Source organism: Nocardioides sp. NBC_00163 (assembly GCF_045206295.1).
Lineage (GTDB): Bacteria > Actinomycetota > Actinomycetes > Propionibacteriales > Nocardioidaceae > Nocardioides.
This window is the reverse complement of record NZ_CP108155.1, coordinates 5,604,856-5,660,664: the sequence shown is the minus strand read 5'-3', so window position 1 is coordinate 5,660,664 and position 55,809 is coordinate 5,604,856. Positions and strand designations below refer to the sequence as shown.

Annotated in this window: 54 protein-coding genes (1 of these 54 only partly in view); 18 read left to right on the top strand and 36 right to left on the bottom strand. The window is 70.3% G+C overall.

What is annotated here, in order from left to right; all coding sequences use genetic code 11:
- The 6 genes from OG801_RS27070 to OG801_RS27045 all read right to left on the bottom strand — a co-directional run.
- Positions 1-2,598 carry the 5' portion of a GNAT family N-acetyltransferase gene (locus OG801_RS27070; RefSeq protein ID WP_406032120.1) on the bottom strand. 147 nt of this gene lie to the left of the window's left edge, so only the first 2,598 of its 2,745 coding nucleotides appear in the window; its start codon is at positions 2,596-2,598; the stop codon falls past the left edge of the window.
- Positions 2,599-2,770: 172 nt separating this feature from the next.
- Complete coding sequence (locus tag OG801_RS27065) at positions 2,771-3,934, bottom strand: ABC transporter permease (protein WP_406032118.1); 1,164 nt, start codon at positions 3,932-3,934, stop codon at positions 2,771-2,773.
- The gene (locus tag OG801_RS27060; protein ID WP_406032117.1) at positions 3,931-5,106 is read right to left on the bottom strand and encodes an ABC transporter permease; all 1,176 of its coding nucleotides are present in this window, start codon (positions 5,104-5,106) and stop codon (positions 3,931-3,933) included. The genes OG801_RS27065 and OG801_RS27060 overlap by 4 nt, the downstream gene beginning before the upstream one ends.
- A gap of 2 nt (positions 5,107-5,108) precedes the next feature.
- Entirely contained in the window at positions 5,109-6,095 is a 987-nt protein-coding gene (locus OG801_RS27055) for an ABC transporter ATP-binding protein (protein WP_355017028.1), read from the bottom strand.
- Positions 6,092-6,976, bottom strand: a complete 885-nt coding sequence (locus tag OG801_RS27050; protein ID WP_406032116.1) for a universal stress protein — start codon at positions 6,974-6,976, stop codon at positions 6,092-6,094. The genes OG801_RS27055 and OG801_RS27050 overlap by 4 nt, the downstream gene beginning before the upstream one ends.
- Before the next feature lie 135 nt (positions 6,977-7,111).
- Positions 7,112-8,011 carry a carbamate kinase gene (locus tag OG801_RS27045; protein WP_406032115.1) on the bottom strand — a complete coding sequence of 300 codons (900 nt, stop codon included), beginning with the start codon at positions 8,009-8,011 and terminating at the stop codon, positions 7,112-7,114.
- A gap of 186 nt (positions 8,012-8,197) precedes the next feature.
- Between OG801_RS27045 and OG801_RS27040 the strand changes: the two genes are divergently transcribed.
- Together OG801_RS27040 and OG801_RS27035 are read left to right on the top strand one after the other, a co-directional pair.
- Positions 8,198-8,791 carry an HPP family protein gene (locus OG801_RS27040; protein WP_406032114.1) on the top strand — a complete coding sequence of 198 codons (594 nt, stop codon included), beginning with the start codon at positions 8,198-8,200 and terminating at the stop codon, positions 8,789-8,791.
- 92 nt (positions 8,792-8,883) lie between these two features.
- The gene (locus OG801_RS27035; RefSeq protein ID WP_406032113.1) at positions 8,884-9,798 is read left to right on the top strand and encodes a universal stress protein; all 915 of its coding nucleotides are present in this window, start codon (positions 8,884-8,886) and stop codon (positions 9,796-9,798) included.
- A gap of 16 nt (positions 9,799-9,814) precedes the next feature.
- On the opposite strand, the gene OG801_RS27030 is transcribed toward OG801_RS27035, so the two are convergent.
- The 5 genes from OG801_RS27030 to OG801_RS27010 form a co-directional block, all read right to left on the bottom strand.
- Positions 9,815-10,684 (bottom strand): carbohydrate ABC transporter permease, encoded by an 870-nt coding sequence (locus OG801_RS27030; RefSeq protein ID WP_406032112.1) that lies wholly within the window; start codon positions 10,682-10,684, stop codon positions 9,815-9,817.
- On the bottom strand, positions 10,684-11,649 hold the full coding sequence (locus OG801_RS27025) for a carbohydrate ABC transporter permease (RefSeq protein WP_406032111.1): 966 nt from the start codon (positions 11,647-11,649) through the stop codon (positions 10,684-10,686). The genes OG801_RS27030 and OG801_RS27025 overlap by 1 nt, the downstream gene beginning before the upstream one ends.
- A gap of 2 nt (positions 11,650-11,651) precedes the next feature.
- Positions 11,652-13,019, bottom strand: a complete 1,368-nt coding sequence (locus OG801_RS27020) for an ABC transporter substrate-binding protein (protein WP_406032110.1) — start codon at positions 13,017-13,019, stop codon at positions 11,652-11,654.
- Positions 13,020-13,049: 30 nt separating this feature from the next.
- Positions 13,050-14,729: a glycoside hydrolase family 13 protein gene (locus tag OG801_RS27015; RefSeq protein ID WP_406032109.1), complete on the bottom strand. Its 1,680-nt coding sequence runs from the start codon at positions 14,727-14,729 to the stop codon at positions 13,050-13,052.
- 110 nt (positions 14,730-14,839) lie between these two features.
- A complete protein-coding gene (locus OG801_RS27010) occupies positions 14,840-15,859 on the bottom strand; it encodes a LacI family DNA-binding transcriptional regulator (protein ID WP_355017018.1) in 1,020 nt (339 codons plus the stop codon).
- Positions 15,860-15,948: 89 nt separating this feature from the next.
- On the opposite strand from OG801_RS27010, the gene OG801_RS27005 reads away from it, so the two are divergent.
- The 4 genes from OG801_RS27005 to OG801_RS26990 all read left to right on the top strand — a co-directional run bounded on the left by OG801_RS27005 (position 15,949) and on the right by OG801_RS26990 (position 20,027).
- Entirely contained in the window at positions 15,949-16,638 is a 690-nt protein-coding gene (locus tag OG801_RS27005) for a FadR/GntR family transcriptional regulator (RefSeq protein ID WP_406032108.1), read from the top strand.
- Entirely contained in the window at positions 16,635-17,396 is a 762-nt protein-coding gene (locus OG801_RS27000) for a creatininase family protein (protein WP_406032107.1), read from the top strand. Before OG801_RS27005 ends, OG801_RS27000 begins: the two co-directional genes overlap by 4 nt.
- A gap of 103 nt (positions 17,397-17,499) precedes the next feature.
- Positions 17,500-18,480, top strand: a complete 981-nt coding sequence (locus tag OG801_RS26995; protein WP_406032106.1) for an alpha/beta hydrolase family esterase — start codon at positions 17,500-17,502, stop codon at positions 18,478-18,480.
- Between the two features lie 5 nt (positions 18,481-18,485).
- Positions 18,486-20,027 carry an AbgT family transporter gene (locus OG801_RS26990; RefSeq protein WP_406032105.1) on the top strand — a complete coding sequence of 514 codons (1,542 nt, stop codon included), beginning with the start codon at positions 18,486-18,488 and terminating at the stop codon, positions 20,025-20,027.
- 20 nt (positions 20,028-20,047) lie between these two features.
- Here the strand turns inward: OG801_RS26990 and OG801_RS26985 are convergent, their stop codons facing one another.
- The 12 genes from OG801_RS26985 to OG801_RS26930 all read right to left on the bottom strand — a co-directional run bounded on the left by OG801_RS26985 (position 20,048) and on the right by OG801_RS26930 (position 31,722).
- On the bottom strand, positions 20,048-21,079 hold the full coding sequence (locus OG801_RS26985) for a Rieske 2Fe-2S domain-containing protein (RefSeq protein ID WP_406032104.1): 1,032 nt from the start codon (positions 21,077-21,079) through the stop codon (positions 20,048-20,050).
- A gap of 15 nt (positions 21,080-21,094) precedes the next feature.
- Positions 21,095-21,325, bottom strand: a complete 231-nt coding sequence (locus OG801_RS26980; protein WP_355017012.1) for a recombinase-like helix-turn-helix domain-containing protein — start codon at positions 21,323-21,325, stop codon at positions 21,095-21,097.
- A 45-nt stretch (positions 21,326-21,370) separates the two neighbouring features.
- Entirely contained in the window at positions 21,371-22,333 is a 963-nt protein-coding gene (locus OG801_RS26975; protein WP_406032103.1) for a PDR/VanB family oxidoreductase, read from the bottom strand.
- Positions 22,330-24,027, bottom strand: coding sequence for a thiamine pyrophosphate-binding protein (locus tag OG801_RS26970; protein ID WP_406032102.1), 1,698 nt, complete (start codon positions 24,025-24,027; stop codon positions 22,330-22,332). Before OG801_RS26970 ends, OG801_RS26975 begins: the two co-directional genes overlap by 4 nt.
- A 10-nt stretch (positions 24,028-24,037) precedes the next feature.
- Complete coding sequence (locus tag OG801_RS26965; protein ID WP_406032101.1) at positions 24,038-24,823, bottom strand: SDR family oxidoreductase; 786 nt, start codon at positions 24,821-24,823, stop codon at positions 24,038-24,040.
- 37 nt (positions 24,824-24,860) lie between these two features.
- Positions 24,861-25,601 (bottom strand): 3-oxoacyl-ACP reductase family protein, encoded by a 741-nt coding sequence (locus OG801_RS26960; protein WP_406032100.1) that lies wholly within the window; start codon positions 25,599-25,601, stop codon positions 24,861-24,863.
- A gap of 3 nt (positions 25,602-25,604) precedes the next feature.
- The gene (locus OG801_RS26955) at positions 25,605-26,129 is read right to left on the bottom strand and encodes a cupin domain-containing protein (protein ID WP_091047114.1); all 525 of its coding nucleotides are present in this window, start codon (positions 26,127-26,129) and stop codon (positions 25,605-25,607) included.
- A 69-nt stretch (positions 26,130-26,198) separates the two neighbouring features.
- Positions 26,199-27,002 (bottom strand): alpha/beta fold hydrolase, encoded by an 804-nt coding sequence (locus OG801_RS26950; RefSeq protein WP_406032099.1) that lies wholly within the window; start codon positions 27,000-27,002, stop codon positions 26,199-26,201.
- A gap of 7 nt (positions 27,003-27,009) precedes the next feature.
- Entirely contained in the window at positions 27,010-27,804 is a 795-nt protein-coding gene (locus OG801_RS26945; RefSeq protein WP_406032098.1) for an aspartate dehydrogenase domain-containing protein, read from the bottom strand.
- Positions 27,801-28,766: a VOC family protein gene (locus OG801_RS26940; protein ID WP_406032097.1), complete on the bottom strand. Its 966-nt coding sequence runs from the start codon at positions 28,764-28,766 to the stop codon at positions 27,801-27,803. Before OG801_RS26940 ends, OG801_RS26945 begins: the two co-directional genes overlap by 4 nt.
- Before the next feature lie 92 nt (positions 28,767-28,858).
- Positions 28,859-30,349, bottom strand: a complete 1,491-nt coding sequence (locus tag OG801_RS26935; protein WP_406032096.1) for an aldehyde dehydrogenase — start codon at positions 30,347-30,349, stop codon at positions 28,859-28,861.
- Positions 30,346-31,722 carry an MFS transporter gene (locus tag OG801_RS26930; protein WP_406032095.1) on the bottom strand — a complete coding sequence of 459 codons (1,377 nt, stop codon included), beginning with the start codon at positions 31,720-31,722 and terminating at the stop codon, positions 30,346-30,348. The genes OG801_RS26935 and OG801_RS26930 overlap by 4 nt, the downstream gene beginning before the upstream one ends.
- 158 nt (positions 31,723-31,880) lie before the next feature.
- Between OG801_RS26930 and OG801_RS26925 the strand changes: the two genes are divergently transcribed.
- Positions 31,881-32,441, top strand: coding sequence for a MarR family transcriptional regulator (locus tag OG801_RS26925; protein ID WP_355017002.1), 561 nt, complete (start codon positions 31,881-31,883; stop codon positions 32,439-32,441).
- 15 nt (positions 32,442-32,456) lie between these two features.
- Here OG801_RS26925 and OG801_RS26920 read toward each other — a convergent pair whose 3' ends face one another.
- Positions 32,457-33,152: a type 1 glutamine amidotransferase domain-containing protein gene (locus OG801_RS26920; protein ID WP_406032094.1), complete on the bottom strand. Its 696-nt coding sequence runs from the start codon at positions 33,150-33,152 to the stop codon at positions 32,457-32,459.
- Between the two features lie 94 nt (positions 33,153-33,246).
- Here OG801_RS26920 and OG801_RS26915 point away from each other — a divergent pair, with 94 nt between their 5' ends.
- Both OG801_RS26915 and OG801_RS26910 read left to right on the top strand, forming a co-directional pair.
- Positions 33,247-34,140: a LysR family transcriptional regulator gene (locus tag OG801_RS26915; protein ID WP_406032093.1), complete on the top strand. Its 894-nt coding sequence runs from the start codon at positions 33,247-33,249 to the stop codon at positions 34,138-34,140.
- A gap of 24 nt (positions 34,141-34,164) precedes the next feature.
- Positions 34,165-34,983, top strand: coding sequence for a sulfurtransferase (locus OG801_RS26910; RefSeq protein WP_406032092.1), 819 nt, complete (start codon positions 34,165-34,167; stop codon positions 34,981-34,983).
- Between the two features lie 35 nt (positions 34,984-35,018).
- On the opposite strand, the gene OG801_RS26905 is transcribed toward OG801_RS26910, so the two are convergent.
- Positions 35,019-36,218, bottom strand: coding sequence for a PrsW family intramembrane metalloprotease (locus tag OG801_RS26905; RefSeq protein WP_355016998.1), 1,200 nt, complete (start codon positions 36,216-36,218; stop codon positions 35,019-35,021).
- A complete protein-coding gene (locus tag OG801_RS26900) occupies positions 36,215-36,862 on the bottom strand; it encodes a hypothetical protein (RefSeq protein ID WP_406032091.1) in 648 nt (215 codons plus the stop codon). Before OG801_RS26900 ends, OG801_RS26905 begins: the two co-directional genes overlap by 4 nt.
- A gap of 187 nt (positions 36,863-37,049) precedes the next feature.
- Here OG801_RS26900 and OG801_RS26895 point away from each other — a divergent pair, with 187 nt between their 5' ends.
- Positions 37,050-37,925, top strand: a complete 876-nt coding sequence (locus tag OG801_RS26895) for an NAD(P)-dependent oxidoreductase (protein ID WP_406032090.1) — start codon at positions 37,050-37,052, stop codon at positions 37,923-37,925.
- On the opposite strand, the gene OG801_RS26890 is transcribed toward OG801_RS26895, so the two are convergent.
- Entirely contained in the window at positions 37,914-38,330 is a 417-nt protein-coding gene (locus OG801_RS26890) for a VOC family protein (protein WP_406032089.1), read from the bottom strand. The two genes, OG801_RS26895 and OG801_RS26890, sit on opposite strands and share 12 nt — an antisense overlap.
- A gap of 49 nt (positions 38,331-38,379) precedes the next feature.
- Positions 38,380-39,093, bottom strand: coding sequence for a TetR/AcrR family transcriptional regulator (locus OG801_RS26885; protein ID WP_355016994.1), 714 nt, complete (start codon positions 39,091-39,093; stop codon positions 38,380-38,382).
- Positions 39,094-39,448: 355 nt separating this feature from the next.
- Here OG801_RS26885 and OG801_RS26880 point away from each other — a divergent pair, with 355 nt between their 5' ends.
- Both OG801_RS26880 and nhaA read left to right on the top strand, forming a co-directional pair.
- Entirely contained in the window at positions 39,449-40,843 is a 1,395-nt protein-coding gene (locus OG801_RS26880) for a hypothetical protein (protein WP_406032088.1), read from the top strand.
- Positions 40,844-40,901: 58 nt separating this feature from the next.
- A complete protein-coding gene (gene nhaA / locus OG801_RS26875) occupies positions 40,902-42,785 on the top strand; it encodes a Na+/H+ antiporter NhaA (protein WP_355016992.1) in 1,884 nt (627 codons plus the stop codon).
- Here the strand turns inward: nhaA and OG801_RS26870 are convergent.
- Both OG801_RS26870 and OG801_RS26865 read right to left on the bottom strand, forming a co-directional pair.
- Complete coding sequence (locus tag OG801_RS26870; protein ID WP_406032087.1) at positions 42,718-44,127, bottom strand: hypothetical protein; 1,410 nt, start codon at positions 44,125-44,127, stop codon at positions 42,718-42,720. The genes nhaA and OG801_RS26870 overlap by 68 nt on opposite strands.
- Before the next feature lie 78 nt (positions 44,128-44,205).
- Entirely contained in the window at positions 44,206-44,742 is a 537-nt protein-coding gene (locus OG801_RS26865; protein WP_406032086.1) for a DoxX family protein, read from the bottom strand.
- Positions 44,743-44,833: 91 nt separating this feature from the next.
- Here OG801_RS26865 and OG801_RS26860 point away from each other — a divergent pair, with 91 nt between their 5' ends.
- Positions 44,834-45,700 (top strand): hypothetical protein, encoded by an 867-nt coding sequence (locus OG801_RS26860; RefSeq protein WP_406032085.1) that lies wholly within the window; start codon positions 44,834-44,836, stop codon positions 45,698-45,700.
- A gap of 3 nt (positions 45,701-45,703) precedes the next feature.
- Here the strand turns inward: OG801_RS26860 and OG801_RS26855 are convergent, their stop codons facing one another.
- A complete protein-coding gene (locus OG801_RS26855; protein ID WP_406032084.1) occupies positions 45,704-45,955 on the bottom strand; it encodes a hypothetical protein in 252 nt (83 codons plus the stop codon).
- Positions 45,952-46,620, bottom strand: coding sequence for a TetR/AcrR family transcriptional regulator (locus tag OG801_RS26850; RefSeq protein ID WP_406032083.1), 669 nt, complete (start codon positions 46,618-46,620; stop codon positions 45,952-45,954). Before OG801_RS26850 ends, OG801_RS26855 begins: the two co-directional genes overlap by 4 nt.
- Before the next feature lie 139 nt (positions 46,621-46,759).
- Here OG801_RS26850 and OG801_RS26845 point away from each other — a divergent pair, with 139 nt between their 5' ends.
- The 3 genes from OG801_RS26845 to OG801_RS26835 are packed head-to-tail and all read left to right on the top strand — an operon-like array spanning position 46,760 to position 50,236.
- Positions 46,760-47,542, top strand: coding sequence for an SDR family NAD(P)-dependent oxidoreductase (locus OG801_RS26845; protein ID WP_406032082.1), 783 nt, complete (start codon positions 46,760-46,762; stop codon positions 47,540-47,542).
- A 2-nt stretch (positions 47,543-47,544) separates the two neighbouring features.
- The gene (locus OG801_RS26840) at positions 47,545-48,678 is read left to right on the top strand and encodes a DUF5938 domain-containing protein (protein ID WP_406032081.1); all 1,134 of its coding nucleotides are present in this window, start codon (positions 47,545-47,547) and stop codon (positions 48,676-48,678) included.
- A 10-nt stretch (positions 48,679-48,688) separates the two neighbouring features.
- A complete protein-coding gene (locus OG801_RS26835; protein ID WP_406032080.1) occupies positions 48,689-50,236 on the top strand; it encodes an acyl-CoA synthetase in 1,548 nt (515 codons plus the stop codon).
- Between the two features lie 5 nt (positions 50,237-50,241).
- On the opposite strand, the gene OG801_RS26830 is transcribed toward OG801_RS26835, so the two are convergent.
- Genes OG801_RS26830 through OG801_RS26815 form a run of 4 tightly spaced genes read right to left on the bottom strand, consistent with a single transcriptional unit; the run spans position 50,242 to position 53,600 of the window.
- Entirely contained in the window at positions 50,242-50,748 is a 507-nt protein-coding gene (locus tag OG801_RS26830) for a pyridoxamine 5'-phosphate oxidase family protein (RefSeq protein ID WP_406032079.1), read from the bottom strand.
- A gap of 52 nt (positions 50,749-50,800) precedes the next feature.
- Positions 50,801-51,190 carry an acyl-CoA thioesterase gene (locus OG801_RS26825; protein ID WP_406032078.1) on the bottom strand — a complete coding sequence of 130 codons (390 nt, stop codon included), beginning with the start codon at positions 51,188-51,190 and terminating at the stop codon, positions 50,801-50,803.
- Positions 51,187-52,389, bottom strand: coding sequence for a fumarylacetoacetase (fahA, locus tag OG801_RS26820; RefSeq protein WP_406032077.1), 1,203 nt, complete (start codon positions 52,387-52,389; stop codon positions 51,187-51,189). The genes OG801_RS26825 and fahA overlap by 4 nt, the downstream gene beginning before the upstream one ends.
- A complete protein-coding gene (locus tag OG801_RS26815; protein ID WP_406032076.1) occupies positions 52,386-53,600 on the bottom strand; it encodes a homogentisate 1,2-dioxygenase in 1,215 nt (404 codons plus the stop codon). The genes fahA and OG801_RS26815 overlap by 4 nt, the downstream gene beginning before the upstream one ends.
- A 106-nt stretch (positions 53,601-53,706) precedes the next feature.
- Here OG801_RS26815 and OG801_RS26810 point away from each other — a divergent pair, with 106 nt between their 5' ends.
- Positions 53,707-54,102, top strand: a complete 396-nt coding sequence (locus tag OG801_RS26810) for a hypothetical protein (protein WP_406032075.1) — start codon at positions 53,707-53,709, stop codon at positions 54,100-54,102.
- A gap of 404 nt (positions 54,103-54,506) precedes the next feature.
- A complete protein-coding gene (locus OG801_RS26805; RefSeq protein WP_406032074.1) occupies positions 54,507-55,781 on the top strand; it encodes a DUF222 domain-containing protein in 1,275 nt (424 codons plus the stop codon).
- Positions 55,782-55,809: the final 28 nt, after the last annotated feature.

The following is a 55,809-nucleotide window of genomic DNA, read 5'->3' as shown; positions in this document are numbered from 1 at the left end:
CGGAACATCGTCGGCGAGACGACCGAGGCAGACCAGGAGACGCTCGACGGCGGCCGTGTCCAACCGAGGCGCGCCGCGATAGCCGGAGAGCAGGGGCGCGGTGCGGAGCTCGCCGAGCGCCGCGGCGGCATCGGCGCGGCTGAGCGGCGTGAGCCGGAAGCTGCGGTCGTCGATCAGCTCGGTGTAGGTGCCGCCGTAGCCGACCATGACCAGCGGTCCGAAGACCTCGTCCTGCATCACGCCGGCGATGAGCTCGACCCCCTCGGCGACCTGGCGCTGGACGAGCAGACCGGGGTGCTCGGTCGGGGTGCGGAGCAGCTCCTGCGCGGCGGAGCGCACCTCGTCGGGACCGTTCAGACCGACGCGTACGCCGCCCACATCGGTGCGGTGCACGATGTCGGGATCCGCGATCTTGACGGCTACCGGACACCCCAAGCTTTCGGCGGCTTCGACGGACGCCTCCGCATCGGCGGCGAGCACGCTCGGCACGACCTCGATCCCGTACGCACCGAGCAGCTGTCGCACGTCGGGCTCGGCCAGCTGGCCTCCCTCCGGCGCCGCCGTAGACGTCCTGGTGATCACGTCACGAGCCGCCGCCCGGCTGCCGGACCCCGCATCGGCGACGGCTTGGCGTGGCTCGGCCCGCCACTTCGCGTAGGTGGCGATCGGGCCGAGCGCACGCGCAGCGTCCTCGGGGAACGCGAAGACGGGCACATGGCGGCTCCCGGCATGGATCGGGCGACTCGGACCGCGCTGGTCGAGCACGACGGCCACAGTGGTGACCGGGGCGATCGCATCCCCCGGTGTACGGCGCAACGCGGTGCGCAGCGCACGAGCGAAGGATGCGTACGAGAGCGCGGGCAACGCCGTGCGCAGCACGATCAGCATGTCGACCTCCCCGCTGCGCGCGATCGTCGAGACCACCTCGGAGTAGGCCTCTCCAGCGACCCCTGACCCGAGGTCGACCGGCATCTGGACCGACGACGCGTCGGGCACCCTCTCGCGGATCCTGGCCATCGTCTCGGCACTCAGCGTCGTCAGCTGCAGACCGGCGCGCTCGCAGGCGTCAGCGGCCAGGATGGCCGGACCGCCGGCGTTGCTGACGATTCCCACCCGACGGCCGCCGGGCAGCGGCTGGTTGGCCAGCACGCTGGTCGTCTGCAGCAGCTGCTCGAGGCCTTCCACACCGATCACACCGCACTGCCGGAAGAGTGCTTCCACCCCGGACGTGGACGTCACCGCCGCCGCGGTGTGACCGACGGCCGCCTGCCGACCGGTCCGGCTGCTGCCGCCCACCAGGGCGACGACCGGCTTGCGTACCGCAAGCCGCCTCGCCACCCGAGAGAACTTGCGTGGGTTGCCGAACGACTCCAGGTAGAGCGCGACCACGTCGCTGGCATCGTCCTCGGCGGCGTACATGAGCAGGTCGTTGGCGCTGACGTCGGCCTTGTTCCCCGAGGAGATGAACGCCGACAGTCCGACACCGAGCTCGTCGGCCCGTTGTAGCGCGGCGATGCCCACCGCACCGGACTGCGCCATCATCGCCACTCGTCCACGGACGACGCTCGTCGGCGAGAAGGTGGCGTTCAGGCGCACGTCGGGGTCGGTGTTGGCGATGCCGAGACAGTTGGGGCCCACCAGCCGCATGCCCGCCCTCCGGGCCACCACAAGGGCCTCGTCCTGGACCCGTCGTCCCTCCGGGCCCTCCTCGGCGAAGCCGCTGGCAAGGATCACCAGGTTCCGTACGCCGCTGTCGGCACAGTCCCGCACGACCCCCAGCACCTCGGCGGCCGGCACCGCGAGGATCGCCAGATCCACCGGTGCCACCTCGCGTATCGAGGAGCGACAGCTGAGCCCGAGCAGGTAGTCACTGTGCGGGTTGACCGGATGGATGGTGCCGGTGAACCCGGCACGCAGCAGGTTGCGCACGACCTGGTGTCCGGCATGGTCCACACGCCGGCTCGCCCCGATCACGGCCACGGAGCGCGGACGCAGCAGCGCGCGCAGAGAATCGGCGTCGGCCCGCTGCTCGCGGGAGATCATCGCCTCGAGCACCCGATCGGTGAGCCGCACCGGGAAGCGCAGCTCGACGGTCTCCTCATGCGGGATCGAGGTGATCTCGAACCCGGATTGCTGGATGACGTCGAATGCGGCGGCGTTGTCAGCCATCACGTACGCGACGAAGTCGGTCACGCCGGAGCCGGCCGCCGCGACGGCGAGGTGCTCGAGCAGCAGGGTGGCCACGCCGCGTTGGGCATGTCCCTCGGCGACGACCAGGTCCAGCTCGGCCTCCTCGTCGCGTCCCGTCTTCATGGCGGTTGCCAGCCCGACGACGTGACCGTCGACGGTCGCCAGCTTCGCGAACGCCTCCTCGCTGGTGAGCCGTGGCAGCAGGGAGTCCACGAAGTGCGCACCGTCGTGGTGGCCGACGTGGAAGAACGGCTCGCGGCGATCGCCCTCGGAGCACGCATCGTGCAGCCGGACCAACCGGTCCCGGTCCGCTGCCACCGCATCGCGCACGCGGGCGATCGTGCCGTCGCGCAGCAGCACGTCCTCCCAGCCCGGTCCCTGCACACCTTGCTCGATCCGAGCGGTCATCGTGCTACCTCCTGCTGTCGATCTCCGCACCGCGCCATGCGACGCGTCGGGCCACCGACACCAGCGAACCGCCCGCGGCCCGCGCGCCGTGAGAGAAGGGAGTCCGAAGGCTGAGGGCCGTACGTCCTTCGGCTACGGGGACGTTCGGCGGGCCGTGACCAGCGCGATGTCCTCACCCGGCGAGGATCCGGCGGCGAAGCGCCCACGAGCCGAGGACGAAGAGGCCTGCCGCGAATGCGGCCAGCACCCCGAGCTGGGGCAGGACGTCGAGCACCGTCCCGTCACGACGCACCAGGGTGGCGAAGCCGTCGGCGGCCCAGGCGTGCGGCGTCAGGTGGGCGACGGTGAGCATCGTGGGCGAGAAGAACTCCAGCGGCATCATCGAGCCACCCAGAGCAGAGATGCCGAGCCCGGCCAGGAGGCCGACCGCGGTCGACTGCTGGACGTTCGTGGCGAGGGATCCGAGCACCATGCCCGCTCCGCCTGCGACCGTCGCGAAAGCCAGCATCAGCAGGGCCGCGGCGGCCGGGTCGCCCCAGGAGACGCCGAACAGCAACGCGGCGCCCAGCATGATGACCAGGCCCTGTACGACCGCGATCGCCACGCGCCCGAGAGCCTCCCCGGCCACGATGGTGGCGGCCCTGGTGGGGGTGGCGAACATCCGGCGGGCCAAGCCGAGCCGCCGGGTCTCGATCAGCGACGCCGCCGACGTCATGGACGTGACGAAGATGAACAGCAGCAGCTGGCTGCTCGCGCCGAGGTCGAAGCGACCCAGGTCCTCGGGGAACGGTGCGGACCCGACCGTGGTGGTCGAGACGGCGACGTCGGCGACGCGGTCCGCGAACTCGTCGCCGCGGACGAGGTTCGGTTCGAACCCGCCTCCTAGCTCGCCGTGCAGGGTTCTTGCCACCCGGAGTCGGCCCGCTTGGTCGTCGACGACGGCGCGGACGATCATGCCGGTCTGCTGGGCGCTCCGGTCGGACCTGGAGAGGTACTGCAGCGTGGTGTCGCCTCCGCTCGCGAGCCGGGTGTCGTACGTCCCCGGGATCACGACCGCCGCCTCGAGAGCACCCTCTTCGACCGCCGCGACGGCCTCGGCGCGCGTGTCGAAGTGACGTACGTCGATGCCGTCGGCGTCCTCGAGGGCGGCCACCAGATCGCCCGAGAGCGCGCCGGTCGCCGGTTGCACCACCCCGAGCCGAGGCTCGGACCCGCCGCCGAACGCCAGACCGAGCACCGCGATCATCAGCAAGGGGAAGAGCACGAAGAAGAAGGCGTTGGTGCGGTCCCGCACGAAGCGGCGCAGGTTGGTCCATGCGATGGTGATCGCGCTCATGGCGCCACCACCCGCCCGGTCCGCAGCAGCGCGATCCCGATGGTGACCGCGGCCATGCCCAGCAGCACCGCAACCGAGGGGAGCGCCTGGACGGCTCCGCCACCGCCCGCGAGGTCGCCGAGTCCACCCAGGAACCACGCGTGCGGCGTGACCAGGCTGAGGTCCGCCATCATGCCGCCGGCCTGCCGCACCGGGAAGAACGCGCCCCCGAGCAGGCCAAGGGTCACCGCGACGACAGCCTGCCAGGCGCCCGCCTGCTCGGAGGTTCGCGCCAGCGAGGCGATCACCGAGGTGATGCCAGTCCCGGCCAGCACGCCGGCGACGATCAGGAGCGCCACGCCGAGCGGATCGCCCCAGTCGGCGCCGAGCATCACCGAGCTGGCCACCATCAGGACCGTGAGGCTGACGATGCCGAGCACCAGGCTGGTGATCAGCTTCCCGACCAGGATCGCCCACCGCCGTACCGGCGCCGCGAGCAGCCGCGCCAGGGTGCCCTCGTCGCGCTCGTCGACCAGCGAGGAGACGCCGAACTGGACGGTGAACAGCAGGAAGAAAACCGCCATCGCGGCCGCGAAGTAGGTTTTCGTGTCCAGCACCCGCGTGGTGGCCGAGACGTCCTCGAGCGCCACCGGCGTGACGCCGTGCACGGTCTCCTGCGCGACCCGCTCGATCTCGGCGGGTGTGAGGCCGGGCCGGGACGCCTGGACCGCGGCGACACTCACCCGAGCCGCGTCGAGGCCCCGGACGTAGGACCGGGCCACCGAGCGCGCCACCACGGTCGCCGTCGGAGAGTCGGCGCTGCCCACGACGCCCAGCTCGGCGGGACGCGGACTGGCGACGTCCGCGGCGAACCCCGACTTCAGGACGAACGCCGCGTCCAGGTCGCCGTCCCGGACGCCGGCTCGTGCCTGTTCCTCATCGAGCGCGCGCACCTCGGCGACCCCCTGCTCCTGCAACGCGCCGAGGACCTCGTCGGTGAAGGTCCGCGACACGGCGGTGTGGTCCTGGTCGACGACGGCGTACTCGAAGGCGCGCGGCGTGGAAGCGGGCCCGAACAGCAGGCTGAAGATGGCGGCCAGCGCGAAGGGCACCACGATCGCGAGCAGGAAGGCGGACCGGTCCCGGACACGCTGTCGCAGGTCCTTGGCCGCGATCAGCAGACTGGCGTGCATCGTCAGTCCCGCAGCTTCTTGCCGGTGAGACGGAGGAAGACCGTCTCCAGATCCGGTTCCTCCACGGTGACCGAGCGCACCGTGCCATGGACGGCGGCCACCTCGATGACCTGCGGGAGCGCCGACTCGGCGTCCTGCACGAGCACGTCGAGGGCGTCGCCGGTCCCCGTCACCCGACTGGCGAGGGGCAGTTCGCGCAGGGCCTCGACGGCACGGGTCAGGTCGCCATCGATCGTGAGGCGGATGTGCTCGGAGTCGCCGAGCTGCGCGGTCAGCTGCCTGGGCGTACCTTCGGCGACCAGCCGGCCGAGGTCCATGATCGCGACCCGGTCGCAGAGTCGCTCGGCCTCCTCCATGTAGTGGGTCGTGTAGAGCACGCCCATTCCCTCGGTGCTGAGCCGCTCGACGCTGGCGAGGATCGCGTTGCGGCTCTGCGGGTCGACGCCCGCGGTGGGCTCGTCCAGCACCAGGAGGCGGGGCCGGTGGATCAGCCCGACCGCGATGTTGAGCCGGCGCTTCATGCCACCGGAGTACTTCTGGACCCGGTCGCCCGCGCGGTCGGTCAGCCCGACGATGTCGAGGACCTCGGCGACGCGGCTGCGGGCGTCGCGACGCCCGATCCGGTACAACGAGGCGAAGAAGAGCAGGTTCTCCCGACCGGTCAGATCGGGGTAGAGCGCTACGTCCTGCGGAACATAGCCGATGGCCGCCTTGGCCGCGAGCGCACCCGGATGCATCGCGACACCATCGACCAGCATCGAGCCGGAGTCGGCCTCCAGCACCCCCGCGACCATCGAGATGATGGTCGTCTTGCCGGCCCCGTTGGGGCCGAGAAGGCCGTACGTCTCACCGCTGCCGATCCGGAACGAGAAGCCGTCCACCGCCTTGACCGGCCCGAACGACCGGTGCAGGTCGGTGCACCGCAGCACATCAGGTGTCGTCGGCGGTGCGTGCGCGGCCGCATGCAGTGGCGAGATCTCTACGTTCATGGTGCCTCGGGCGCAGGCGGCACCACCTCGACGGGGCAGCTGGACTCCCGGAGCAGTGCGTGCCCGGTGCCGCCCAGACGCCGCAGCGGGAACGCATGCCCACGTCGGCCGATGACGAGCAGGTCGGCCCCCTTCGACTCGTCGGCGACGACCTGGGCGGGCTGTCCCTGGCGGATCTGGATCCAGGCCTCGGTGCCGACCGCGTGCGGCGCCAGGTGCCGCGCCCGGTCGAGGGTCTGCATCAGGCGGTGACGAGCATCCGCCTCCCAGGCCGCCTGGTCGTGCTCCAGGGTCGTGTCGTAGAAGACCGCCGGCAGCTCCCACGCATGCACGAGAACCAGCTCGCCACCACGGTCGGCGGCCTCGCCCAACGCGTGGGCGACGAGCTCGACGGAGGCATCCAGATCCGCGATGCCGACGACGACCCGGTGGGCGTCCTGGCCAGGAGACCACACCGTCGGAACGACCACGACGGGCACCGGCGCGCGGGAGGCGACCCGGCCGGTCACCGAGCCGGTCACGAGGCGGGACAGACCGTGGCGACGCTCGTCGCCGAGGACCACCATCCGGGCGTCGGCGGCCGCGTGAACGAGCTCGGCGACCACGCCACCGTCCCGGAGCGTCGTGGTCACGTGGTCGGCACCGACGAGCTCGGCGGCCAGCTTCTCCGACCGGTCCAGAACGGTCTCGCCGGCCTCACGCACCTCGTCCGCCAGCCCTGCATAGCCGTACGGATAGAAGACGCCGGTCGCGACCGCGAGGTCGACCACATGGACGAGCCACAGGTCGGAGCCATCTCGCCGGGCCGCGGCGTAGCGGATCGCCGCTCGGCCACCCTCTCCCCCATCGATGGCGACCAGGATCCGGTGGTGCTCGGACATGTGCCCTCCTCGCGAGCTCGGCACGCGCGTCCGGCTCCCGAGTCTCCAATCTGGTCGGGACGGCCGGAGTACGTCAGGGCCTTCGGGGCCACGCACGGAGGACCTAGGTCCACTGATTCTCACCGGCACCCGGCGTCATCGCCGCAGCTGAGTGCCCGACGTACCGGCCAGCACGCCGTCGATCTGGTCGAGAGAGCCGATCGCCGAGCGTCGGCCGGTCCGTCGGGTGAAGGCGCAGACGGCCTCGACCTTGGGTCCCATCGACCCCGCGGGGAACCACATCGAGGACAGCTCGGCGACGCTCACTTCGTGCAGCACCTTCTCGGCGGGACCGCCGAAGTCCCGGATGACGCCCTCCACGTCGGTGATGACGAGCAGTAGGTCGGCGCCGAGCCTCTCCGCGGCGAGGGCAGCCGCCCGGTCCTTGTCGACCACCGCGTCGACGCTCTCGTATCGTCCGTCCCGGTGCACGACCGGCACTCCCCCGCCGCCGGCGAGCACGACGGTCACGCCCGCGTCGAGGAGCCGTGCGGCCACGGGGAGCTCGACGATGTCAATGGGAAGCGGGGAGGCGACGACGCGTCTCCAGCCATCGCGGTCCGGCTGGATCGTCCAGCCGTGCCAGGCGGCGAAGCGACGCGCCGACAGCTCGTCGTAGACCTGACCGATGGGCTTGGTCGGCACCTGGAACGCCCCGTCCTCCGGATCCACGACTGTCTGGCTGACGAGCGTCACCACCTCGCCGGCCATCTCGGCGAGGAGCGCCTGCTGGAGCCAGAGCCCGATGAGCCCTTGGGACTCCGCGACCAGGTCGGCCAGTGGATAGGGCTCCGAGAGACTGGGGTCCGAGCCGCTCTCGAGTGCCAGCAGGCCGACCTGGGGCCCGTTGCCATGGACCACCACGACCTGGTGCTCGCGGGCGATGTCCGCCAGCGCGGCTGCCGCCGCGGCCACGTGCCGGCGTTGGGGTGCCGCGTCCGGCCGCTCGCCACGCCGCAGCAGGGCGTTGCCGCCGATGGCGACGACGATCCTCACCTGGGCCCCTCCCCTCGGATGGTCGTGGACGGGTCCAGCACACCCCGATCGCGATCTCCGCAGGAGTGCCGAAGGTCTCCCCGGCTCGGGACCTTGCGCTCATGACCGACCTTCTCGGCCGAACGAGGCTGGTCCTATGAAAGACCAGCACTCGCAACGGGGATGACCATGCTTGTTCGAGAGATCATGACCCAGTCACCGGTCACCGCACGGAGAGGCACTCCCGTCAAGGAGGCGCTCGCCCTGCTGCGTGACCACCACATCACGGCCCTCCCGGTGGTGACCTCCGCCGGCCGCGTCTGCGGTGTCGTCGCCGAGATCGACCTGATCCGCGACCGTGTCCTGCAGGACCCTCGCGCGCACGTGCTCCCACCGGCGCCGGTGACCGATCGGCCCGCGGCGTACGTCCAGGACGTGATGAATCCGGTGACGATCGCCGTGCGAGCGAGCGCAGAGGTCGCCGTGGCTGTCGACATCATGGCCGACCGGTTGCTGAAGAGCCTCCCGGTCCTCGATGACGACGACGTTCTCGTCGGGGTCATCAGCCGCAGCGACGTGGCCAGTGCCCTGGCCCGCGACGACGACACGATGGTCCGGGACCTGACGGCGCTCGTCACCGAGCTCGGTCACCCGGACTGGGTCGTCGACGTCGCCGACGGAGGCGCCGTGATCTTCGGACCGGCGACACCCAAGGAGCGCGCCCTGGCCGAGTCCGCCGCAGCGACCGTCCCGGGAGTCACCCGGATACGTACCGACTCGCCGCCACCCACCGAGGAGTGATTGCACCATGACACGCTCACACAACCCGGGCATGAACCAGGGCTTCCAAGGCTTCGCCGCCGGCCACATGTGCCTGATGGCGGGCTGATCAGATGCCCACCGACACCACACCCGCTCCCATCGTCGTCGGCGTCCTCGATCCCGAGGTCGAGACGGCACTCTTGGAGTACGCCGGCCGGCTGGCCGCGACCAGCGGCCACCCGCTGCGCCTGGTGCACGTCTTCCAGGCGAACGTCCTGTTCGGAGATCCCATCCTCGGTCTCCCCGGCGCGATGCAGCCGCAGTCGATGATCATCGATGACTCCGCGGTCGGGCGGCTGGCCGATGAGCTGCTCGGGGAGGCCACCGCGATCGCCCGGGACGTCGTCGCCGGGGCGGTCGACGTCTCCGGCGAGCTGTTGCGCGGCCACGCGGCCCACGTCCTGATCGAGGAGTCCGAGGACGCGCACCGAGTCGTGATCCAGCGCCGCGGGTTCTCTCGCATCCACCGGATCTTCACGGGGTCGGTCTCCTCCCGGGTCTCGGCTCACGCCCACTGCCCCGTCACCGTGGTCCCCGAAGGCTGGTCGGCCGAGGGCCGCACCGGAGTCGTCGTCGGCGTCAATGACGACAAGAGCGACATGCAGGTGCTGGGTCACGCCCTGGGTGAGGCGACCCGGCTGGGTGAACCGGTCACGATGCTCCACGGTCTCGACCTCCCGGCCCTCCACGGGGACCTGGTCGACCACGCCACCACCCGGGACTGGACGGCGCGTGGCGAGCAATACCTGGCAGATCTCGTCGAGAAGGCCCGCGACCAGGCCCCGGAGCATCGCCTGACACCCCTCGCGACCCGGGTCTTCGCGGAAGCCCCGGCCGACGCCTTGGCGACCGCGAGCGAGGAAGCCCGCCTCGTCGTCGTGGGACGAGCCTCGCATCTCAACGCGTTCCCACACCTGGGCGGAGTGACCCGCGCACTGCTCCGCGAGGCGGGCTGCCCGGTCGAGGTCCTTCCGCTGCCGAACTGACCGGCCATCGCCGCCGCTAGCCCTTCACCGCCCCCTCCAGACCCTCGCTGCGCAGGAAGAGTCGCTGGAAGAGGAGGAAGAAGAGGATCGGCAGCGCGGCGGAGATCGCCATCGCGGCGAGCAGGACCGAGAGGTCGGTGGTCGGCGCGATGGAGGGCAGCCTGACCGCGATGGGCTGCTTGGCCGGGTCGGGCAGCACGATCAGCGGCCAGATGAAGTCCTTCCACGCGGCGAGCACGGCGAAGACCGACACCACACCGAGCACCGGCCGTGACATCGGCAGGACCACCGACCAGAAGAGCCGGTACGCCCCGGCGCCGTCGATCCGTGCGGCGTCCAGGATCTCGCGGGGCAGGCTGTCGAAGAACCGCTTCATGATCACCACGTTGAACGCCGAGGCGCCCGCGGGCAGGAACGCTCCGGCGTACGTCCCGACCAGCGACCAACCCACGACCGGCAGGCTCAGCACGGTGAGGTAGAGCGGGACGAGCAGCAGCACGATCGGCACGAACATGGTGGCGAGCACGGCTCCGTAGATGACCCGCCCGAACCGTGGCCGCAGCACCGAGAGCGCATAGCCCGCGGTCGTGGCGACCACCACCTGGACGGCCCAGGATCCGGCGGCGATGACCACCGTGTTGACCAGGTAGGCCGACAGGCCCAGCTCGGTCCACGCCTGCGACAGGATCGAGAGGTCCGGCCCGTTCGGCCACAGCGAGATCGGCGAGCGGAGCGTGTCCTGGGTGGGCGTGACCGCCGACTTCGCCAGCCACAGCAGCGGCCCGAGGCAGACGACAACCAGCGCCAGGAGCGTCGCCAGCTGCACACCGCGAAGGCCCCAGCGCACCGACGTACGCCGCCGGTCGAGGGAGGAGACGAAGCTCATCAGTCGCTCCATCCGCGAGTCAGCCGGAAGTAGGCCCACGACAGCAGCGCCAGCCCGACCGCCATCATCAGGCTCAGCGCGGTCGCCGGGCCGTAGTCGCCACCGCCGGTGGTGCTGCCGAAGGCGTACTCGTAGATCAGGAGCAGCAGCGTCAAGGAGGCGTGCGAGGGCCCGCCGCCGGTGAAGAGATAGGGCTCCAGGAAGACCTGGGCGGTGCCGATGATCTGCAGGATCAAGGTGATCAGCAGCACCGGACGCAGGTGCGGGAGGGTGACGTGCCAGACCTTGCCGAGCACGCCGGCGCCGTCGGCCGAGGCGGCGTCGTAGAGCTCCTGCGGCACCGTGGTCAGCGCCGCGAGATAGATGATCACCGTGCCGCCTGCCGCGGCCCAGGTCGCCTCCATCACCAGCGATGGCAGCACCCAGTCGGCCGACTCCAGCCACGGCACCGGCCCGAGCCCGACCCAGCCCAGGATCGTGTTGAACACGCCCCCGGTCCCGGCGTCGTAGAAGGTCTTCCACAGCAGCACCGCCACCGCGGGCGGCACCACGACCGGCAGGTAGGCCAGGCAGGCGTACAGCCCTCGCAGCTTCCGCAGCGAGCTGAACACCACCGCCATGACCAGCGGGATCGGATAGCCGAAGACGAACGCGATCGCCGCGAAGACGGCCGTGTTGCGCAGCGCCACCGGCAGCAGCGGGTCGGCGAGCACCGTGCGGAAGTTGTCCAGGCCCACCCACTCCGCGGGCCCGACGAGGTTGGTCTCCTGCAGGCTCATCACCACGGTCCGGGCGATCGGCCACCACGAGAACAGCCCGAAGACGAGGAGCATCGGCAGCAGGAAGACCAACGTCGCCGCGCTGCCGCGCCACCACCTCGCGACCACGGAGACGAAGGACGTACGCCGGTGGGCCGGCCCTCTCACGAGGGCCGGCCCACCCACCCGGGACATGTCAGCGACCACGCTCAGCCCTTGTCCAGGATCTGCTGCACGGAGGCGTCGGCGTCCTTCAGCAACGCGGGGATGTCGGCGTTCTCGTCGCTGAGCACCTTCTGCACGACCGGGTCGAGCGCGCCGTACACGGCCTGCGTCTGCGCGGGCGGCTCGGCGACCAGCGTGAGGTCGAACATCCTCGAGGTGTAGCCCGTCATCTGCTCCAGCGGCACGTTGACGTAGTCCTTCACCCAGCCCTGGTAGGTCGTGTACGACGCCTCGTCGAAGATCGGGAAGGTCGGCGTCCCCACGGGCTGCTCGGCAGCGGTCTGGGTCTTGGCGTCGGCGACGGCCGCCGACTCGTCGGTGTACTTGCGGACCCGGAAGAAGTCCGCCCACGCGACGGCCGCCTCGGCCTCGGCGTCGGTCGCCTTGGCGCTGACGACGTTGACCGAGCCACCGCCGAGCGCACCGGCGTCGGCCGAGTCGCCCATCGGGACCGCGGTGAGCCCGTACGACTCCGGGTCGATCGCCGCGGTGGTGACGAGGGAGTTGTAGACGTCCGAGCCGCTGATGTACATGCCGACCTTCCCCGCCGCGAACGCCTGGTTGATGCTGTTCCAGTCGTAGGCGGTGCTGCCGGAGAACGACCTGTCGGTCCAGCGCATGTCGTGCAGCAGCTGCAGCGCCTGCTCGGTCTGCGGGTTGTCGACGGTCGCGGTGAATGTGTCACCGTCCTGCGTCTCCATCCGGCCGCCGAGGGAGTAGGTCAGGGTCGTGAGGATCCAGCCGCCGGTGTTGCCCGTGGTCATCTCGGCATACCCGGTGGCACCGGTCCTCTCGTTGATCTGCTTGGCGGCCGCACGCAGCTCCTCCCACGTGGTCGGCGGCTTGTCAGGGTCGAGACCGGCCTTCGTGAACAGGTCGCGGTTGTAGTGGAGCGCGTTGGCGTAGACGTCGGAGGGCAGCCCGTAGACCTTCCCGTCGGTGCCCTGTGCCGCGGCCAGAACGGTGGGGTTGAGCTGGTCGAAGTACGGCAGCTCGCGGACCTCGGCGTCGACGTCGGCGACCTGCTTGCGCTCGACGAGGCCCTTGGTGTCGGTGAACGGCACCCGGAACGAGATCGGCAGCGTGCCACCGGAGAGCTGGGCGGGGAACGTCTGCGCGTTCCACTGCCACTCCACCGGCTTCACGGTGATGTCGGGATGCTCCTTGTTGAAGGCCGCCGCCTGCTCCTTGACGGCGTCGATCGTGGCCTGCTTGTCGCCGGGGCGCCAGCCCTCGACGGTGATGGTGACTCCGTCGCCGTCGTCCGACGACTCGCCGCACGCGGCGAGCGAGCCGAGCACGACAGCCGCGACCGCGGCGAGCGCGACATTGCGCAACCGAGTGGTTCTCATGGTCTGTCTCCTGGATGTTGTGGTGGGGTCTCAGGTCGTGGGCCGCAGCCAGACCGCGGCATCGGGGGCGAGCCGGCCGGCCTCGAGCGGCGAGCTGGCGAGCCAGACGTGGTCGCTGCTCGGCAGCTCCACGGGGGTGTCGGTCAGGTTGACCACGCAGGCGAAGTGCGTGCCGCGGCGGAAGGCGAGGATCCCGGGCGCGGTGTCGATCCAGCTGAAGTCGCCGGTGACGAGGTCGGGGTGCGTACGCCTGATCAGCAGCGCCATCCGGTGCAGCGAGAGCATCGAGCGGGGGTCGGCCGACTGCGCCTGCGCCGTCAGCCGCGCCCAGCCCTCGGGCTGCGGCAGCCAGGTCTTCACACCGGTTGGGCTGAAGCCGTACGGCGGCCGGTCCCCGCTCCACGGCAGCGGCACCCGGCAGCCGTCCCGGCCGGGGTCGACACCGCCGCTGCGGAAGTGCATCGGGTCCTGGATCCGGTCCGGCGGGATGTCGGCCTCGTCCAGGCCCAGCTCCTCGCCCTGGTAGAGGTAGTACGCCCCGGGCAGCCCCATCGCCAGCATCGCCGCCGCTCGGGCCCGCCGCTCGCCGAGGGCTCTGTCGGTCGGGGTGCCGTAGCGCTTGGTCTCGAACGAGAACGCGGTGTCCGCGCGGCCGTAGCGGGTCACCGGCCTGGTGACGTCGTGGTTGGAGAGCACCCAGGTGGCAGGCGCATCGGCCTCGCCGTGCACGCGCAGCGTCGTCTCGATGGAGGTACGCAGCGCCTCGGCGTCCCACGGCGCCGTCATGAAGTCGAAGTTGAACGCCGCGTGCAGGACGTCGGGGCGCAGGTAGCGGATGAACCTGGCGGTGTCGGGGAGCCAGACCTCGCCGATCAGGGCCCGATCGGTGCCGTACTCCTGGGCGATCCGGCGCCAGCCACGGTAGATCTCCTGCAGCTCCTCGCGGTCGACGTAGGGGTGCTCGCCCGGTCGCGGGTCGGCGGGGACCTCGGGGAGATCCGGGTCCTTGGCGAGCAGGGCGGCGGAGTCGATCCGGATCCCGGCGACCGCCCGGTCGAACCAGAACCGGAGGATCTCCTCGTGCTCGAGGCGTACGTCCTCGTGCTGCCAGTTGAGGTCGGGCTGCTCGGCGGAGAAGAGGTGCAGGTACCACTGCTCGGGGACGCCCTCGGGCGTCGTCAGCCGCGTCCATGGCGTGCCGCCGAACTCCGAGGTCCAGTCGTTGGGCGGCAGCTCGCCATCGGTTCCGCGGCCGTCTCGGAACCAGAACCTCTCCCGTTCGGGTGCGCCGGGCCCGGCAGCGACCGCGGCCCGGAACCATCGGTGCTGGTCGGAGACGTGGTTGGGGACGATGTCGATGATCGTGCGGATGCCGAGCTCGAGGGCGTCCTGGATCAGCGCCTCCGCCTCGGCGAGGTCGCCGAAGACCGGGTCTATCGCGCGGTAGTCGGCGACGTCGTAGCCCCCGTCGGCCATCGGCGAGGGGAACCACGGCGTGAACCAGATCGCGTCGACCCCGAGGTCGCGCAGATAGGTCAGGCGCGCCCGCACCCCGGCCAGGTCACCGGTGCCGTCGCCGTTGGCGTCGGCGAAGCTGCGCGGGTAGATCTGGTAGATCGCCGCGGAGCGCCACCAGTCGGCCGGGCGCTCGGTGAAGACCGGGAGCGCGGCCGGTGCCGGCTCGCTCCGTCGAGGTTCCGTGGCGGTCACGGGCACTCCTTCTCAGCAACGTCATGTGACAGCCGTCACGGTGACGGCGTGCTGAGACGCTAGAGCCAGCGCCAGAACGAGCGCAAGAAGTTGACAGTGCGTAATTAATTTCAGGACTTTGCGCGGTCGTTTGCAGGTCCGGTCGAGCGCCGGACCACCAGCTCGCCCTCGAAGAGCAGCTCGTCGACCGGCCCGAGCGTGCCGTCGATCTGGCTCACCAGGAAGTCGACCGCCGCCCGGCCCATCGCCTCGATCGGCTGCCGGATCGTGGTGAGCGGCGGGTCGGTGAACGCCATGAACGCCGAGTCGTCGTAGCCGATCACCGACACGTCCGCTGGTGTCGAGAGCCGGGCCCGGCGGACCGCCCTGATCGCCCCCAGCGCGAGCGGGTCGCTGGCACACAGGATCCCGGTCACGCCCTGTTCGATCAGCCGCGCCGCGGAGGCCTGTCCGCTCTGGAGCGAGTAGAGGCTGCGTACGACCAGATCCTCGTCGAACGGCACCCCGGTCCGGTCGCAGACGGCGCGGAACGAGGCCAGCTTGCGTTCGGAGGGAACGTGGTCGCGCGGGCCCAGGACCAGGCCGATCCGCTCGTGCCCGAGCGAGATCAGGTGCTCGGCAGCCTGCTCCATCGCATCGGCGTCGTCGCAGACCACCCGGGGAAACGGCAGGTCGTCGATGGCCGCGTTGATGAGCACGACGGGAAGGTTGCGGCCGGCCAGACGGTCGTAGTGTGCATGGTCCGCGTCCCGCTGTGCGTAGGCGCCGCCGGCGAAGACGACGCCGGCCACCTGCTGCTCGAGGAGGAGGTCGACATACTCCGACTCGGTCACCCCGCCGGCAGTCTGCGTGCACAGCACCGGAGTCAGACCCTGCTGGGCGAGATGGGCGCCGAGGACCTCGGCGAGTGCCGGGAAGATCGGGTTCTGCAGCTCGGGCAGGACCAGGCCCACCAGCCTGGCGCGCTCGCCGCGAAGCTTCACCGGGCGCTCGTAGCCGAGCACGTCGAGCGCGGTCAGCACCCGCTCGCGGGTCGCCTCCGAGACCCCTGGTTTGCCGTTGAGCACCCGGCTCACCGTCGCCTCGGAGACCTTGGCGCGGGCGGCTGCGTCGGCAAGACGTCTACTCATGGACGCAAGAATATAACTGCTTTACGCAAGTTGTCTGCAAGCGTCGCCTTCCTTGACGCCCAATTCAATAAGTGATTTAGTCACTTCCTGTGACCAGCAACACAACATCGCTCTCTGAACGCATCGCCGACGGGATCGTCGCCATGATCGAGGCCGCGGGCCTGGAGCCGGGCGACGCCCTGGCCTCCTCGCGCGAGTTGGCCAAGCGGTTCGAGGTGACCACACCGACGATCCGGGAGGCGCTGCGCCGCCTCGAGGCGACCGACGTGATCCGCTTCCGGCACGGGTCGGGCACCTACGTGAGCGGCGGGGTGAACCGGCGGCTGCTGGTCAACCCGCATGTCTCGGAGTCGCGCAGCGAGTCGGTCCTCGAGCTCCTCGACGCCAGGATCGTGCTCGAGCCGCCGGTCGCTGCGGCCGCGGCCGCGGCGCGCACCGACGACGACCTGACCGCCCTGACGGTCTCGGCCGACAACTCGCTCAAGCCGCAGTACGCCGATGAGCGGCCCGAGCTGCACTTCCACGTCGCGCTCGCCGGCGCCTCGGGCAACCTGCTGCTGCGCGAGACCGTCGAGGCGCTGCTGCAGGTGAGGGCCCGCGACCAGATCGAGATCCGGCACCGCTACACCGACCGCGACCGTGACCACGCCGACCACGTCCGGATCGTCGAGGCCGTACGCGACGGCGACGCCGACGCCGCGGCCACCCTCACTCGCGAGCACCTGCTCGCGATCCGCGAGGCGATCGCCACCACCCTCGGTCCGGAGCAGGCCCGATGACCGCGAAGCTCGCCGAGATGACCACCCTCGAGGCCGCGAGAGCCGCCGAGAGCGGGACGGTCGTGATGATCCCCGTCGGCGCGTTCGAGCAGCACGGCGCCGGGCTCCCGATGGCCACCGACCATATCCGCGCCGAGGCGCTCACCGACGCGGTCGCCGAGGCCCTGCCCGGCAAGGTCGTGATCGGCCCGGGCGTACCGGTCGGCGTCTCGCCCCACCATCAGGCCTTCGCCGGCACGGTGAGCCTGCGCCCGGCACTCTTCGCCGCCGTCGTCCGTGAGTACGTCGAGTCGCTGGCCGCCCACGGCTGGCACCGGTTCCTGGTGGTGACCGGGCACGGCGGCAACAACGCCACTCTCGGCACCCTGGCCCAGGACCTGCTGCGCGACCGCCCCGACCTGGAGCTCGCCTGGACGCCGGTGACGGTCCTGGCCAAGGACGCCGTGGCCGGCATGGAGCTCAGCGCGATCAGCGGTCACAGCGGCGAGGCGGAGACCTCCCAGATGCTGCACATCGCCCCGCATCTCGTGCGCCACGACCTGCTCGGCCCGGGCACCACCTCCCCCGACCAGCTCGACCCTTTCGCCCGGCTGGCCCGCTCGGTGAACCACCCCGCCGTGGCCCTCCCCTACGACCGCCTCACCCCCAGCGGCGTGCTCGGCGACCCGCGTCGCGCCACCGCCGAGGACGGCCGCGCCATTCTCGGCGAGGCCACCGACCGCATCGTCGCCTTCATCAAGGAGTGGCTCGACACCTAGGCCACCCGCCCCTCCAGCTCGGGACCCGACCGGGACGCACACCGCGTCGCCGGGCGATCCAGCACACCCGAAAACGCATCGACCCGCCCCCGAAGGAGCACCCATGTCCCCACGACAATCCCGCCTCCTGGCCCCGGCCGTCGCTGTCGCGGCAGTGGCCGCGCTGTCCCTGGCACCGACCGCCACCTCCGCCCTGACCCGCGCCTCCGACCAGGACCGAGCGGCCGGCAAGAGCACCCCAGCGCCGTGCGCCAAGCCCACGGACCAGGAGCCCGACAGCAGCCAGAAGTACGAGCTGACCAGCGGTGACCTCGAGCGCAGCTACGTACTCCGCCTGCCCGAGGGCTACGACCGCCGCGACAGCTGGCCGCTGATCGTCGCCTACCACGGCCGCGGCAGCACCGGCGTCGAGGTCGAGGGCTTCTCCGAGCTCTCCGACCTCCCGGCCGTGGTCGCCTATCCCGACGGCGCGATCGGCACCGGGTCGGGCTATCGCAAGGCCTGGCAGGGCGCACCGTACGAGGCACCCGGCGTCGACGACGTCGCCTTCACCACCGATCTGCTCGCCGCCATCGAGGCCGACCACTGCATCGACACAACTCGCGTCTATGCCACCGGGAAGTCCAACGGCGCCGGCCTGGCCGCCCTGCTCGCCTGCCAGCTGCCGGACACGTTCGCCGCCGTCGCCCCGGTCGCCCCGGCCCTCTACCCAGGCACCCGGACCGGCTGTGCGGAGGCACCGCCGACGCCGATCCTGGAGATCCACGGTGTCGCCGACGCGACCATCCCCTACGCGGGCGACGCCGACCGTGACCTGCCCGCGATCCCCGAGTGGGTCCAGGGCTGGGCCGACCGCAACGGCTGCACCACATCCACCACGCGCACCAGACGCGATGTCGAGACCACCCGATGGACCGGCTGCGACCAGGGCGCCGAGGTCCAGCACGTCGCCGTCGACGGCGGCGGCCACGTCTGGCCGGGCGGCGACATCTACTCGGGTGGCGGCCACGTCACCCACACCATCGAGTCCGCGACGGTGATCTGGGACTTCTTCTCCCGCCACCGCCTCACCAGCGAAGGGTGACTCCCATGACCAGCACCACCACCCCCACCGGCAGCGACAGGCTGCCGTGGATCATCCGCGCCATGGGCGTGATCGAGCGCGTCGGCAACGCCCTGCCGCACCCGTTCTGGCTCTTCTGGATCCTCGCCGCGATCCTCGCCGTGATCAGCGCGATCTGCGCCGCCGCCGGCGTCTCGGTAATCTCCCCCAGCGACGGGGAGGAGGTCGTCGTACAGAGCCTGCTCAGCGGTGAGGGCCTGGCGATGGCGGTCTCCACGATGGTCTCCAACTTCGCCGAGTTCCCGCCGATGGCGACCATCGTCGTGGTCATCATGGGTGTGGCCGTCGCCGAGCGCACCGGGTTCCTCACCGCCGCGATGAAGACCGGCATCTCCCGGGTGCCCGTCGGCTGGGTGGTCTTCGCCGTCGCGTTCACCGGAACCGTCGCCCACGTGGCCTCGGCCGCTGCGTACATCATCCTGGTCCCGCTCGGCGGCCTCGCCTTCCGAGCCGTGGGGCGCTCCCCGATCCTCGGGATCGTGGTCGCCTACACCGCGATCGCCAGCGGGTACGACGCCAGCCCGATCCCCACGCCCAACGACGCGATCTTCGCCGGCATCACCACCGCCGCGGCCCAGATCGTCGACGAGAGCGCGTACGTCTCCCCCGTCAGCAACTGGTTCTTCAACATCGCCTCCTCGCTGCTGCTGGCCGCGGTGATCACCCTGATGACCAAGTTCGTCCTCTCCAAGCGGCCCGACCTCGACGCCGACGAGGACGCTGACGACGGCGACTTCGGCTCCCTCGAGCTCGACGGCCGTGAGCGCCGGGCGCTGCGCTGGTCCATGCTGAGCCTGCTGGTCGCGATCGTGGTCGTCGCCGCCGTCGTGATCCCGCCGTCCTCTCCCCTACGCGGCGAGGACGGGTCGCTGACCGAGTCGCCGTTCCTCACCGGCATCGCCGCGATCGTCGCAGTTCTCTTCGGCCTCGCCGGCACCGTCTACGGCACGCTGTCCGGTTCCATCACCAAGGCCGGCGACGTGCCGGCGCTGATGGGCCAGGGGATCAAGCAGATGGCGCCGGTGCTGGTGCTCTTCTTCGCGATCGCCCAGTTCTTGGCGTACTTCGAGTGGTCCCACCTCGGCGACGTGCTCGCGGTCAACTCCGCCGAGGCCCTGGAGACCAGCAACATCCCGGTGTGGGTGGTCTTCCTGCTCGTCCTGGCGCTCCTCAGCATCGTCAACATCATGGTCACCAGCGGCTCCGCGATGTGGTCCATCGCCGCGCCCGTCCTGGTGCCGATGCTGATGCTGCTCTCGGTGCCTCCGGAGACCACCCAGGCGCTCTTCCGGATCGCCGACTCCGGCTCCACCGCGATCACCCCGATGAGCCCGTACTTCGTGATGGCCCTCGGCTTCCTGCAGCGCTACCGCAAGGACGCCGGCATCGGCACCCTCGCCTCGTACACCCTGCCGCTGGCCATCGCGATGAGCCTCGCCTGGACCGCACTGTTCTTCCTCTGGTGGGCCCTCGGCATCCCGCTCGGCCCGGGTGCTCCGGTCCGCTGACCGACCCGGCCGGGCTCGCCTCAGGCGCGCCCGGCCGGCACCGGCGCAAGCGCTGCCGCCTGCTCCTCGGCGAGCTTCTTGTAGAGCCTGCGCAGCCGGACGACACCGAGGTCGTGCTGGTAGAGGTTCTCGGCCTGGTCGGCGTCGTCGGCCATGGCCTCCAGCATGACCCGGTCCTGCTCGAGCACGTGCCAGTGGCGGGCCTCGAGCTTGGTGCGGTAGAGGAAGCGCCACACGTCGCGCTCCCAGCCGCTGACCTTGCGGTAGCGCCAGAAGAACACCGCGGTGGTGCCCGCGTCGATCGGGGTGCCCATGCCGACGATGCCGAACGAGCCGCCGGGGCCGGCGGTCGGCGGGTACGGGATGGAGAGGTCGACCCAGTCGATGCCGGTGCGGCAGAACTCGACCCAGTCGAAGTTCACGCCAACCTGGTCGGTCTTCTCAAAGAAGAACCCGCGGTCGGTCTCGCGGATCCGGAACCGCGCCTCGATGTCACCTCCGAACATCGAGTGGGACTCGCGGTGCAGGAAGGCGCCGTGCATCGGGTCGAGCAGGTTCTCCATGGCGTAGCGCCACGGGGTGTCCCACTCGGCGTAGCAGAGGAACGAGGAGACCTCCTCGTCCACCAGCGGGTCAGGCAGGGCGACCGGGGCGGGGTCGGGGTGCTGCTCGTCGCCGATGTAGGCGAGGATCGCGCCGCCCAGCTCCTGCAGCGGCGGGCTGGGGACCAGCGTCTTCCCTTCCAGGTTGCACCCGGGCAGACCGGGCACCGAGACGACCTTGCCGGTGCCGTCGACCTGGACGCCGTGGTAGGCGCAGGCGATCTTGCTGCCGAGGTGCTGTCCCTGCGAGAGCGGCGCGCCGCGGTGGGGGCAGCGGTCCTCGAGCATCCGCAGGGTGCCGTCGGACTCCCGGAACAGCACCCAGTCGATCCCGAGCCGGCGCACCCGGTGGACGCCACCCTGCGGCACCATGTCGGAGGGGCAGATCGCGTACCACTGGTTGCGCAGGCCGGTCGCGAGGATCTGCTCCGCGCTCAACTGTCGTTTCACCATCGGTCCCATGGCTCAGTCCTCCTGCTTCCCCGCCGCGGCGAGCTCGGCGATCGCTGTCGTGAATCCCTCGGGTGTCCACTGACCACCACCGGGAGCCGGGATGCCGAGCTCGTTGAGCCCGTCGACGAGACCCGGCAGGTCGTGCCGGCCGCCCCCGAAGACCTCTTCGATGGCACCGGCGAGCTTGGTCTCCCACGGGGTCGTCTCGGCGACCGCCGCCTGGACCGGCTGTAGATAGCCCATTCCTCTGTTCTCCCTCTGTGCAGTCAACGCAGTCGATGTGGCACGTCAGATGTCGAGCGCCAGCTCTGGGGTCCGCGCCCGGGAGACGCAGATCATCATGGTGGTTCCGGCCGCCTGCTCGGTGTCGCTGAGCAGGGAGTCGCGATGGTCGGGGGTGCCGGCCAGCACCTTGGTCTCGCAGGTGCCGCAGATGCCGTCGCGGCAGGAGCTCGAGACCGTGATCCCGGCTCCCTCGAGGGCGTCGATGACCGGTACGTCGGCAGGCACCTGCACGACCCGGCCCGAGCGGCGGCAGTCCACGGAGATCGGCTGCTCGCCGTCGGGGTCGACCTCGATCTGCTTGGCCCTGAAGCGCTCGACCTGGAGCGTCCCCTCGGGCCAGCCGGTGGCGTGCTCCTCGACGGCGGCGAGCAACCCCTCGGGTCCGCAGCAGTAGACGAGCGTCCCGGGGTCGGGCGCCGGCAGCGCGGTGGCCAGGTCGAGCCGGCCGTGGGTCTCCTCCGGAATGACCTTCACCCGGTCGCCGTACACAGCCAGCTCGTCGAGGAACGCCATCGAGTCCTCACGGCGGCCGCCGTACCACAGCTCCCAGTCGGTGCGCTGCCGCTCGGCCTCGGTGAGCATCGCGAGCAGCGGGGTGATCCCGATGCCGCCGGCGACGAAGACATGCTTCTTGGCGGGGAGGAAGTCGAAGTTGTTGCGGGGACCGACCACGCGCAGCCGGTGTCCGGGGCGCAGCCCCTCGTGAACGTACTCCGAGCCGCCGAGGGCGGCCTGCTCACGCAGCACCGCAACCCGGTAGCTGCTCCGGTCGGCCGGATCGCCGCACAGCGAGTACTGCCGCACCAGGGACCCCTTGAGGGTCAGGTCGACATGGGCTCCCGGGCTCCACTCCGGCAGCGGATCGCCGCCGGGGTGGACGAGCCGCAGCGACAGTACGCCGTCGGCCTCCAGGGTCATCTGCTTGACCAGGAGCTCCAGCTCCTGCTCCTCGGTGGCGACACTCATGACGACCTCCTCGTGGTCGGGTCGGGAACCTTGACCGGTGGGGTGAACGGCCGCGGCATCGGGCCGAAGGACTCCAGGTCGACCTCGACGAGCACCGGCCCGCGTCGGGCGACGGCCCGCCCGAGCTCGGTCGCGGCCTCGGCCGCAGTGCCGATCCGCTGGTAGGGCAGCCCGAGCGCGCCCGCGAGCCCGGCGAAGTCGGGGGTGGTCAGGTCGACGCCGGCGCGGTCGACGCCGCGGGCCTCCTGCATGTTGCGGAGTACGCCGTACCCGCCGTCGTTGAAGACGAGCAGCACCAGCCACGGTCGCTCCTGGGCGAGGGTGAGCAGCTCACCGAGATGTACGGCCAGGCCGCCGTCACCGGCGATGACCACGGTCGGCTCGTCGGGGCGGCCCATGGCGGCACCGAGCCCCATGCCGAGGCCCTGACCGATGCCGCCGCCGCGTGGGAAGACGTTGTCGCGGGGATCGTAGATCTCGAAGAGCCGGTTGCCCCAGGACGAGGACGCGATCGTGACGTCTCGGGCGAGCACCGACCGGCGCGGAAGCGCGGAGCGCAGGGCGTCGGCGAGCACGGCGTGGTCGCCGAGCCCTTCGCGCTGGGTGGCGCGTACGTCCTCGCGTGCCCGGGTCACCCGGGCGCGCCACTCCTGCGAGACGTCACCGCGCTCGCGCACGGCGGCGGTGATCGTGGGCAGCACGTCGCGGGCATCCGCGGCCACGCCGGCGGCGATCGGGAAGACCCGCCCGAGCGCGGCCGGGTCGAGATCGACCTGGACGTGCACCGCGGGCAGGACGAGGTCGTAGTCGCGGGTCTCGTTGGAGCGGAAGTGGGTGCCGATGCTGAGCAGCAGGTCGGCCTCGGCGAGCAGCTCGCCGCCGCCGGGAGTGGCGCCGTAGTTGCCGACCACCAGGGGGTGGTCCTCGGGGACCGCACCGCGGCCGGAGTTGGACGTCAGCAGTCCCGCGCCCCAGGTCTCGATGAGTTCGGTGAGCGCCGTTCCGGCCCCGGCGACGCCGCCACCGGCCCAGATCAGCGGCCGCTCGGCCGCCGCGACGAGCTCGATCAGCGCATCGAGACCCGCGAGCGTCGGCGAAACTGCCGGCACCTCGGGGACGGGAGTGACGACCTCGCGCTGCGGCAGGTACTGCAGGTCGATGGGCCACTCGACGCTCACTGGACCACCGGCCCGGCCGGGTCCACCGAGCGCCCGGTCGGCCGCGGCACGCAGGATGCCGGCGGAGTCGTCGAGCGACGGCACCGAGACGGCGTCGAGCGAGACCGCCCGGAGCATGCCGAGCTGGTCCTTGGTCTCGTGGATGAAGCCGCGCCCGGAGCCGAGGTAGGCCGACTCGACCTGCCCGGTCACGTGCAGCACGGAGGTGGCCGAGCTCAGCGACTCGATCAGCGAGCCGGCCGCGTTGCCCGCGCCGGTGCCGGTGCTGGTCAGGGCACAGCCGAGGCCGCCGGTCGCCCGGGCGTAGCCGTCGGCCGCGTTGACGGCGCTCGCCTCGTGGCGGACCGGCACGAACCGCAGCTCGCGCGAGACCGCCTCGACGAGCGGCAGGTTGTGCACGGAGATGACGCCGAAGACGGTGTCGACGCCCACCTCACGGAGCACCGATACGAGCAGGGCGCCACCGTCGGCGTACGTCACCACGTCGGCTGCGGGGGCAGCGGTCAGGTTGGTCATCACAGGCTCCTCAGGCCACGTAGCGGGCAACGCCGCCACACACGTCGAGCGCCGCGCCCGTTACATAGGACGCTCGCGGGGACAACAGGGTCACGACCATCGAGGCGACCTCCTCGGCACGGCCGAACCGGCCCAGCGAGATGCCGCGGTCGTCGGCGAGCTCACGCTCGAAAGCCTCGTACGAGGCCGCGTGCTCGTCCGCCTCGAAGCGCCGGCGCCACTGGCCGGTGTCGATCAGCCCGAGGCAGACGCTGTTGACCCGGACGTCGGGCGCGTACTCGGAGGCCATCGACTTGGTCAGGTTGAGCAGGCCGGCGCGCGCGGCCGAGGTGGTGACCAGGCGCGGCTCGGGCTGGCGGGCGAGCACCGCGTTGATCGTCACGATCGCGGCGGCGTCGGAGGCGCGCAGGTACGGCAACGCGGCCCCGGTGACGTTGAGGACACCGCCGAACTTGAGGTCGAGCTCGTCGCGGAAGTCCGCGACGGTCGCCCTGTCGAGCCCGAGCATCCGGGACTGGCCGGCGTTGTTGACCAGCCCGTCGATCCCGCCGAACCGGGCCACGCCCGCCTCGACCAGCGCGTTCACCTGGTCGGCGTCGCGTACGTCGCAGCTCATCGCGAGCACCCGGTCGGCGGGGGCACCGAGATCGGCGAGCGCCTTCTCGAGCACGTCGAGACGGCGGGCGCAGGTGATGACGTTCGCGCCCTCCTCGAGGAGGGTGGCGACGGTCGCGAGACCGACGCCTGAGCTGCCTCCCGTGACGAGCACGGTGCGATCGGCGAGGTGGAGATCCATGGTCCTGGTCCTGTCAGTGAAACCGTCGGTGAAACCGTCAGTGGAAGACGAAGCCGCCGTCGACGACGAGCTGCTGGCCGGTGATGTACGCGGCCTCGGGGCCGAGCAGGAAGGCCGCGGCCCCGACGACGTCGGTGGGCTCCTGGTCCCGGGTCAGTGCCCGGTTGTCGCGGTAGAGCTGGTGGCGATGCTCGGGGATCTGCTGCGCGGCCTCGGTGGTGGTCAGGCCGGCCGCCAGGGTGTTGACGGTGATCCCGTACGGGCCGAGATCGCGCGCCATCGCCCGGGTCAGCGCCGCGAGACCGCCCTTGGAGGCGATGTAGTGGGCGAGGTTCGCCGAGCCGTAGAGCGCCGAGTCCGAGCCGATGTTGAGGACCCGGCCGACTCCGGATTCGATCATCCCCGGGACGACCTCGCGGCTGACCAGCCAGGGGCCGCGCAGGTTGACCGCCATCAGCGAGTCCCACTCGGCGGGGTCGATCTCGTGGACCGGCTTGCCGCCGACCCCGTCGGCGCGGGCGGCGTTGTTGACGAGGCCGTAGACCGGCCCGGTCTCCTTCACCATCGCCCGCACCGACGCGTGGTCGGTGACGTCGACCGGGACGGTCGAGGCTGCGTACCCCTCCGCGCGGAGCGCGGCTCCGGCCGCCTCCAGCCAGTCTTCGCGGATATCGGCGAGCCAGACCCGGGCACCGGCCTGGGCCAGGCGCCGCGAGATCGCCAGCCCGAGGCCGCGACCCGCGCCCGTGACCAGAACCGTTGCACCGTCGAGACTCATGGGTCAGTCCCGGGTGACGCCGTGCATCGCGGAGGTCTCCGGGTACGTCGGGACCTGCGGCTTCTGGGCACCGATGATGACGCAGAAGAGCGCGTCGGTGTCGCCGTTGTTCTTCAGGCTCCGCGGCACGCCGGCCGGCACCACGATCATGTCGCGGTAGCCGAGGGTGCGCTTGACGACCTGGCCGTCGCGGTGCACGCCGACCTCGACCTCACCCTCGAGGACGAAGAAGGCCTCCTCGGCGTCGTGGTGGGTGTGCTCGGGGCCCTCACCGCCCGGAGGCAGCAGCATGTTGGAGAAGGTGAAGCCCTGGGACTTGATGGTGCGGTTGTCGTTCTCGTGGTTGCCGGTCGCGCCGGAGCCGACATAGCGGACCTGGGCACGCTTGAACTGGTCGCCGGCCTTCGCCTGGAAGCCGAGGGTGTCCCAGTCCTCGTGGCGCGAGGCGCGAGTCAGGATGATGGAGTCGGTGAACTCCTCCAGGCTCTCGGCCGTCTCGTACGTGAGGGGCTGCTGGGTGATCGACATGGGGTCGTTCCTTTCTTGCTGTGTTCGTTCTCGGTGTGTTCGTTCTCGGGTTTTCTGGTGGTCGGGGTGTCAGCCGTAGAGGCGCTCGACGATCCCGACGAAGGAGGAGAGCCAGGCGTTGAACGCCTCGGGTGACTCCTGGTTGGCCAGGTGGCCGGCGCCGCGCAGCGTCACCAGGACGGCATCGGTGATGCCGCCGGCGAGCGCCTGCGACTCGGTGATCCCGGTGACCTGGTCCTGGTCTCCGCAGAGCACGAGCGTCGGTGTGTCGATCGCGGCGAGCTCGGCGGTGAGATCGGTGGCGGCCATCGACTCGGCAGCCAGGCCGTAGCCCGGGAGCCGGATCGAGTCCCGCATCGTCGCGACGACCCGGCCGACGAGGTCGTTGGGGGCCTCGGCGCTGACGAGCCGTGGGCCGCGCTGGGCGGCGAAGTCGGCACTGCCCGCGCTGTCGAGCTCGGCGGCCCGGCCACGCATCGCCGTCGCCTTCTCCGGAGCGGTGGCGGACCCCCGGCTCGCGTCAGCGAGCACGAGGCTGCGGACGAGCCCGGGGTGGCGTGACGCCAACCGGACCGCGATGACACCGCCCCAGGAGACACCCAGGACGTGGACGGGGCCGTGTGCTGCGTACTCCTCGATGACGGCGGCCGCCGCGTCGGCGAAGCCGTCGAGGTCGAGATCGGCCTCGGGGTCGGCGGAGCGGGCGTAGCCGGGTGCGTCCCAGGCCAGCAGCCGGAACTCGCCGGCGAGCGCCGCGACCTGGGGCGCGAACGAGGCCGAGCTGGATCCGATGCCGTGCAGGCACAGCAGAGTCGGACCGTTGCCGATGTCCTCGACGTGGACCCGGGTGGCACGGAGCGTGGTGGTGGTCATCGGGGCCTCAGATGATGCTCACCGCGCCGACCGGGCGGCCGACGAGCATGGACAGGGACCGGACCACGGCGCGCGAGACGACGCCACTGGTACGCGGGTTGGCGGCCGAGGGATGGTTGCGGATCTCGAACCGGTAGCTGCCCGCGTCCGCGTCGGCCTCGATGACATGGCTGGTCAGCTCGGCGCCCGGGTCAGCCACCAGGCGGACCTCGACCAGCTCCAGGTCGCCGACGGCGAGCCCGACGGTGGCCGCGACGTTGAGCGAGCGCGGGAAGTAGCGCGCGGCCTCCGCGGCGGATCCCTCGAAGATGGTGGTCGGCTCGGTGGTGGCACGGACCCGTTCCTGGGTCTCGTCGTCCATCCACGGCTGCAGCAGGGTCGCGGGCAGCTTGGTGGTGGTCACCGACGCGCGGTGCACGGCACCGTGGCTGGCGGCGCTGACCAGCAGGTCGATGCCGCCGATGGCACCGGAGGTGATGAACATCCGCCCCGGGCCTGTCGCGCTGAGCGTGGCGACCAGCTCCTGGTCGGCCAGCGCACCGGCCGAGGTGATGAGCAGGTCGCGCCCGGCCTCGAGGATCTCCGCCCCGTGCCGCGAGACGACCGCCTGACCTGCGCACTCGACGATCACGTCGCTGGTCTCGATCGCCTTGGCGAGCCTGATCTGGGGCACCGGGCACTCGCCGACAGGGGTGTCGTTGACGACTCCCACGACCTCGATGTCCTGGACCGCTCCAGCCACCAGGGCCTCGATCACGGGGCGGCCGATGGCGCCGGCGCCGATGATGCTGACCTTCGTCATCGGACCGCCTCCACCAGGTCGCGGGCCTGCGTCGGGGCGTACGAAGCGGCCAGGTCGGGACGGTCGGCGAAGACACCCGCGTCCTCGATGCCGGCCATGTGGCGGCGTACGTCCTTCGACGGAGGGCCTGCGGTTCCCCACAGATCGGAGAGCTCGGGAACCCTGCGCCACACCTTGCACAGCCACTGGTCCTCGACGACCTGGGCGACGTCGGAGGTGTACTCGCACACGAGCCCCGCGGGGTCGGCGAAGTAGGAGAAGGTGTTGTTGCCCGGCCCATGGCGGCCGGGGCCCCACAGCGGGGTGACGCCCTGCTGCTTGAGCGAGCCGATGCCCCGCATGAAGTGGTCCATGCTCGGCATCTCGTAGGCGACGTGGTTGACCGAGGTCCACGCGGCCTGGTTGAACGCGATGCTGTGGTGATCGGTGTTGCAGCGCAGGAACGCCATCTGGTGCTCGGACCAGTCGGAGACGCGCATCCCGAGGACGTCGGTGTAGAACGCCACCGCGCGGTCGATGTCGACCGTGTTGAGCACGACGTGCGTCACTCCGATCGGGACCGGGCGGTCCTGGTCGAGCGGCTTCACCGCGTGGACGTCGGCGACGAGCTCGATCACTCGGCCCTCCGGGTCGGCGAAGCGGATGCCGTAGCCGCCGCCCGCCTGGTCCAGGGCGCCTGGCTCGGTGAGCATCGGGATCCCACGGAGCGCGAGCCGGCGGGCAGCCTCGTCGACCTCGGCCGGCGTACGCACCGCGAACGAGATGGCGCCGAGACCGTTCCGCGCCGCGCGGGTCAGGTGCAGGACGTGGTGGTTCTCCCCCGTGCCCCGCAGCCAGGTGTCGTCGTGGTCCTGCTCGATGACCGAGAGGCCCCAGACCTCGGAGTAGAAGTCCGTCGACTCGGTGAGCGTCGGCACCTGCAGCTGGACGCTGCGCAGTGAGTGCAGTGTGGCGATCGACATCCCGACCCCTTTCTCTTAGTGGTTAATATTTAAGCGCTTAGGCTTTTTCATGTCAAGGGGAAACCGTGGCCCAGATCACCTTCGGAGTCCGGTCAGCCGGCCCAGGGGTGCGGCGCCTCGTCGAGTCCCCAGTAGAGGCTCTTCTGGCGCGTGTACTCCGCGATGCCGCGACGGCCCTTCTCGGTGCCGAGGCCGCTCTCCTTCATCCCGCTGAACGGGGTGGAGATGCTGAACTGCTTGTAGGTGTTGATCCACACCGTGCCGGCGTCGATCCGGCGGGCCACCCGCCAGGCCGTCCGGTAGTCACTGGTCCACAAGCCGCACGCCAGCCCGTAGACCGAGTCGTTCGCGCGGGCGACCAGGTCGTCCTCGTCGTCATAGGTGAGCACCGAGAGGACCGGGCCGAAGATCTCCTCCTGGCAGGTCGGGGAAGAGTTGTCCAGGCCGGCGATGACGGTCGGTCGGTAGTAGGCGCCGGCGGCGTACGCGTCCCCTTCGGGAACCTCGCCACCGACCAGCACCTCCCCGCCGGCCGCACGGGCACGGGTGACGTGGCCCGCCACGCTGTCGCGATGCCGGTGATGGACCAGCGGCGCCACCTGGGTGAGCGGGTCGAGCCCATGGCCGATGCGCAGGCGCGCGACGGCCTTGACCAGGCGTTCGAGGAACTCCTCGGCACGGGCGGAGGGCAGGAACAACCTCGATCCGGCGATGCAGCTCTGCCCGGAGCTGGAGTAGATGCCGAACAGGATCCCGGCGATCGCGGCCTCGACGTCGGCGTCCTCGAAGACGATGGTCGGGGACTTGCCGCCCAGCTCGAGTGTCACCGGCATCAGCTTGTCGGCCGCGGCATGGGCGATGAGGCGTCCGGTCGTCGTCCCTCCGGTGAAGGAGACCTTGCCGACGCCGGAATGGCGCACGATGGCGTCCCCGACGACCGATCCCCGACCGGGCAGCACTGAGACCAGGCCGGACGGAAGCCCGGACTCGGTGATGATGCGACCCAGGGCGAGCGAGACCAGCGGCGTCCACTCGGCCGGCTTGAGCACGACGGCGTTGCCCGCTGCGAGGGCCGGCGCGATCTTCTGGGCGTCACTGGCGATCGGCGAGTTCCAGGGCGTGATGGCGCCGATGACACCGATCGGCTCGTGCACGCTCATCGTGAGCGACGGGCCGCGCTGCGTGGTGAGCTCCTCGTCGAAGGTCTCCAGCGCGGAGGCCATGTAGCGGAAGGTCCCGGCCGCGCTCGCCACGAGGGCGGAGGTCTCGGTCAGCGTCTTGCCGGTGTCGCGGGTCTGCAGCCGGGCGAGACGCTCCGCCGATCCCTCGATCCCGTCGGCGATCCGGTGCAGGTGGCGCGCCCGCTCGTGCGGGAGCCGCCTGCCCCACGCGGCGGCGGCCTCCGCTCCGCGGGTGACCGCCTCGTCGACATCAGCCTCCGAGGCGTGGTGCACCGTCGTGATCACGCTGCCGTCGGCGGGGTCGATGCTCTGCGACCCCGATCCGCCGCCGCGACGCCACTCCCCCGCGACCAGGATCTCGTCGGCCGGAACGACCACGTCCGTCAGATCCAGAGCGTTCACTGGGAGATCTCCTCCAACGTACGCTCCCGGGTCTCCACCGCGAAGACGGCCGTGGTGAGCGCGCCGACGACAGCGACCGCACCCATCACGATGAACACGTCGGCGATCGAGAACCCGCGGCCGATCAGGCCGCCGACGACCAGCGGGCCGACGATGATGCCGAGCCTGCCGAAAGCCCCACCGACACTGACACCCAGCGCCCGCATCCGGGTCGGATAGAGCTCGGCGGTGTAGACGTACAGCGCGAGGTTGACCGCGAAGATGCACATCGCCGAGGCAGCCGACCAGAACAGGACGGTGCTTGCACTGGTCGCTCCGGTCGAGGCGAGCACGAACAGGGTTGCCGCGCTGCCCAGCATCGCGACCGTGATCGCCACCCGGCGCCCGACGATGTCGATGGTCAGCGCGATGACGACGCAGCCGAGGATGCCGGCGACACTGGTGGCCACGCTGTAGCGCAGTGCGGTGTCGACGTCGAGATGGAAGACCTGGCCATAGATGGTGGGCAGCCAGGCGGCGATCCCGTAGTTGACGAAGTACGCCGTGAGCCAGGCTGTCGCCAACATCAGCGTGCGCCGCAGGTAGACACCCTGGAACAGCTCCGAGAGGCGGGCCCGGCCCTGCCGTACCGCCGACGCCGCGCTGGTCGCAGGCGCGGGCAGCTCACCCTTCTGCGCGGCGACCTCCGCCTCGATCCGGCGCGTCGCCTGGTCGGCTTCCTCCAAGCGGCCACGGGCGGCGAGCCAGCGGGGCGACTCCGGGACGCGACGCATGAACGGCACCAGGATCAGCGGGATGGCGCCGAGCGCGAACAGCCAGCGCCACCCGAAGGCAGGAACGACCCAGGCCGCCACCAGCGCCGAGGCCACCAGCCCGGCGGGGAAGATCAGCTCGTAGATCAGGACGAAGCGACCGCGGCGGTGGGCGCGGGTGATCTCACCGATGTACGTCGCCGCGACCGGCACCTCCGCACCGAGCCCGAAGCCCTGGACGAACCGGAGCACCAGGAAGATCCACAGCGTGGAGGTGCCCGCCATGAGCAGGCTCATGACGGCGTACAGCACCAATGACCCGATGAGGACCGGCACTCGGCCGACCCGGTCGGCCAGCCAGCCACCGGCCAGCGCGCCGAGCAGCATCCCGATGCCGCCGATGGCGATCGTCCAGGCGATCATCCCTGGGTCGAGGCCGAAGAACGGGATGAGCACCGGCAGCGCGTAGGCGATCATCAGCTGGTCGAAGCCGTCGAAGAAGGTGGCGACGCCGACGAGCACGCGGGTCTTGACGTGCCAGCGCGAGAGGGGCAGCCGCTCGAGCCGGGCACTGATCTGCTCGGCCGTGACGGCCGGCGGCACCGGGGTGATGTTGACCATGAGGGGTACTTTCGGTTCGCAGCACTCTACAGACGAGTAATCCCTAAGTGCTTAATCGTTAAGTGCTTAGAGTGTGCGGTGCGTCACGATCGAGCGTCAACCCCTCATGCGTTAACTTCCTGTCACATCACGCCCGGCCCGACTCGTACACTGCGACCATGACCGACACCGGATCCGGCGCCGACCAGCCCTCGGGGAGCGATGACGCGGTCGACGCGATCGTCTCCCAGTGGGCGCACGAGCGTCCCGACCTCGACCCCTCACCCATCGCGCTGTTCGGGCGGGTGCACCGGATCTACCTGCGTTACCAGTCGGTCCTGACCCAGGTCTTCGGCCGCCACGACCTCAACTCGGCCTCGTTCGACGTCCTTGCCGCACTGCGCCGAGCAGGCGCGCCCTACCGCAAGGCCGGCCGCGATCTCGCGAGCGGCTCACTGCTCTCCTCGGCAGGTGTGACCTTCCGGCTCGACCGCCTCGAGGCAGCGGGGCTCATCACCCGCCAGCGCGACGCCGAGGATCGCCGCGTCGTCTACTCCCAGCTCACCGACCGGGGCCTCGAGGTGATCAACCGCGCGATCGAGGACCACCTGCACGCCGAGAACGCGCTGCTCCACCACCTAACCAAGGAGGAGCGCGCCGAGCTCGCCCGTCTGCTCAGCAAGCTCGAGCGCTCCATCGTGGAGGCCGACTTCGACACCGACGGCGAAGTCGCCTCCTAGCCCTGGCCAACTGGTTCAGGCGAGCCGCTCCAGGAGCGCCTTCGCGGTCGAGACGCTGGACTGCGGGTTCTGTCCGGTGATCAGGGTGCCGTCGACGATCACGGTGTCACTCCAGGGCTCGCCGGTCTCGACGATGCCGCCGGCCGTACGCATCCGCTGCTCGACGGAGAACGGGATGCTGTCGCCGTACCCGCCCTGCTGCTCCTCGGTGTCGGTGAAACCGGTCATCCGGCGGCCGCGGAAGAGCCAGCCGCCCTCGCCGGTGGCGGCGAGCAGGCCGGCGACACCGTGGCAGAGCGCGACGACCGGTCGGCCGGCGGAGTCGGTGGCGGTCAGGAGCGCGGCGAGCGAGGGGTCCTCGACCAGGTCCGTCATCGGGGCATGGCCGCCGGGGATGTAGACGGCGTCGTACGCGGCCGGGTCGATGTCGGCGAGATCGAACGGGTGGGCGAGTTCCTTCTCGAGGGTCTCGAGGTAGGCGCGGAACCGCTCGGCGTCCGCGGGCTGAACGCCGCCCTGCTCGCTGAGCGAGAGCGCGTCGACCGTCGGCGTCGTGCCGGCCGGGGTGGCGATGTCGATCTCGACGCCGGCTCCGGCGAGCGTCTCGTGGGAGGCGGCGACCTCCTCGGCCCAGTAGCCGGTCGGGTGCTCGGTGCCGTCGGCGAGGACGAGGGTGTCGGCCGCCGAGACGACCATCAGTACGCGTGTCATGAAGTTCTTCCTTCTTGTTCGGTTCGGTGATGACGTAACGACGACCGTCGCCCACTTCACTCCCAGGACACCCGATGAGGCCATAATGATTTCTATGACCTCGCTCGATCTCTGGGAAGCGTTCGCGCACGCCTACCGGGAGCGGTCGATCAGCGGCGCGGCCCGTCGCCTCGACCTCTCCCAGCCCGCGGTGACCGCGCGGATCCGCAAGCTCGAGGACGACCTCGGCGCGACCCTGTTCGAGCGCTCCCGCACCGGTCTGGTGCCGACCGGGCGGGCCGACGCGCTCGCCGCGCGGATCACGCCGCTGGTCGACCAGCTTCGCGGCGCCGTCGGCACCGAGCCCTCGATCGGCCCCGCGAGCATCCGGATCGGCGGTGCCGCCGACGTGATGACCACCCGGATCGTGCCCGCCCTCGCCCCGCTCGTACGCGACGGCCTCGACGTCTCGGTGACCACCGGCCTCGCGCAGGACCTCCTCGACGACCTGGCCGACGAGGGCCTCGACCTCGTCGTCTCCTCCGTACGCCCGGCCGACGAGCACCTTCGGTCGGCCGTGCTGGTCGACGAGGAGTTCCTCCTGGTCGCGGCGCCGGCGGTCGCCGCACAGGTCGATCCCGCCGAGCTGGCACACGACCCGGTGCGCGCGCTCGCGGCCCTGCCACTGGCGGCCTACTCCCCCGACCTGCCGATCATCCGGCGCTACTGGCTCACCGAGTTCGACGAACGCCCCACCAACCGCACCGCGCTCGTCCTGCCTGACCTGCGCGGCATCCTGCGCGCCGTCGTCGCCGGCATCGGCGCCTCGGTGCTCCCCCGCTACCTCGTCGACGGAGCCCTCGCCGACGGCACCGTCGTACGCCTCCACGAGCCCAGACTCGGGCCGCTCAACACCCTCTGGCTCGTCACCGGCGCCAGCGCGCCGCCGGCCGTCGGCCACGTCTGCCGACACCTGAGCGCCGAAGCCGCCGGATGGGCCAGCACCTGACCGCTTTCCTGAAAGACTTCACCCGTGAACGTACTCATCGACGCCGACGAGCTCGCGACCGCGCTCGCGTCCGACCAGCCCCCGGTCCTCCTCGACGTACGCTGGCAGCTCGGCGGCCCGCCCGGACACGAGTCCTACCTCGAGGGCCACATCCCCGGCGCCGTCTACGTCGACCTCGACACCGAGCTGGCCCGCCACGGCGAGCCCGCCGACGGCCGCCACCCGCTGCCCGAGCTCGCGGACCTGCAGGCAGCCGCTCACCGGTGGGGCATCTCCGCAGGTGACACCGTGGTCGCGTACGACGCCGTCGGGAACACCTCCGCCGCTCGCGCCTGGTGGCTGCTGCGCTGGGCGGGGATCGCCGACGTACGCCTCCTCGACGGCGCCCTCGGCGCCTGGACCTCCACCGGGCACCCGTTGGCCACCGACGACGTCGTGCCCGCGCCCGGCACGGTGACGCTCACCCCGGGCCACCTGCCCCTGCTGTCTTTCGAGCAGGTCGAGGCGTACCAGGGCCTTCTGCTCGACGCCCGCGCTGCCGAGCGCTACCGCGGCGAGGTCGAGCCCGTCGACCCGAAGGCCGGCCACATCCCCGGCGCGGTCTCCGCGCCGACCGCCGACAACCTCGGACCTGACGGCCGGTTCCTGCCCGTCGAGGAGCTGCGGGCGCGGTTCGCCGCGCTCGGTGTCGAGGCCGGCGCCCCCGTGACCACCTACTGCGGCTCCGGTGTCACCGCCGCCCACCAGATCGCTGCCCTGGCGATCGCCGGCTACGACGCCGCGCTCTACCCCGGCTCGTGGAGCCAGTGGAGCAACCACGACCTCCCGGTCGCGACCGGCTGATCACAGCGACTCTCGATTCAGGTCATGGCTCGCGCTCAGGATTCTCTGGAACGCAGCCTGAGGACCTCGGCGCGGGCGAACTCGACCCGATCGTCGCTGTCGCCTCCCGACCGTCCGAGCTCATGGGCCAGGTCGAAGACCGCCTCGAGCACCTGGCCGTTGCGGCGGCGCCGACCCAGCCCATGGCCACTCGTGCGGTAGCGCCGGCGTGCCTTGCCATCACCGGCCGCGGCGTCGGCCTCAGCCTGGGTCAGCACGCCGCGGGCCACCTCCGGAGTCAGGATCGGATGGAGGCTGGCCCTCTCCCCGGAGACGGCCAGGCGGAAGACCTGGATCACGATGGCGATCCCGATCAACGGCAGGCCGGCCATCAGCACCACCTGCGCGACGGCCGCAGCAGTGCCGCTGAACAGGCTGGCGACGATCGCCGCCTGTCCGTCCCAGGTGCCGTGCAGCACCATCGCCAGCAGGATCAGCCCGATCCCCCGACCCAGACGGCGCGGCTGCTCAGGCAGACCGAGCGCGTAGATCAGCCCCGTACAGAAGATCGCGCTGAACAAGATGTGCGAGCCGATCCCGGACGCCATCCGTACGGCGAAGGTCGACAGCGATGCCTCGATCTGGTTGGCGCCGAACTGGGTCGGTGCGGACTGGGACACGTAGAGGACGTCCTCGAGGATCTGGAATCCCAGGCCGAGGAAGGCGCCGGCCACGAAGCCGTCGTAGGCCGTGCGCATCACGCCGGGAGCCAGCGCGACGAGCAGGACGATGCCCACCCCCTTCCCCCACTCCTCGGTGAACGGCGCGGCCAGAGCTGGCCCCCAGTCCATGGCGAAGGGCTGCCCGAAGAGCTTCGCGTAGATGCCGAGCAGCGCGTCGTTGGCCGGCAGCGCGATCGCGAAGGTCGCGGCGAACCCGCCCCACAGGAAGGCCATCACCCGCAGGAGCGCGGGATGGGATGCGTAGCGGTCGATGTGCTGGGTGAACCACCAGAACACCGCCCCGTAGATCGCGAAGACGACGAGCGCGAGCCCGATCGCGGGCGCGTAGTAACGGGCGGCGATCGTCGACTGCAGGTTGTACCAACCACCCCACACCACGAAGACACCCCAGACCCAGAAGGCGAGGTTGCGTGGTTGGAAGAAGCGGACACGAGCACCCCAACCGTACGCAGCGATGGCGGCACTGCGCTCCTGGTCGAGGGCGACGAGATCGACGGACGATGAGGTGCTCACGCGCTCTCCTCCTCGAACTCGACGCTGAGGATCATCGCCGAGACCTGCACGGCGACATCCTGGTCGGTGTCGGCCGGACCGGTCGAGGTGACCTCGACTCCCGTGCCGTCGTGGAGGTACGCCGCCAGCACACCGTCCGTGCCGACGCCGCCGTAGCGCGCGAGCAGGCCGTCCTCGCCGTCGCCGCTGCGGATGCCGTGCGGCGCGCCGGTGATGTGAAACCCGCCGCCGGTGGCGTCGGTCGTCTTCTTCAGCTGCCTCATCAGCCCGGGTAGGTCGCCGTCGAAGGCCCCGACGGTGACCGTGAAGGAGACCTCCTCCGAAGTCAGGACCGTCGTCCGAGGCAGCGAGCCGCTCACCGGCTCGTCACCCTCCACGATGCCGGACTCGATGCTCCACCCCGGCGCGGCGGCGAACGACACCCCCGACGACAGCAGCATCCGGTCGCCCGCCGCCGTCACCTCGTCGTACGACAACGCGGCATTGATCGCGGGGAGGCCGAAGTGCGCGACCAGCACGAACGCCAGGACGGCAAGGGCCGGGCGCAGGCTCAGCCGATCGAACCCCCACCAGCGACGATCTGCCGGAACCCATCCAGGTGGCGCCGCCGGAGGGCTCGTCGCTTCAGCGGATGCAGGCGCCATTCGGAGATCCTGTCGGCTCGATTTCACACGGTTTGTGTCAATTTCGAACGGCTTGTCGAAACCCGAGCTCATCGTAGGCGAAGCGCGCTGCGCCGAGGCGCAGGTTCGATGAAGTCGTACTCCCTTGACCTCAAGTCGGCTTCATCTTCGAGCATGGAGGCACACCGATAAGAGATGGAGCTGGACCATGACGGAACGCAACGACCGACCCTCCGTGACCGTGATCGGGATGGGCAACATGGGATCTGCGGTCGCCCGGGCATACCTCGAACGCGGCTACCGGACCACGGTCTGGAACAGGACGGCCGACAAGGCCGAGGCGCTCGCCGACGCGGGAGCCGTCGTCGCGTCCACCGCCGCGAAGGCGGTGGCGGCCAGCCCACTGACGATCCTCAGCCTGCTGGACAACACCGCGGTCGAGGACGTCCTGGCGTCGGTCGGACAGGCAGCGGTCGGCCACACCCTGGTCAGCCTGACCAGCGGCTCCCCCGCTCAGGCGCGGGCCAACGAGACATGGGCGGCCGAGCACGGCGCGGCGTACGTCGACGGGAAGATCATGGGAGACCCGCCCGATGTCGGCACACCCAAGGTGTCCCTGGCCTTCAGCGGGGACCGCGACGCCTTCGAGACCGCCGAGCCGGCGCTGCGGGAGCTCGGCACAGTCCTCTACCACGGACCCGACGCCGGGTTCGCGGCCGTGGAGTTCAACGCCCAGGTCGCGATGGGCTACGAGTTCCTGATGGGCTTCCTGCACACCCTCAACCTGGTCGAGAGGGAGGGCATGAACCTGGAGGCTTTCACCGAGCGGCTCGCCGGGTCGCTGAACGGTTACGCCGGCCTGCTGCAGATGATGACGGGCGCGATCAAGAGCGGGACGTACGGCCCCGACCTCGGCTCGCTCGACGTCCAGGCAGCACTCATGGACGACCTGATCGGGCACCGGGAGTCGACCGGCGTCGAGGCCGTACGGATGCGGGAGGTGAAGTCGCTGATGGACGGCCGGATCGCCCAGGGCCACGGCGACCAGGGGTTCTCCAGCATGTATGAGCTACTACGTCCCTGAGACCTGCGCCTCCTGCGTGGCGACCTCCGCCTCGGAACGCAGCACGCAGAACTGGTTGCCCTCGGGATCGGCGAAGTGCACCCAGCCGGTCCCGGGGCCGTACTTGCCACGATGGTCGGCGATCTGGGTCGCGCCGAGCTCGAGGAGCCGCTCGACCTCCTCGTCGCGGGTGCCGGTGCGCGGGCGCAGGTCGAGGTGGATCCGCTTGGCGGGAAGCTCCTGGTCGGGCACTTCGATGAACAGCAGCTGGTGGCCGGACTCCGGGTCGAGGATCATGCACTCCTCGTGACCGGGCAGGTTCGGGTCGCCTTCCACGTCGACGTAGCCGAGCAGAGCCTTCCACCACTCCGAGAGCGCGTACGCGTCGTGGCAGTCGATGGTGGTGTGCGAGACGAAGAGGGTCATGCCCACATCGAAACGTACGCGCGCACCCGAGTCCACCGGGTTATGCGCCTCAGGCGGGCTCGGCGACCTTCTCGTCGATGAACTGCGGGAGCAGCTCGATGGCGATGGGCGCCGCGGCGTCGATCTTCTCCTGCGGCACGTCGCAGATCCGCAGGCAGGTGGCGGCGATCGCCCAAGCCTCGCGGCACGGGATCCGACGGTTCGGGTCCTCGGTGCGCATGTTGATCACGCCCTCGACCTGCTGGATGAGCAGGTCACCCAGCTGCTTGCGGCTGACCGTCGAGCGCACCGTCTTGGAGGCGATCTCGCCGGCCAGGTGTGCATAGTGGCCGGCCAGCTCCGCGTGCTCGTTGCGGAACTCGTCGTAGACCTCGCACTTGGCCACGTCGGGGAGCTGGTAGAGCATGCCGACGTTGTGCGGAACGTCGGCGAGGGTGCGTACGTCGACGAGGACCAGCAGGTAGAGCGCGGTCTCGTAGTCGAGCGGCGGCACACGGTCGAGGATCTTCTCGACCTTGTCCGTGGTCGGTCGAACCGACCGGCGGAGCAGCTCGCCGAGGATCTCGTCCTTCCCCGCGAAGTGGTAGTAGAGGGATGCCTGACGGATCCCGACCATGTCGGCGATCTCGCGGGTAGACGTCGCCGCGAAACCCTGGGAGACGAACAGCCGCGAAGCGGCATCCAGGATCTGGTCGCGCGGTGAGGTCGTACCTGAATCGGGAACATGCCTAGGGCGGCCGGGCCGAGAACGCCTAGTTGTCATGTTGCCCATCTAACTCCCATCCAGACTTTCAAGGAAGACTTGAAAGGACTTTATCCTCTACAAAATATGAGTCGTAGGACCTATTGGACATAGCTCGATCGGGCTATGTCCACGATGTGCGTGTTTGCGTCTGTCATCACCCGGACGCATACGCCGTAAGCCCCCATGTACGGCTGAGCACCGGGTCGCGCCACTTGGTTCGGCACTGCCATCCGGTTGTTACCCGCCGTCAGAGGGGCTAACGACGATGTGGGTGACAGGTCACGCATCTGTTGGACATTCGTGTAACGCCTGTGGCGACCGCCACATGATCTTCGACCGACCCGCTCGACTTACTCGTGCTTAGATCCTCCCCATGATTTGCCGGAGCGCGCCCGCCACCGTCCTTCTGGCCCTCGTCTTCCTCATCGCCGGCCCGGCAGTCGGCCCAGCGGCCGGCGCAGCCATGCCACCGAACCCGTACGCCGGTCCGGACGGCACCTGGAACATGCACGGCGACGCCGGGGCGTCCGACACGACTCCGTTCGAGGGACCGGGAGCCGCCCCCTTCCCCGCACAGGCGGTGCCGCTGCCCGCGGTGTGCCCGACGATCCTCAGCGGTGCCGACGGCATGGTGCAGGCGCTGTGCACCGAGTACATCGACCGGGCGCCCAGCCTCTACCTCCTCGACCCCACCACGCTGCTCCCGGTCGCCCGCCGCCACCTCTCGGCCGGCTCGCTACTCGGCGGCGTCTACGCCTACGTCGACAACGAGTCGCGACTCGTCACCGTGGACGGATCCGGCTCCCTGCTCTGGCTGGCGCACTCCCGGTCCGGCCTCCGCTGGTCGATCGACGTGGAGCGCGAGGTGCCAGTGAACCTGCCGGAGGGCGACGCGGTCACCACCGTCGGACCGGGCTATGACGCCAACGTCTGGTTCGCGACCGCCCAGGGCCGCGCCGGGTACGTCACCCCCGACGGCGACGTCGTCATCGCGAGCCTCGGCGCCGGCGACGAGAAGGTCGCCAACTCCATCTCCAGCGCCCCCAGCGGGATCGCGGTGACGACCGACCACGCGACGTACCTCCTGCGTGCCGACGGCGACGGCGACGCCGTGCGGACCGTCTGGCGGCAGCCCTATGACCGCGGAGAGGCCCGCAAGCCTGGACAGCTCAGCCACGGCAGCGGGTCGACGCCGACGTTCTTCGGCAAACGCACGGGGGCAGAGTTCGTGGTCATCACCGACAACGCCGCCCCGCGCGAGAACCTCCTCGTCTATCGGGCGCACGACGGACGGGAGGTCTGCCGGCTCCCGATCCTCACCGACGAGAGCAGCGGTACCGAGAACTCCCCCGTGGCCTGGGGGAACTCGGTCTACATCGCCAGCACCTACGGCTATCCCTACCCCGCGCAGGCGACCGAGGACGCGGGCGAGTCCGTACCGGCGAAGGCCGACTTCGCCGGCGGCATGGAGCGCATCGACGTCGACGAGCGCTCCGGCGCCTGTGAGTCGGTCTGGCGCAACGAGGTGCCCTCGGCCGCGGTCCCCCGGCTCTCCCGCGGCGAGAACGTCCTCTACACCGTCACCCGCCGCGGCAGCGGGCTGACCTGGCGCCTGGCCAGGATCGACCCGGCCGACGGCCAGATCCTCTCCGAGACCTTCCTCGGTCTCGGGCCTCTGGCCAACACGCTGCAGATGGTCGGCACGATCCTCCCCGACGGCACCCTGCTCCAAGGCACGCTCGCCGGCCTGGTCGCCGTGCGGCGCTGAGGCGACTCTCACGCGGACAGCGACAGATCACGGCTCGGACCCGGCCTAGGATCATTCCGTGGGGAAACAGCAGACACAGTGCCGCCGTGACGAGGACCTGACCGGGCAGCTCGGCACCAGGCTGCGGCACTTCATGCATCTGGAGTCGACGAGCGCCACGCTGCTGGTGATCGCCTCGCTGCTGGCGCTGGCCTGGGCCAACTCGCCGTGGTCCCACGGCTACGAGCACCTGTGGGAGACGGTGTTCTCGGTCCGGTTCGGCGACGTCGGCCTCTCGATGGACCTGCACCACTGGGTCAACGACGGCCTGATGGTGGTCTTCTTCTTCGTCGTCGGTCTGGAGGTACGCCGCGAGCTCGCCGTCGGCGAGCTCACCGACCGCCGCCGCATGGTGGTCCCGCTGATCGCCGGTGCGGGCGGCCTGCTGCTGCCGGCGATGATCTACCTACTGCTGAACCCCTCCGGTGAGGCGGCGCGCGGGTGGGGCATCGTGATCGGCACCGACACCGCGTTCCTGCTCGGGATGCTGGCGCTGGTCGGGCCTGCGGTCTCGACCCAGCTGCGCATCTTCCTGCTCACGCTGACCGTCATCGACGACATCGTCGCGGTCAGCGTGATCGGGGTCGCCTACACCGAGAATCTCGAGGTCGGTCCGCTGGTCGTGGCCGGGCTGGCCCTGATCGGGATCTTCGTGCTCGACCGGGTGAAGGTGTGGCGGGCCGGGCCCTACGTACTCCTCGTCCTGATCGCCTGGGTGGCCACGCTCGGCGCGGGGCTGCATGCCTCGATCGCGGGGATGCTGGCCGGCCTCTTGGTGCCGGCCGCGGAGCCGACCCGGGCCCAGATGGAGGTCGCGACCTCCCGGTTCCGGGCGTTCCGGCAGTCCCCGCTGCCCACCCTGCAGCGCGAGACCCGCGACGAGCTGACCCGCACGATCTCGGTCAACGAGCGCCTCCAGGAGACGCTGCACGTGCCGACGAGCTATCTCATCGTGCCGGTCTTCGCGCTCGCCAACGCGGGCGTCGACCTGCGCAACGGCGTGCTCGGGGAGGCGCTGCGCTCGCCGGTGACATGGGGGGTCGTGGCCGGCCTGGTCCTGGGCAAGACCCTCGGGATCGGCGGCGGCGCGCTCGTCGCCACGCGGCTGCGGCTCGGAAGGCTGCCCCAGGGCGTCGGTGGCGGCCATGTTCTCGGCGGCGCGGCGCTGTCGGGGATCGGCTTCACCGTCGCGCTGCTGATCACCACTCTCGCCTTCGACTCCGAGACGCTGCAGCGCGACGCGATCGTCGGCGTACTCATCTCCGTGGTGCTCGCCTCCGCGCTCGGCTGGGTGATCTTCCAGGTCGCCGCACGCTTCCTCGGGCAGCGGGACGCGGCCCTGCCGAAGCTGCTCTCTCCCCCGGTCGACCCGGAGCGCGACCACGTCTATGGCGCCGAGGACGCCGAGGTCACCCTGGTCGAGTACCTCGACTACGAGTGCCCCTTCTGCGCCCGTGCCACCGGCACCGCGAACGAGGTCCGGGACTACTTCGGGCCCCGGATCCGCTACGTCGTACGCCACCTGCCTCTCACCCAGCACCCGCATGCCGAGCTGGCCGCCGTCGCCGCCGAGGCGGCCGCCCGGCAGGGCAAGTTCTGGGAGATGCACAAGCACCTCTTCGAGCATCAGAACGAGCTCGAGCACCAGGACCTGGCGGGCTACGCCGGTGTGCTCGGGCTCGACGTCGAGCAGTTCCTCCGCGACCTCGAGGATCCGGCGCTGGCCGAGCACGTCCGCGAGGACATGGCCTCGGCCAACGCCAGCGGCGCCCGCGGCACCCCGACGTTCTTCGTCGGGTCACACCGCCACGAGGGCCGCTACGACGCCCGCACCCTCATCGCCGCGCTCGAGCGCTCTGCCACCGGGGAGACCGCTCGGCTCGGGATCCGATCGCGCCGTTAGCCGAGACCCGGCCGCGCAGCGCCAGCCACGTCGCGAGCAGCACGATGACGAGCATGACGACGTTGTGCGCGTACTTCGGCCCCGGCGCGACGTCGCCGATGAGGGGGAAGTAGGTGAAGGCCAGCAACCCCCGCTCGAGCAGGAAGGCCGCACCGACCGCCGCCGAGTGCCGGACGGTCCATGCTCGCGTCCTGGCGGCAAGCAGGACCAGGACCCCGATTGTCGCCGTCGCGGTCATCGCGGCGACCACGCCCAGCCACGTCGCAGGCATCAGATCAGGTACGAACGCGAGAACGAACGCGACGCCGAGAACCAACCAGACCGAGACCCCACGTGCCCCGGCGTGGTCCCCTTGGCGGCGCCGTCCGACGATGACGGCCAAGAGCACCAGAGCGCCGACCACCGCGGCCGTGCCGAGCAGCTGGCCCTGGCTCCCCGACCGTGACTCCGGGTCGCTCACGATCAGCGCGGCGGCGACGGCGTACGCGATCGCGGCGAAGGTGATGCCGATCGGCCCGAGCCACGGCTTCCGGGCCCGAGCGGGCACCCACGCCTCGGCCAGCGCGACAGGCGCGGCGAAGCTGAAGATCACGTGGCCGACGATGAACGAGTAGGCGTTGTAGCCGCTGAGCCCGATGGCTGGGATGAGAGTCGGCTCGCGGTTCTCCTCCCATCCCTCGTAGCCGCCGTAGTCGGCGCTGAACAGCGACTGGTCGATGAGACCGGCCTGTGCCGTACCCAGCGCCGCGAAGACCAGCAGCAGGCTCGGCCAGCCCCAGCCGAGGCGACGCGCCAGCTCCCGGCCCAGCAGCGCCGGCGCGCCGTAGAGCGCGCCGAAGAAGACCAGTGAGAAGGCGATCCCTCCCGGGTCGCCGGTGCTGTCCGAGTACGCCGCCAACAGCTCGGCCCCGATCCCGCACAGCACCAGCAGGCCCGCGATCTGGAGCACCTTGCTCCGGTCGCGGCGAGGACGTTCACCGGCTGCCCCCTCCGGCGACCGACGCGCCGCCAGCCGCCGGACCAAGGCGTACGCCGCAGCAGCCAGCCCCGCCATCTGGACCCATCGCGCCACGGCAACCGGCAGCCCGCGGTCGCCGATCAGGTCCGGTCCGAGGCCGGAGCCGATCGAGGCGACCGTCACCACGCTGACTGCGACCAGCCCGAGGACGGCACCGAAAGCGCCGCGCCACCACCAGGTCACGGCCGCACCGACCAACAGGATCGGCACTCCCGGCGGGATCCGGAGCCCACCGTCCGCGGCCGCCGGGCCGACGACACCGAGCCCGAGCAGGCCGAGCATCGCGACCAGAAGTCCGGCGGGGGCCAACCATGGGAAGCGCATGGATCCAGGCTAGGAACCTGCCGGCCGGGCCACATCGACCTTCTGTCGGTGCGGCCCGCGACTTTGGTCGCGCCGGGCTCAGACCTCCGTGGTCGACTCCTCCTCGGCCTCCGCGGGAGCTTCGTCCCGCTGCGGGCGCCAGAACGCGGCGAGGAGCAGGGCGGTGCCGAGGACACCGGCGCCGAGCGCGACCGCGCCGCCGATCCAGCCGTCGTAGACGATGTCGAGGGCCGCGTCGAGCGAGATCGTCCCGGGTCCGGTGACCCCGAGCACGACCGCGACGACGGCCAGGATCATGACGTACTCCCAGCCGTCCTTGAAGATGAAGAACCCGTTGGGGCGGTGCGCGAGCAGCGCCGCGACGAGCATCACCGCGACGACGCCGGCCGCTGCCAGCGGCGTGATCAGGCCCAGGATCAACAGCACGCCGGCACCGATCTCGGTCACCACGCTGGCCCACGCCTGCAGGGTGCCGTGGCGCAGGCCGAGGCTCTCGAACCAGCCCGCCGTGCCGGCTATCTTGCCGCCTCCGCGCCAGTGGTTGACGCCGTGGGCGATCATCGTGCCACCCACCGCGAGCCGGAGAAGCATCAGAGCCAGGTCGACGGGGTCCATCACAGAAGTCCTCGGTGTTGTGGGGTTGGAGTGGCCCAGCCTAGGAGGAGACCGGGCACCAGACGCGCAGCGACGCCGTAGGCTCACCCGAATGCTGCTGCTCGGAGTCGTTCTCGCCCTGGGCTCGGCGATCGCCCACGCTGCTTGGAACACGGCCTCGAAGACGATCGCGCCGGCAGGGCGGCCGGCGCTGTGGGCGGTGGCGATCGTGGAGAGCTGCCTGGTCGTCACGGTCACCGCGGTGGTGATGATCGTGCGCGGGCACGGGATCGCGGTGTCGTGGGAGCTCCTCCTGCTCTCACTCGGCAGCACCGCGATGCACGCGTTGACCATGGGCCTGGTCCAGGTCGCCTACCAGGACTTCGACGTCAGCCAGATCTATCCGCTCTCCCGCGGTCTGGCCCCGGTCGTGGTGGCGCTCACCGGCATGGTGGTGCTCGGGCAGTGGCTGAGCTGGGCTCAGTGGGTTGGCGTACTCCTGATGGCGGCGGCGGTCGGGGCGCTGCTGTTCGAGACCGTCCGCACCCGGGGTTCGCTGCAGGCGAAGCCGCTGCTGTGGTCGGCCTGCATCGCCGTATCGATCGCCGGCTACACGACCTACGACGGCTGGGTGGTCGTCGAGCGCGGCCTCGACCCGATCGCGTACTACGCCGTCGGCACGGTCATCCAGGTCGTGCTGTGGAGCGTCATCGTGCACGGGAAGTACGCCGAGGGGCTGCGCCAGGCCAGGATCCACGCGCGGACCGTGGCCGTGCTCGCGGTGCTGATCCCCACCTCGTACGTCCTCAGCCTCTACGCCACCCTGCACGCCCCGGTCTCGCTGGTGGCCGCGGTGCGCAGCTCGAGCCTGATCTGGGTCGCGCTCGCGGCGGCCCTGGTGCTCCGTGAGCCGATCGGGCGGGTACGCATCGCCGCGACCGTCCTCGCCGCGGCCGCCGTGGTCGCGATGGTCGTGTGAGGCTCAGGAACGGAGCCTGGGCCGGGCGATGATGACGTAGAGGAGTGCCCCGAGCCAGCCGAGGAAGATAATGAGCAGGACGTAGAGGATCTTGCTCTGGTCGGCCGCGGCCCACACGCTGTCCGGTGTCCGGAGAGCCTGCACCAGCATCACCAGCCACCACACGGTGAGTGCGAGCCAGACCAGCAGCAGCACGATGCCACCGATCAGGGAAGCCCACTCGGCTCCGGTGGGCAGACCGATCATCGGTGTCATGGCAGCTCGCCCGCCATGTGGCTGGTGGTGATGTCGGAACGCTGCGCCAGCAGCATCGGCATCAGCCCGACGACCTGGTTGCGCAGGTCGTCCAGGGCGCCGTCGCGACCGTTGAGGTAGCCCAGGAGCGCCTGCTGGAAGACGCCGTCGAACATCCCGTAGGCGACCGGCGACGCGATCGCGGGCTCGGTGCCGGCGAGCGCGGCGTAGCGGTTCACGACCCGGGCGATCATGTCCTCCAGGCTCTGGTCGATCTGGGTGACCGCCTCGCGGAGGCTCTCCTCGAACATGGACTGCGAGCGCAGGTCGTACCAGAGCCGGTGCATCGGCGCTTCCTCGACGATCGTCTCGACGAGCTTGTCGCCGAACCGGAGGACGAGGTCATCGGGAGAGGTCGCCTCGGCGACGACACCGTCGTAGCGGTGGACGCAGGTCTGCTTGTAGTAGCGCACGCAGTAGACGATCAGCTCGAGCTTGTCGTTGAAGTAGTAGTGCACGACGCCGTGGCTGAACTCGGAGTTGTTGGCGATCTCCCGCAGGCTGGCGCGGGCGTAGCCCAGCTCCCCCAGCGTGCGCAGCGCCGACTCGGCGAGCGCCTTGCGGCGTTCGTCGTGCTTGTCGGCAGGCGTGCGGCGGGGCGACTTGGGTGCGGCGACCTGGGTCATGGGCGGAAACGATACCCCCTCCCGTGCGTCGTTCGATGCCATCCGGACCATTTTCTGGTCAATCGTCAAGAGAAATCTTGACACTCGTCAAGAATCGCGATTGTCTGTGAGCCCGATCACAGCGACGAAGGAGTCACAGATGACCGATCTGAGTGGACGTACAGCACTCGTCACCGGCGGTGCCCAAGGCTTGGGCGAGGGAATGGCCCGAGCGCTCGCGGCGGCCGGCGCCAAGGTGGCCGTCGCTGACCTGAAGGACGATCAGGGCGCCAAGGTGGCCGAGTCCATCGGCGGCACATTCGTGCACCTCGACGTCACCGACGACGCCTCCTGGGAGGCGGGCGCGGCCGCCGCGGTCGACGCACTCGGCGGGCTCGACATCCTGATCAACAACGCCGGTGTCGAGATCACCAGCCTGGTCACCGAGCTCGACCCGAACGACGTGAAGAAGATGCTCGAGGTCAACGTGCTCGGCACCGCCCTCGGCCTCAAGCACGGGCTTCGTACGATGCGGCCCGACGGCGCCGCCGGCAACGGCGGCGTGATCGTCAACGTCGCCTCGGTCGCGGCCACCATCGCCTTCCCCGGCATCTCGGTCTACTCGGCCACCAAGAGCGCCGTCGACCGGCTGACCCGCGTGGCGGCGATGGAGAGCGGCAAGCTCGGCTACGGCGTACGCGTCAACTGCATCTACCCCGGACTGGTCCCGACCGAGATGGGTGCCGGGCTCGCCAACGACGTCGCCCAGCTCGGTCTCTTCGAGTCGCCGGAGGCGGCCGTCGGCGGCGTCGTCGAGCTGACCCCGTCGGGACGCCTCGGCACCGTCGAGGACATGGCCAACGCGGTCGTCTTCCTGGCCTCCGACCAGGCAGCCTTCGTCAACGGAGTCGGCCTCGCGGTCGACGGCGGAATGGGGATGTGAACATGAGCCAGAACAAGCCTGTCGTCGTCTACGGCGCCTCCGGCTACACCGGCCGGCTGGTGTGCGAATACCTGCGCGAGCTCGGTGTGCCGTTCGTGGCCGCCGGCCGCTCCAAGGACAAGCTGGTCGCCTCGATGGCGGCCAACGTGCCCGGCATCGAGACCGCCGACTACGAGATCGCCGAGGTCGAGCACTCCGTCGAGGCGCTCACCGAGCTGCTCACCGGCGCACGCGTCGTCCTCAACACCGTCGGCCCGTTCTCGCAGTACGGTCCGGAGGTCGTCCAGGCCGCGCTGGCCGCCGGGGTCCACTACACCGACACCACCGGCGAGCAGGACTGGCTGATCACCTGCGACGAGACGTACAGCGAGGGCTTCGCCGACAAGGGCCTGCTGCTCGCGCCTGGCATCGCGCAGATGTACACCACCGGCGAGATCGCGGCCGAGATCTGCCTCGAGCAGCCCGGCCTCGACACCCTCGACATCGCGGTCTTCTGGGGCGGCTCCCCCACGATCGCCTCGACCCGTACGATCCTCGTGAACGCGGCGACCTCGAAGGCTCACTACCTCGAGCAGAACGCGTACGTCGAGTTCGACCCCACCGCCGGGCTGGTCCCGCTGGTGGTGCCGGGCCAGCACGAGCTGGCGCTCTCGCTGCCGTGGGGCGGCACCTCGCACCCGGTCTGGTACCGCCGCGACCCGAAGGTGGCCAGCTGCAAGGCCCAGGGTGGCGTCTTCAACGCCGCGCTGATGAACGGGGTGCCGCAGATCGTGGCGGCTGCGCTGGAGGCGACCAAGGACATGGACGCCGAGCAGCGCGACGAGGCGCTGACCGCCACGGCGGCCCAGGTGATGAACCAGATGCCGCCGCGCGAGAACCCGCGGCTGAACAAGTCGCTCGACTCGGTCCACGCCTCCGGCCCACTGGGGCGCGCGCACTGCGTCATCCACGGCAACCAGAACTACAAGCAGACCGGGCTGCTGCAGGCGTACGTCGCCTACTCGCTGCTGCAGCAGCCGCCTCGCCGGGTGGGCTTCGCCTCGGGCTGCCAGGCGTTCGGCCACCGCGAGCTCCTCGGCCAGCTGCAGGCCTTCGGGCTGGTCTCGGAGCCGGTCGTGACCCGGCAGCGCGGCTGAGGGCGGCCCGATGCGGCTCGTCGACTATCTGGACAAGGGTGCCTCGCTCGGAGGCGACGCGCCCTGTCTCGTCTGCGGCGAGGAGACCTGGTCGTACGCCGAGGTCGTCGATCTCTCGGTGCGCGTCGCCGCGGGCCTGCGGGCCCGCGGCGTCGCCCCGGGCGCGAAGGTCGCCATCCTCTCGGCCAACGACCCGGTCGCCTTCGCCTCCGTCTTCGGGATCAGTCGTGCAGGGGGTGTCTGGTGCCCCATCAACCCGCGCAGCGAGGCGGCGGAGAACCGAGAGCTCCTCGACCTCTTCGGCTGCTCGGCGCTGATCTTCCAGTCGGCCTTCGCCGGCCTGGTCGACCAGATCCGCGGAGAGCTGCCGGAGCTGACCACCCTGGTCTGTCTCGACGCGACCTATGACTGGGCGATCGGCTGGGACGACTTCCTCGGCTCCGCCGACGAGGTGTTCGAGCCGGCTGATGACATCGACGACCTCGCGATGGTCGTCGGCACCGGCGGGACCACCGGGCGACCCAAGGGCGTCATGCTCACCGGGGCCAACCTGGAGACGATGTCGGCCATCACCCTGATGGCCTACCCGTGGCCGGGGGCGCCTGAGCGTCCGACCTATCTCGCGCTCGCGCCGCTCACCCATGCCGCCGGGGTGCTGTGCTTCCCGGTGCTGTGCCTGGGCGGCAAGATCGTGGTGATGCGTACGCCGGACGTGGGGGCGTTCCTCGAGCACATCGAGCACCACCACGTCACCCACACGTTCCTGCCGCCGACGCTGATCTACCTGGTGCTGGACCACCCTGCGCTGAAGTCGACCGATCTCGACTCGCTGCGCTGCTTCTGGTACGGCGCGGCGCCGATGTCGGCGACCCGTCTGGAGGAGGCGTTGAGCCGGATCGGTCCGGTGATGGCGCAGCTGTTCGGGCAGACCGAGGCGCCGATGATGATCGCGACCATGGCGCCTGCCGACCACTTCCACGAGGACGGCACCGTCGCCACCGAGCGCCTCTCCTCGGCCGGTCGTCCGGCACCGCTGGTGACGGTGTCGATCATGGGCGAGCGCGGCGCGCTGCTCGGCTCCGGTGAGCGTGGCGAGATCGTCGTACGCAGCTCCCTGGTCATGCGCGGCTACCTCGACAACCCCGAGGCGACCGCCGAAGCGAGCGCGCACGGCTGGCACCACACCGGCGACATCGGGTTCCTCGACGAGGACGGGTTCCTGCACATCGTCGACCGCGCCAAGGACATGGTGATCACCGGCGGGTTCAACGTCTACTCCACCGAGGTCGAGCAGGCGCTGATGACTCACCCCGCCGTCGCCGACTGCGCCGTGATCGGCCTTCCCGACGAGAAATGGGGCGAGCGTGTCACCGCCGTCATCCTGCCCCGGCCCGGCGCCGAGGTCGACGTCGCCGAGCTCAAGGCCTACGTCAAGGAGCGGATCGGCGCGGTCAAGACCCCCAAGCAGATCGAGGTCTGGCCGGACCTGCCGCGATCCAAGGTCGGCAAGGTGCTCAAGACCGAGATCAAGAAGAGCCTTGTTCGTGGCGCCGAGTAAGGCACTCAGCCCGGGAACGAGGCGGGTTCCGCGGCGTACGCCACCATCCAGCTCGGCTCGATGGTGGCGTAGACGACACCCGGTCCCTCCCAGGTCTGCGGGTCCGAGCCGTAGAACTTGGTGAAGTAGGCGTTGTGGTCCTCGAACTCCGGCCCCTCGGAGACCACGTGCGCGCTGCCATGGGTGAAGACGCCGATGCGCTCCCCGTCGACGTGGGTCGCGCTGACGGCGGGGCGGGCGAGCATGTGCTTGGCCTTGATGGCGGTGGGAGAGGTCCCGAACAGCCAGCGACCGTGCACGAAGTGGCCGTCGACGCAGCTCGTCCGCGGCTCACCGCGGGCGGTCACGGTGGCCAGCACCAGCACCTTCATGCCCGTCAGCTCGGTGACGAGCTGACGGGCGTTCAGGCGCTGCTGGTCGTTGACGATGCCGGTCAGATGGCCGCTCGCGCGGCCGATCGAGGCGTCCAGGAGGCGTTGCAGGTCGGCGATCTCTTCGTCTGTCTCGAGCACACGACGAGTCTCACACCGACGGCTCCGGATTCGCTTGACCGTTCTTGCGCGACTATTCGATCGCGGCGACGATCTCCGGCGGGATGGCGGTCGACCCCGAGCCGTCGGCGGCGACGACCACGTAGACGACCGACACGGCGCAGGTGACGTCCTCGCCCCGGCGGAACTCGAACTCGAGCGTGAAGCTCTTGGTGCCGATCCGAGTGGTGCGCACCGGCACCTGGACGCGGTCACCGAAGCCGATGCCGGCCTTCCAGTCCAGGTCGGCGTGGGCGAGGTGGGCGTCGACCCCCAGCTCCTGCCAGCGGGAGTAGGGCACCCCGCGGGCGTCGATGAAGTGGTTCATCGCCTCGTCGACGTAGCCGAGGTACCAACTGTTGAACATCACCCCTTGCATGTCGACCTCGAAGTAGCGGGGCGAGAACTCGTAGACCGACGTCATGCACGCTCCTTCGCGGGCAGGATCCGCCCGCTGACCTCGCCGAGCGCGATCCGGCCGCCGCCCGGCGCGGGCGCGGTGGCGGTGATGGTCACCTCGTCGCCGTCCTCCAGGAACGTACGCATCGACCCGTCGTCCAGCTTGAACGGCTCGGCCCCCGACCAGCTGAGCTCGAGCAGCGAGCCGCGCTGGCCCGGCTCGGGGCCGCTGATCGTGCCGCTGGCGAACAGGTCGCCGACGCGCAGCGAGGCGCCGTTGGCGGTCATGTGCGCGAGCATCTGCGGCGCGGTCCAGTACATGGTGGCGAACGGAGGCTCGGAGACCAGCGAACCGTTGAGCCGGACCTCGAGGGCGAGGTCGAGGGCCCAGGGCTCCAGCGCCGAGTCGTCCAGGTAGCCGGTCAGCGGAACGTCGCGTTCCGGCGGCCGGACCCGGGCCGCCTCGAGTGCGGCGAGCGGGAGGACCCACGGCGAGATCGATGTGGCGAACGACTTGCCGAGGAACGGGCCCAGCGGGACGTACTCCCAGGCCTGGATGTCGCGCGCCGACCAGTCGTTGAGGAGCGTGATCCCGAAGATGTGGTCGGCGGCCTCGGCGAGCGGGACCGGGTGGGCCATCTCGGAGCCGACGCCGACCACGAACCCGAGCTCGGCCTCGATGTCGAGCCGGATCGAGGGGCCGTCGACGATCCCGTCGGGCGTCTTCCGCAGCCCGGTCGGCCGGACGACGTCGGTGCCGGAGACGACCACCGTGCCGGAGCGGCCGTGGTAGCCGATCGGCAGGTGCTTCCAGTTGGGCGTCAGCGGCTCGGAGTCGGGACGGAACATCTTCCCGACGTTGGACGCGTGGTGCTCGGAGGCGTAGAAGTCGACGTAGTCGGCCACCGTGAACGGCAGCAGCAGGTCGGTGTCCTCGATCGGCACCAGGTGCGGCCTGACCTCGGCCTCGCAGGCGGGGTCGCTGAGCAGCCGGGTCACCTCCGCGCGCACCTGCGCCCACACCTCCGGGCCCGAGGCGAGCAGCCCGTCGAGGCCACCCTCGCAGTGCCCGGCCAGGCCCTCGGCCGCCGCGGCGACGTCGAGCACCAGGTCACCGATCCGTACCCCGAGTCGCGGGGTGGAGTCCGCGGAGGTGCGGAAGGTGGCGTACGGAAGAGCCTCGAGGCCGAACTGACTGTTGTTGATGTCCAGCCACGATGTCACTGGCGGCCTCCCGCCCAGGTCCAGGCGTACTTGCCGTCGTCGACCGTGGCGCCGGCCTCACCGACCTCCAGGGGCCGGAAGGTGTCGACCATGACCGCGAGCTCGTCGAAGAACTCCGCGCCGAGGCTGCGCTCCATCGCGCCCGGCTGCGGCCCGTGGGCGTGGCCTCCGGGGTGGAGGGTGATCGAGCCGATGCCGATGCCGGAGCCCTTGCGGGCCTCGTAGTCGCCACCGACGTAGAACATGACCTCGTCGGAGTCGACGTTGGAGTGGTAATAGGGCACCGGCACTGCGAGCTCGTGGTAGTCGACCTTGCGGGGCACGAAGTTGCAGATCACGAAGTTGTTGCCCTCGAAGACCTGGTGCGCGGGCGGCGGCTGGTGGACCTTGCCGGTGATCGGCATGTAGTCGGCGATGTTGAAGACGTACGGATAGAGGCAGCCGTCCCAGCCGACCACGTCGAACGGGTGGTGCGGGAGGACGTGGACCGAGCCGGCGATGCCGCCGGCGCCCGGGCCGCGGTGCTTGATAAAGACCTCAATTCCTTGGGCCTCCGCCTCGGTCGCGTCCACGGTCTGCGGTTCGGTCGGGAGCCGGAGGTCCCGCTCGCAGTACGGGGCGTGCTCGAGGAACTGGCCGAACCGGGAGAGGTAGCGCTTCGGCGGGGCGATGTGGGAGTTCGCCTCGATCGCGTAGACCCGCAGCGGAGCGTCGCCGACCGGCACCCAGCGGTGGGTGGTGGCACGCGGGATCACCACGTAGTCACCCTCCCCCACCATCAGGTCGCCGAAGACCGTCTCGACGACGCCGGTCCCGGACTCGACGTAGACACACTCGTCGCCGATCGCGTTGCGGTAGAGCGGCGAGGTCTCCCCCGCCACCGCATAGTGAAGACGTACGTCGCCGTTGCCAAGCACCAGCCGGCGCCCGGTCACCGCGTCGTGACGCTTCCACTCGTCACCAGGGAAGAGGTCGTGAAGCCCGAGGTGCATCGGGCGCAGCGGATGGTTGGGGGTGGTGCTGTGGTCGGGCAGCTCCCAGATGCGTACGTCCTTCACCGCCGAGGGGATGTGGCGGTGGTAGAGCAGGGAGGAGTCCGAGGAGAACCCCTCCTCGCCCATGAGCTCTTCGTAGTAGAGATTCCCTTCTCCGTCGCGGTGTTGGGTGTGCCGCTTGGGCGGGATGTGCCCGCGCTGTTGGTAATGCGCCATACCCCGGATCGTACGTGACCTGGACCACAGTGATCACGGGGGCCGAACGTCCTGAATTCGCCCCAGGTACCTCCCGGGGCATGCCTCCCTCCCCTAGGCTCCGGAGATGCCCTCCGACACCCCCGAGACCCTCTTCGTCGCACACGCGACGGGTCGTCTCCTGCATGTCCGGGCCTGCCCCCAGCTCCTCGGCCTCGACGCACCGATCAGGGCAACCGCCGCACAGATCGAGACGCTGGGCACGTGCGCTTGGTGCGCCAAGGAGCTCTCCGAGGCCGGCCGAAAATACTTCGACTCCGTCGAACAGGCCGTACGCACCCTCGACCCCTCCGACGATGCCGTCCGGGCTACCGAGGCGGCGCTGGGTGACGTCGAGTATGAGCTCGTCTGGGTTCCGCCTAGCTATTCGCATATTGCTGTCGGGGACAAGGAACATGCGGTTGCTTGGATCGGGCGGGGTTGTGTGATGCATGAGGATGGGCGGCTCATCGACTTCGGTTGAGTCTGGGTCTGTCTTCACCCCTTCTTGGGGGCTGTTCTTCGGGGTTGGCGTGGGCCGCCGACCCGTTCTTGGAGGGTCTTCTCGCCAGACCCCGGAGTAAAGGACGGCCTTCGGCCGCCGGCTTCGCCGGTCGCCTGCGGCGATCCTTGACACCGGGGCCCGTCGAGAAAAAATTTGGCTGGCTATCGGGCGGCGGCCCGGGTGTGGCGCAGCGGATTCTTGCTTGGGACAGGTGAGGTTGATGGGCTGGAAGGGTGGCCCTTCGGGCCACTTACCATCCACAGATGCTAGGTCGTTCACTCACCGCGAAAACAGTGGTTGACCTGGGAAAATAGATGGTCAGATAAGGCCTGGAGGCGTAGAATCAGACCCACCACAGCACACCTCTGAAGGGGAGGTTCGCGATGAGTCTCGGCCGCTCGATCGACCACTGGGGCACCAACCCCGGCGATGCGATCGACGCTGCCTTGAAGGCCATCGAGACCGCCCTCCAAGACCTGCTCGCCACCGACCCCACCTATTGGCGCACCGAGCAGAAGAAGGACCTCCTCGAGCGGTTGGAGAAGCTCCAGGCCCAACAAGCCGCGCTGAAGCTGAGGGTGCTCGCGTCTGCCGGCGACATCGCCGAAGAGACTGGCGCGAAGGACGCCTCCGCCTGGATGCGCGCCGAGCTCCTCGTCGACAAGGCCGTCGCGCGCTCCCAGATCAAGCTCGCAGCAGGGATGGCGAAGTACGACCTCGTTGCCGCCGGCCTCGCCGAGGGTGTCGTGTCCCAGGACAAGGCCAGGGTGATCACCAAGGCGCTCGACAAGATCGAGACCAACCCGGTCGCGAGTGTTGAGGATCTGGCGTTGGCTGAGAAGCTGCTTGTCGACTACGCCACCCACCTGACCGCCAACGAACTCCGCATCGTCGCGAAACGGATCCTGCGCGAGGTCGACCCGGTCCGGTTCGAAGACGCCGAAGCCAAAGCACTCCTCGCCGAAGAAGAACGCGCCCAGCAGAAGACCGCTCTACGGGTCTGGGACAACCACGACGGCACCATCGGGTTCGACGGTGTTCTCCCGACCTCGATCGGGATGAGGTTCAAACGGCTGGTCGAGGCCTACGCCCAACCCCGCAAACAGCAACTGGTCGGCAAGGGTGCCCCGCTTCCGCCGTGGGAGCGGTTGATGGGCCAGGGGTTCTCACGGTTGCTCGAGACCGTCGACCCGGCCGCGCTGCCCCGCCACGGTGGCGATGCCACCACCATCAACGTGGTCATCTCCCTCGAGGAACTCCGCAAGGACCTCGGCATCGCCACCCTGGGCTACGACGAGACCAACGGCACCACCATCACCGCGGCCGAGGCACGGAGGATGGCCTGCAACGCCACCATCATCCCCTGGGTCCTCGGCGGCGACAGCGAAGTCCTCGACGCCGGCCGCGGCAGCAGGTTCTTCCAACCGATCCAACGCAAAGCACTCCGGCTGCAGGCCAAGTGCTGCCAAGCCGAGGGCTGCGACATGCCACCGGAGTGGTGCGACGCCCACCACCTAGAACCCTGGGCCGCCGGCGGGAAAACAGATCTCAAGGACGGGGCATTGTTGTGTCCACATCATCACCGCTTGGCGCACAACCCGGCCTACGTCCATGAGCGACTACCCGACGGCACGATCCGGTTCAGCCGCCGCCCCTAACCTGCTGCGCTGCGACGCCCTCGTCTCC

What these genes read in the sequence shown, in the direction of transcription:
- OG801_RS27065 (WP_406032118.1), bottom strand. Translation starts at nt 3,934, where the DNA reads ATGAGCGCGATCACCATCGCATGGACCAACCTGCGCCGCTTCGTGCGG.
- OG801_RS27060 (WP_406032117.1), bottom strand. Translation starts at nt 5,106, where the DNA reads ATGCACGCCAGTCTGCTGATCGCGGCCAAGGACCTGCGACAGCGTGTC.
- OG801_RS27055 (WP_355017028.1), bottom strand. Translation starts at nt 6,095, where the DNA reads ATGAACGTAGAGATCTCGCCACTGCATGCGGCCGCGCACGCACCGCCG.
- OG801_RS27050 (WP_406032116.1), bottom strand. Translation starts at nt 6,976, where the DNA reads ATGTCCGAGCACCACCGGATCCTGGTCGCCATCGATGGGGGAGAGGGT.
- OG801_RS27040 (WP_406032114.1), top strand. Translation starts at nt 8,198, where the DNA reads ATGACCCAGTCACCGGTCACCGCACGGAGAGGCACTCCCGTCAAGGAG.
- OG801_RS27035 (WP_406032113.1), top strand. Translation starts at nt 8,884, where the DNA reads ATGCCCACCGACACCACACCCGCTCCCATCGTCGTCGGCGTCCTCGAT.
- OG801_RS27030 (WP_406032112.1), bottom strand. Translation starts at nt 10,684, where the DNA reads ATGAGCTTCGTCTCCTCCCTCGACCGGCGGCGTACGTCGGTGCGCTGG.
- OG801_RS27020 (WP_406032110.1), bottom strand. Translation starts at nt 13,019, where the DNA reads ATGAGAACCACTCGGTTGCGCAATGTCGCGCTCGCCGCGGTCGCGGCT.
- OG801_RS27010 (WP_355017018.1), bottom strand. Translation starts at nt 15,859, where the DNA reads ATGAGTAGACGTCTTGCCGACGCAGCCGCCCGCGCCAAGGTCTCCGAG.
- OG801_RS27000 (WP_406032107.1), top strand. Translation starts at nt 16,635, where the DNA reads ATGACCGCGAAGCTCGCCGAGATGACCACCCTCGAGGCCGCGAGAGCC.
- OG801_RS26995 (WP_406032106.1), top strand. Translation starts at nt 17,500, where the DNA reads ATGTCCCCACGACAATCCCGCCTCCTGGCCCCGGCCGTCGCTGTCGCG.
- OG801_RS26990 (WP_406032105.1), top strand. Translation starts at nt 18,486, where the DNA reads ATGACCAGCACCACCACCCCCACCGGCAGCGACAGGCTGCCGTGGATC.
- OG801_RS26980 (WP_355017012.1), bottom strand. Translation starts at nt 21,325, where the DNA reads ATGGGCTATCTACAGCCGGTCCAGGCGGCGGTCGCCGAGACGACCCCG.
- OG801_RS26975 (WP_406032103.1), bottom strand. Translation starts at nt 22,333, where the DNA reads ATGAGTGTCGCCACCGAGGAGCAGGAGCTGGAGCTCCTGGTCAAGCAG.
- OG801_RS26970 (WP_406032102.1), bottom strand. Translation starts at nt 24,027, where the DNA reads ATGACCAACCTGACCGCTGCCCCCGCAGCCGACGTGGTGACGTACGCC.
- OG801_RS26965 (WP_406032101.1), bottom strand. Translation starts at nt 24,823, where the DNA reads ATGGATCTCCACCTCGCCGATCGCACCGTGCTCGTCACGGGAGGCAGC.
- OG801_RS26960 (WP_406032100.1), bottom strand. Translation starts at nt 25,601, where the DNA reads ATGAGTCTCGACGGTGCAACGGTTCTGGTCACGGGCGCGGGTCGCGGC.
- OG801_RS26955 (WP_091047114.1), bottom strand. Translation starts at nt 26,129, where the DNA reads ATGTCGATCACCCAGCAGCCCCTCACGTACGAGACGGCCGAGAGCCTG.
- OG801_RS26950 (WP_406032099.1), bottom strand. Translation starts at nt 27,002, where the DNA reads ATGACCACCACCACGCTCCGTGCCACCCGGGTCCACGTCGAGGACATC.
- OG801_RS26945 (WP_406032098.1), bottom strand. Translation starts at nt 27,804, where the DNA reads ATGACGAAGGTCAGCATCATCGGCGCCGGCGCCATCGGCCGCCCCGTG.
- OG801_RS26940 (WP_406032097.1), bottom strand. Translation starts at nt 28,766, where the DNA reads ATGTCGATCGCCACACTGCACTCACTGCGCAGCGTCCAGCTGCAGGTG.
- OG801_RS26930 (WP_406032095.1), bottom strand. Translation starts at nt 31,722, where the DNA reads ATGGTCAACATCACCCCGGTGCCGCCGGCCGTCACGGCCGAGCAGATC.
- OG801_RS26925 (WP_355017002.1), top strand. Translation starts at nt 31,881, where the DNA reads ATGACCGACACCGGATCCGGCGCCGACCAGCCCTCGGGGAGCGATGAC.
- OG801_RS26920 (WP_406032094.1), bottom strand. Translation starts at nt 33,152, where the DNA reads ATGACACGCGTACTGATGGTCGTCTCGGCGGCCGACACCCTCGTCCTC.
- OG801_RS26915 (WP_406032093.1), top strand. Translation starts at nt 33,247, where the DNA reads ATGACCTCGCTCGATCTCTGGGAAGCGTTCGCGCACGCCTACCGGGAG.
- OG801_RS26900 (WP_406032091.1), bottom strand. Translation starts at nt 36,862, where the DNA reads ATGGCGCCTGCATCCGCTGAAGCGACGAGCCCTCCGGCGGCGCCACCT.
- OG801_RS26895 (WP_406032090.1), top strand. Translation starts at nt 37,050, where the DNA reads ATGACGGAACGCAACGACCGACCCTCCGTGACCGTGATCGGGATGGGC.
- OG801_RS26890 (WP_406032089.1), bottom strand. Translation starts at nt 38,330, where the DNA reads ATGACCCTCTTCGTCTCGCACACCACCATCGACTGCCACGACGCGTAC.
- OG801_RS26885 (WP_355016994.1), bottom strand. Translation starts at nt 39,093, where the DNA reads ATGACAACTAGGCGTTCTCGGCCCGGCCGCCCTAGGCATGTTCCCGAT.
- OG801_RS26880 (WP_406032088.1), top strand. Translation starts at nt 39,449, where the DNA reads ATGATTTGCCGGAGCGCGCCCGCCACCGTCCTTCTGGCCCTCGTCTTC.
- OG801_RS26870 (WP_406032087.1), bottom strand. Translation starts at nt 44,127, where the DNA reads ATGCGCTTCCCATGGTTGGCCCCCGCCGGACTTCTGGTCGCGATGCTC.
- OG801_RS26865 (WP_406032086.1), bottom strand. Translation starts at nt 44,742, where the DNA reads ATGGACCCCGTCGACCTGGCTCTGATGCTTCTCCGGCTCGCGGTGGGT.
- OG801_RS26860 (WP_406032085.1), top strand. Translation starts at nt 44,834, where the DNA reads ATGCTGCTGCTCGGAGTCGTTCTCGCCCTGGGCTCGGCGATCGCCCAC.
- OG801_RS26855 (WP_406032084.1), bottom strand. Translation starts at nt 45,955, where the DNA reads ATGACACCGATGATCGGTCTGCCCACCGGAGCCGAGTGGGCTTCCCTG.
- OG801_RS26850 (WP_406032083.1), bottom strand. Translation starts at nt 46,620, where the DNA reads ATGACCCAGGTCGCCGCACCCAAGTCGCCCCGCCGCACGCCTGCCGAC.
- OG801_RS26845 (WP_406032082.1), top strand. Translation starts at nt 46,760, where the DNA reads ATGACCGATCTGAGTGGACGTACAGCACTCGTCACCGGCGGTGCCCAA.
- OG801_RS26840 (WP_406032081.1), top strand. Translation starts at nt 47,545, where the DNA reads ATGAGCCAGAACAAGCCTGTCGTCGTCTACGGCGCCTCCGGCTACACC.
- OG801_RS26835 (WP_406032080.1), top strand. Translation starts at nt 48,689, where the DNA reads ATGCGGCTCGTCGACTATCTGGACAAGGGTGCCTCGCTCGGAGGCGAC.
- OG801_RS26825 (WP_406032078.1), bottom strand. Translation starts at nt 51,190, where the DNA reads ATGACGTCGGTCTACGAGTTCTCGCCCCGCTACTTCGAGGTCGACATG.
- OG801_RS26815 (WP_406032076.1), bottom strand. Translation starts at nt 53,600, where the DNA reads ATGGCGCATTACCAACAGCGCGGGCACATCCCGCCCAAGCGGCACACC.
- OG801_RS26810 (WP_406032075.1), top strand. Translation starts at nt 53,707, where the DNA reads ATGCCCTCCGACACCCCCGAGACCCTCTTCGTCGCACACGCGACGGGT.
- OG801_RS26805 (WP_406032074.1), top strand. Translation starts at nt 54,507, where the DNA reads ATGAGTCTCGGCCGCTCGATCGACCACTGGGGCACCAACCCCGGCGAT.